Origin of the sequence: Paenibacillus contaminans, from assembly GCF_003285015.1 — a bacterium.
Taxonomy (GTDB): domain Bacteria; phylum Bacillota; class Bacilli; order Paenibacillales; family NBRC-103111; genus Paenibacillus_V; species Paenibacillus_V contaminans.
This window is the reverse complement of record NZ_QMFB01000013.1, coordinates 1-57,671: the sequence shown is the minus strand read 5'-3', so window position 1 is coordinate 57,671 and position 57,671 is coordinate 1. Positions and strand designations below refer to the sequence as shown.

Below are 57,671 nucleotides of genomic sequence, written 5' to 3'. Positions count from 1 at the left end.
CCGAAGGCAAAAACCCGCGCAATAAGCGGCATGTCGTTGAGCAAGGCGAGCGCGTTTATGCGAACTATACGAAACGGATCGAGGAGGTCGTTCATAGCATACGTCCGGGCTTGCCGATATTCCATAATGCCGGACATATCGCCCAAGGGCGCCGCGATTTGGCGGCGATGAACACGCATCTGGAGCTCGAATCGCTGCCGACGGGCGGCTGGGGCTACGATCATTTTCCGCTGTCCGCTCGTTACGTGCAGCAGCTCGGCATGGATTTCCTCGGTATGACCGGCAAATTCCACACGTTCTGGGGCGAGTTCGGCGGATACAAGCATCCGAATGCCCTTCGTTACGAAACGGCGCTTAGCTTGGCGAACGGCGCAAGATGCTCGATCGGCGATCAGCTCCATCCAAGAGGTTTCATGGATGAAGCGACGTATGAGCTGATCGGCGCTGCATATTCCGAAGTCGAGCGGAAAGAAGCCTGGTGCGCAAATACGATTAATGTGGCGGACATCGGGGTGTTGTCGGTCGAATCTTTAGGTGTCGACAAAACGGGAGACGCAATGTTTACGGGAAATTCCGACGCAGGCGCCGCGCGAATCATGCTGGAGGGCAAGTTCCTGTTCGATGTACTCGATCCGTACTCCGACTTCAGTCCATACCGCGTTATCGTTTTGCCGGACAATGTGCTCATTACGGAACGGCTGCAAACGAAGCTGGACGAGTTTTTGCGCAAGGGAGGCAAAGTGCTTGCAACCGGCTGCTCCGGCCTTAAGCCGGACAAAAGCGGCTTTGCCATCGATCTTGGCGTCCGCTATATCGGCGAAAATTCGTTTCAGCCGGACTATTTCCGCCCGATGTTTCCTCTATCCAGCTTGAAGCAAGCTTCATTCGTCTTTTATGCGCAAGGGCAAAAAGTCGAGCTGGCCGGCGGGACGGAGCTTGGCAAACGCGAAGATTCCTATTTCAACCGCGACGCTTATTCGTTCTGCTCCCACCAGCATACGCCAAGCTCTCTGAACGACGGGGGACCGGGCATGGCGGAAAGTGAAAACGGCATCTATATCGCCTGGAACGTGTTCGAGGATTATGCGACGAAAGGCAGTCTCGTACTAAAGGAAACGGTCGTATATGCGCTGAACCGGCTGCTGAAGGAAAAAACGCTGACGACGAATCTGCCCGCGCAGGGCATCGTGACGCTGCAGGAGCAGCGGGGCGAATCGCGATATATCAACCATTTGTTGTACGCTTCGCCGGTGAAGCGGGGTGACGGTGTCGAGGTCATCGAGGACATCCTGCCTGTATACGAAATCGACGTGACGCTGCGCCTGCCGGGAGACGAGGTGAGCCGCGTGTATTTGGCGCCGCAAATGACGCCGCTGGCGTTCGATAAACGGGAGGACCGGATAACCTATAAGGTGCCTCGGCTGGAAAACCACCAAATGGTCGTCATCGACTATATACGGGTATAATAACGTTTGGACATGGAACGGAAGGTGTATTTTTCACCTTCTGTTTTGTCGTATCATCGGGAGTTCGGCAGCCCAGAACATCGAAGGTTGGTGAGTTCGGCCATGAAGGGCAATTTGCGCGGCAAACTGCTTGAAAAATACTACTCGTTATCGATCAACAAAAAGATCGTTTTTTCGTTCATAGTGGCTTTTAGCGTGCTGCTTGCTCTGCTGGCTTTGCTCACTTACAAAATATCGTCTTCGATTCTGATTCAGAAAGCGGTCGAAAACACCGAGCAAAATTTGCGGCTCGTTTCCGAAAAGCTCGATCTCATCTTGGATAATGCTGAAAATTATTCAAAAATCGTGATTACCGACAATACGGTGCAGGACGTGTTAAGCAAGCCGCTGACAGACGACCCGCTAATCAACTATCAGCGTTACATTGCGGTGCAGGATTCGTTGAAAGGGATTGCCGATACCAAAACGTTCATCAATGCGGTTATTATTTACGACCGGCTCGGACGTATATACGATTCCGGCAGCTTGGAGGGCGTGGAAGATGTCAGCCGGGCTTATTTTGACAAATTCGCCGGTTCGGCTTACGGGCTGGAATGGGCGGATACGTCGGCAAGCAACTATTGGCAGGGAACGTCGAAATACGATGTGATCAAGCTGTTCCAGAAGTTCAACTCCGACCGCGTCGGACAAACGCTTGGCCTCGTTGAGCTGACGATCATGGAATCGTATATAGCCGATCAATACCGGAATATCGATATCGGAAAAAACGGATCGATTTTTATCGTGAACAAGCGAGGTCTCATCTCTTCGAATACGGACAAGCGGGAGCTGTACAAATCCGTCGCAGACCAGCCCTACTTCTTTTGGGTCACGGCGCATGAAGGGGGCGAGCAATTCCGAGACGCTTCCGGCCGGGAGCTGCTTGTCGTTTCCCGCTATTTTCCGAGACTCGATTGGACGATTGTCGGTACGGTACCGATTCGGGAAATTATGAAGGACAACGATATTTTGACGCAGCGTTTCCTTGCGTTAGGCATCGTATTTGTGCTGACGGGCGTTATCCTTTCCTTTGTCATTGCAACCTCGATCACGAAACCGCTTAATAAAATTAAAGCGACGGTGAAAAACGTGCAGGAAGGCAATTTGGACGTATGGCTCGACTTGAAATCTCGTGATGAAATCGGCGCGCTTGCCCGCGAATTCAACAAAATGGTCGACCGGACGAAAACGCTCATGAGCAGCATGGTCGAAGAGCAAAAGCGCAAGCGGGAGTTCGAGCTCGCCGCGCTGCAGGCGCAAATCAACCCGCATTTTCTGTACAACACGCTGGAGAGCATATGCGCATTGGCCGATTTGAAGCGGAACGCCGACATCGTTGCGGTTGTGAACCGGCTTGCTTCCTTTTATCGCGGCGTGCTCAGCAAAGGCAATGCGATCATCCCGATGGAGGACGAAATTCATATTACCAGGACGTATTTGGAAATATTAAAAGTACGGTACGGCGCTCAATTGGACTACAGCTTTGACATCGAGATGAACGTATACCGCTGCCAAACGGTCAAGCTGCTGCTGCAGCCGATCGTGGAGAACAGCGTTTATCACGGACTGAAAAATAAGCGGGGGAAAGGCTTGATCTCGGTTCGTGCGGCGCTGGACGGCGAAATATTGAAAATCGTGGTGGAAGATAACGGTGTCGGCATGAAACCGGAGACGCTGGAGGGCATATTCAAGCCGCTACTGGATCAGGGTAGGCAGCGGAGCTTCGGGCTGAAAAGCACGGATGAACGGATCAAGCTTTATTTCGGCATGGAATACGGTCTTTCCGTATCGAGCGAGTACGGCGCAGGAACAACCGTTACGGTGAAGCTGCCGGCTATAAGGATGCAGGAGGGAACCGAATGATTCAAGTGATGATCGTAGACGACGAATATTTGGTGCGGGAGCGGCTCAAGATGGTCGTCGACTGGCACGACCTGGGCTTCGAGATTGCCGGCGAAGCTTCCGACGGGGAAGATGCGCTGCTGCAGCTGCAGCATACGCCGATTCAATTGGCGATTGTCGATATCAATATGCCGATCATAGACGGATTGACGTTCGCAAAGCTGGCGCAGCAGGATTATCCGCAGCTGAAAATTATTATCCTGACAGGCTACGGCAGCTTCGAATATGCCAAATCCGCGATGCGGGCCGGCGTAGCCGATTATTTGCTGAAGCCGCTTAATGTCGAGGAATTGACCGACGTGCTCCATAAAATCCGGCAGCGAATCGAAGGCGAAACGGAGCAGAAGCGCCAGAACGACAGAGTCGTCATGACGCTCCGCGCCAGCGACGATATTTTGCGCCAAAAGTTTATCCAAAGCTTGCTGGACGGCACGGGGGCCGAAGCGGCAAAGGATGAAGCGAAGCTTCGCGTGTTTTGCCCGCGGCTCATTCCGGATGCGCCGATTTCGGTTGTTGTTGCGGGCATCGATAAGCATGGAGCGGATGACGGAAGCCCGTTGCCGAATTGGAAACGGTTTGCGGTTCTTAACATTGTCCAAGAAATATTAGCGCAATCCGCGATTAAACATGTGGAGCTAAGCTATGACGATAACAACCGGATCATTGCGATCGTCAATCAAAATCCTGTCCTGCAAGAAGATCCGCGCGGCATTTATGCCAAAGCGGAGCAGCGCAGGCTGGAGGATGCTTGTCTGGCGGCCGTTCGCGCGGTTCATGCTCATTTGAGGTTTTCCATAACGGCCGGTATCGGCAACACACGCGGTCATCTGTCGGAAACGCAGCAATCGTACCGGGAAGCCGTAACGGCATTGAAGCACCGGACTATGTTAGGGGGCGGCCGCACGATACGTTACAACGAATTGCCCAAGCCGACGACGCTGGTTCAACTTTCCGCGATCCGTCAGGAAGCGCTTATTTTGCTTCGTCTCGGGAGCATGCCGGCGATCGAAGACTATATTCGTAATTTGTTCGGGCTGTTGCGCGGGCAAGATCGGCAAATCGATTTTTTGTTTAAGGCCTTGTACGAGTTTATTGCCACCTTAAATCTGTTCGCAGCCGAAGCGAAGATCGAGCTTTCGCCTGCTGTGGAAGAGTCTTTTTCTCCTGAAGCGCTGACCGAACGGCTCGAACGGCTTGAGCTTATCGAGCAGTGGCTGCTGGACGTATACCGCAATGCAGTCGAGCGGACGAGCAGCCAGAAGCAATCTTCGCCCGCGAAGCTCGTTGAGAAGGCAAAGCAATATATCGACGGGCATTTTGCCGACAGCGAGCTGGATTTGAATGAAATCGCCGGCAGCGTGTTCGTAAATCCGAGCTATTTGAGCCGCATTTTCAAGAACGAAACGGGTTATAGCGTCGTGGAGTACATCACGGCGTGCCGGATGGCCAAAGCGAAGGAAATGATCGACAGCGGCTGCAGAAACATGCTTTTCGTTGCGGAAAGTATAGGCTTTAAAGATGCCAATTATTTCAGCAAATGCTTCAAAAAATATTACCGGATTGCGCCTTCGAAATTTTTCGCGGATTCGTAAACGTTCTGTAAAAATATTACCGCTGCCGTAAAAATAGTTCATTCAATCGGAACAACGCTGAAATTATAATGACAATATGTCAGGCCGACATAAAATGAACGCGACAACGGGAGGTCAGGACAGTGAAGAAAAAATCGATCATGACATTGCTTGCGATGACACTTGTATCCACTACAGTGCTGGCTGCTTGCGGCGGTAAAGACGTAAGCAAAGGGGAAACCACAGGCGGCAACGATTCCGCAAAGGCTGGCAAACAAACGGAAATTCACATTTTAACCCGATTCGCGGGCAGCGATCCCAAATCGAAAGCGTTTCAGGATTTGCTCAAGAAATTCATGGAGAAAAATCCGGACGTTAAAGTCGTCGACGAATCGCTGAATGATGAAAACGCCTTCAATAATAAATTCAAAACCGGCGTCGCAACGGGCAATATGCCGGAAATTTGGATGAACTACGGCGGCGAGGCGTTCAAGGATTACGCCAAAAATGTCGCGCTGGATATCGAGCCTTACCTGAAAGAAGACAAAGCATGGTCGGATGCGTTCCTTCCGCTGTTCGATACTTGGAAATACAGCGACCTGCAGGGCATTTACGGCGTACCGAACGAATTTTACAGCGTAGCGATTTATTACAACAAAGAGCTGTTCGAAAAAGCGGGCGCGAAACCTCCGACTACGATTGAAGAGGTTCCGGCACTGGTCGACAAATTCAAGCCGCTTGGCGCCGTGCCGATGGCGATGGGCGAGAAGGAAAACTTCCGCGGCGGCCACTTGATGAACTACCTGTCGATGAAAAAATTCGGCTTCCAAAAAACGCAGGACCTGGTTAGCCGCAAAGCGAAATGGAACGATCCCGACATGGTCGGCTTGCTGCAAATTATGAAGGACTGGCAGGACAAAGGCGTTTTCGGTCAAAATATCGTAACGCTGGATAACAATGCGACGACGGCGATGTTTTTCAGCGGCAAAAGCGCGATGCTGTTCGAAGGCGTATGGGCGGTCTCGTCCATGGCGGCTTCCCCGATCGCGGACAAAATCGGCGTTATTCCGTTCCCGTATTTCCAAGACAAGCCGGAATTTAAGGACACTTGGTTCGGCGGAGCGGGCGGTTACTCCATCGCGAAATCGGCTGAAGCCGGCAAACGGGACGCAGCCGTCAAGCTTGTCAAATATTTGACTTCGGTCGAAGCGTTCCAATATTACTTCGAAGCGACAAAAGGCGGCGTTTATCCGGTGAAGATGGACATGGGTACATCCAAGGTCGATCCGGTGACGACGGAATATATCAAAGCGCAAAATTCGGCGAAAGAGTTCAAAGCCGAAATCGAATCCTACGATCCGCTCGCACAGCTGACGGACAAAACGCGGAACGAAATTCAAGGCATGTTCGCCGGCAACAAACCGCAAAAAACCGCAGACGCCATCCAAAGCTTCGTGGATTCCAACAAATAATATCGCAGCCTGCTTCATCGTACCGTCCGGCCGGGCGGTACGATGATTTGTATAGGCGACATTTTCCGCGAAGGAGGAGAAGCTGAAATGGCTAAAAATAAATCGGTTTGGATTATTGCGGCTTTTTTGGTGCCTACGTTTCTGTTGTATACGGTGGCTTACGTCATTCCAATGTTTCAAACGGCCTATTTATCGTTTTTCTCATGGAACGGCATCAAAAGCGTGCCGCTGGAATTCGTAGGCTGGGACAACTATGTCAAAATGTTCGATAACCCGAATTTTTACCGTTCTTTGAAAAACGTCGGCGTTTTTATATTATCGTCGTTCGTTCTCATCTTGCCGATCGCGTTTACACTTGCTCTCATTACGACAAGCAAAATGCGCGGCACCCGTTTTTTCAAGGTCGCCTTTTTTATGCCGTCCATTCTGCCGCTTACGGCTGTCGGATTGATGTGGCAGTTTTTGCTTCGGGGGCAGGGGGGACTGGTCAACGGAATTTTGACCGCGGTCGGACTGGAATCGCTGACGCGAGACTGGCTCGGCGATCCGGCAATCGCGATATATGTTGTCGTTATCGTCAATGCATGGATTTATTGCGGAATGAACATGATCATTTTCGGCAGCGGGCTTGTGGCGATTCCGGAGGAGCTGTACGAGGCTGCGGAGCTTGACGGAGCAACGGGCTGGAAGAAAATTTGGTATATCACCGTGCCGCTCATGAAAGAAACGATCAAAATTTTCTCGGTGCTTGCGGTTACGCAATCGATTCGCGTATTCGGACAAATTTTTGTGATGACGGGCGGCGGTCCGAACGGCGCAACCGATGTGCCGACAACGATGCTGTATAACGAATCGTTCAAATACAATAATTTTGGCGTGGGGAACAGTATCGGAACCTTTATTATTGTTGCGGCGCTGGTGGCTACGGTCGTGCTGAACAAGCTGATGAGCGCTAAAGCTTCACGATAATCAAACGATCGGCAGGTGAAACTACACTATGAACGCAAACATGAGCATGAAAAAAACGCCCGTTTATATATTTGCGGCGATTTGCGCCGTCGTTTTCATCTATCCATTGATTTTTACGCTGCTGTCGGCGTTCAAGGACAACAATGAGATTTATATGAATTCGATCTTTTCGCTGCCGGTGGAATGGCGGTGGTCCAACTTCTCGCTGGCTTTTGTGGACGCCAAAATCGGCATGTCGATCTTGAATTCGTTCATCTATGCGATCGCAGGGACGCTGTTGACGCTTCTGCTTGCCACGATGGCTTCTTATGTGCTGGCAAGGCACCCGTTTAAGGGCAGCAGCTTCGTTTACATTTATTTTATCATCGGGTTGATGATTCCGATTTTCTCTCTAATGATCCCGATTTCACGTTTGATCGGTTCGTTTAACGGGTTCAACAACTATTTGGTGATGATCGTCTTATACGGAACATTCGAGCTGCCGCTGGCGATTTTCTTGATCACAGGTTTTATGAAGGGAATCAACAAGGAAATCGACGAGTCCGCGGTCATGGACGGCTGCGGCCCGGCGCGTTTGCTATTTCAAATATTGACGCCGCTCGCGATGCCCGCGATTTCGACGGCAGGCATTCTCGCTTTTTTCAGCATTTACAACGATTTGATCTGGAACGTCATTCTCGTTACGGATAAAGAGATGTTCAACATTTCGATGGCGCTGATGGCGTTTATCGGCGAACGCGGCGCATCCCAGATGGGTCCGACATTCGCCGGGATTATGATTACGATTATTCCGACGGTCATCGTTTATTTGCTCTTTCAGGAACGCGTGGAATCCGGACTTGCTGCGGGTGCGGTTAAGGAATAATTGGCGGATCGGCATGATGGGAACACTAGCGGCAGTTTGGGACATTATGTCCTAGGCTGCCGCTGTTTAATTACGCTAGAAAGAGTTGCTTAGGTATAGCTTTCACGCTAACGATGCTTGGCTCTGCTGACGGAATATGGGCTTGCTTTCAGCTTTGTGCTAGAATGAAGGCTGATGGTTGTAAAGGATCTTTGAATCGTGGGTGATTAAAGATATCCAAGAAAAAAAAGAAGAAGCCGCTCCCTCCGAGACGTACGAGGATGAATCGAAACGGCCGGCTTCAGGCGGCGCCTCGGTGGATTGAGCAGTATACGGGCAAGAGATGGATTAGAGGTTATTGCAACTATTTTGCGGTTGATGTCCGCTGTGCGATAGCCGAGCTGAGCCTTCTCGGCATGAAGCTGAATCCGGAGGAAGTCGCGCGGGTTATAGCGGGAGAAGAGGAGCGTATCCGGCATCGCCAAAAGTTGAAGGAAAAGCGGAAAGCCAAAAAAGAAGCGGAATTGAATATGAGCGCGTACGACTCTGATTTTCATCATGCGATTATCATCGGTTACACACCGGGCGGGTTTTCTTATGGGATCACTTGGGAGGAGTATGATAGCTGGAAGGACGATGCCTCGCCGTCGGCGAACGAATCCTGCTATATCGAATACGAATACGAATTCGAAGATTATGGAGAAGACGACCGGGAGACGAATGCGGAGCATTCTTATGAATTTGCGGAACCGGATTTTCTTCGTGACGTCAAACCTTATGACGACCCGGGTGACGAGGAAAGCTTCGGTGAAGAGGAGTTTCCGCTGGATTGGGTTGCCGAAAACTTTTTATACGCTGATTGCGCTGCCTCGCTGGATGAGACGGATTTGCAGTATCTGTCTGTTTCGGAGCCTCCGGATGAACTGACGGTGGATTCCGGCGATTCGTGCGGCGATCTGAACGAATGGTATTGCTTACTGAAAGCGACAAGCGCTTCATATTAGACAAGCGAAAAAGCCAGCTCGCAAATGATGCCCGAACTTAGCTATTGATTATAGATTTTCGACATTCCAGACTAGTTGCCATGCCATTTGGTCGCTGTTTTTCGCTGCAAGTCGATTTTGCCCAACTATTTACAAACTTTTCCGGACGTTTGCTGCTGTAGTTCGAATTTGTCTGCTTATGGCGCTATTTTATCATAAACGGTCGATAAAACCGTGCTGTAAGCGGGCCAAAACGGATTGCGGAGCTTGCCCTACGTTAAACCATTCACGCAAGTGTGTTATTTCGGACTACAGCAACATTCGCCGGGTACAAGGTCCTTTTTTGACGGGCGTTTACCGGAAAACAGGGCGGTCAACCGGGATTGTACTTGTGTTTTTGCGGTGCTCTCTTAGAATAAGCCTTCGGAAGGCTGAAACGCTAAATAAGCTAAAAAATACGCCTCCATCCCGCTACAGCATACAGCAGCGGTTTTGGAGGTGTATTTTTATAAATGGTCCATTTCGTTTTAGCGTTGCTCTATAACAGCCCATTTTTTTAGTTTGCGATCGTATGGCTGCCATTCATGTTTAAGCAGTCACAGAGAACGGTAAACGCGAGCGTCTCAGCTTATGCTTACGAAGTCGCTTTCTTCGAAAGCGTTTAGGACGGCGAAGCTGTTTATTCTTTTTTCATTTCTTTCATATATTCCCTGAAGTTTTCGGCGATTTCTTTCGATCGGGTATGGTGTAAATAATGATCTCCTTCCAATGGCACTACCTTTCCATACATAGACTCTTTAGCTTGCTCTTCATGCAGAGATAGCCAATCTGGCCTGTCCGCATTATTTGACTGTACGAATAAAAGGAGCGGGAGATTTTTAGGGAATGTTAACTTTTGTGCCGCTACAAAATTAGGGTAAATATTTTCCATTTCATTCATTACGCTGGAATTATACACGTTTTTGAGAGTAATCATTCTCATTTGTTCTTTTGTTTCATCATCATGAGGCAGTCCGGCATAAGGATCGCTGCCTAGTTTCAAGGCCAATCGGACTAAACCTGATTTTTTGAGAAATTTAAACATAGTTATTGGAAATTCAACATCCATACCGCCTTGCGTCGATACACTGCTATCGATCCCGACAAACGCGCTCACTTCGTTTGGATATTTGTTGACATAATCGATTCCGTATATACCTGTAATGGAGTGACCCATAAGAATATATCTTTCAATTTTCAGACTCTGCAAAGCTTCATGAATTTCACTTACTATATTCTCCGTGGTTCGTTCTTTTTCGGTTTCATCGCTTAATCCATACCCAAAAGGCTCAATCGCAACGACTTTATAATAGGGAGACAGCTCTTCCACCAGCGGCTTAAAATCAAGCGCCGGCGCTGCCGTTCCATAACCGGGAAGGAGCACGACGGTTTCTTCGCCTTTTCCTTGAGTCAAAACATTCATCTTTTTCCCGTCAACAGGTACTAACTGGCCGTAGGAGTGTATTTTTCCTTCCTCCGATTTGCTGCTGATCTTATCGACGATAAAAACAACGGCCATAAAAAGGACTATTGCGATGAGTAATACGGCTATTGATTTAAGGATAATGGTCATCGTTTTTTTCAGTCTCGTGCTCGGCTTTTTGTTCTTTGCCTCTATTTGTTCCATTCTAATCTTCTCCTGTCCCCATCGGTTTATTCCGGCTGCCTTAAACGAACCGTTAAGGAAAGCTTATATGACGAAGATGTACGCCCAATGACGACAATATGAACGGAATATGAACAAGCCAAAAAAAATGCTGCGGCGTCATATGCAAGGAAATTCGCACATCATGCCACAGCGTGGAGTAAGCGGTCTAAACAATCCGAATGATACCCTATGGATCCAACTAATCCGTTGAAGTTGTGTTTGGCAAGATGACAATAACGGCCGTTCCTCGGCCGGGCTCGCTTTCCACTCGGATGTCGCCTTGATGCAGCGACACGATCTGTTTAACGATGGCGAGCCCCATACCGCTGCCGTCATACTTGCGGCTGTGGGAACGGTCCGCTTTAAAAAAACGCTCGAATATTTTCTTCTGGTCTTCCTGCGAAATGCCGATACCTGTGTCGGACACACGGACCGTCACGTTTTTGGCATCCTGCTTGAGGCTTACGTTTATGACTCCGCCATCGTTAGAAAATTTGATGCTGTTGCCAAGTAAATTCGTCCATACCTGATTTAACAGGTCGTGGTCAGCCGTGAGGGTAACCGCCGGCATATCAAGCTCGAAACGGATATTCCGGGCCGACCATTGCGGCTGGATCGCGACGATGACCCGTCTAATCTGTTCATCTAAACGGAGCGGGACCGGGCGCAGCTGCCGCGACTGCGATTCAAGCAAGCTCAGCTTCAGGAGGCTATCGCTCATCTTGGACATGCGCCGCGCCTCAGCGATGATAATATCGAGATATCGGCTTCGTTCGGTATCCGCGAGATTTGCTTGCTTAAGCGCTATAGCATATCCGGATATCGAGGTGAGCGGCGATTGCACTTCATGCGACACGTTGGCGACAAAATCACGCCGCATTTGTTCAAGCTGCTGCAGCTCGCGCATCATTTCCTCAAAGCTGCGGGCTAACGTTCCCAGCTCGCTTTTTTGCTTAATATTAAGTTTGACGTTGAAGTCCCCGGCTGCAATCCGTTTTGTCGCATCGGTCAGCTTTTTGAGCGGACTTACCAGGAATACGGCGGCAATCAGGATCAATAAGCTTCCTGCTATGAGCGAATACGCCAAAAAGTGCAGTACCCATGTAATGAAGAGTGAGGAGGAAGGGGTAAGCGGCACGGCAAACATTGCTTTCGTTCCTATTTCCGTTTGCAACGGCAGTCCTAAGAGCGTAGGTTCCTTTACAGTCGCAGCGACTTCAACGACTCCTCCATCCAGAACTCTTTTTATTTGTTCCCTAGTCACCGTGGAAGTCGTGTGTCCGCCAAGCGAACCGAATGACTGGATTTGACCTTTTTCATCGTATATTCGAATATAATAAGAACTGAGCTGCTTCATTCCGCTTACGAACGAGTCCGCTTCACGTAACGGAAATGTCTCGTAAATTCGGACGATGTCCTGGCCGAAATGAAGTAAGGCGATTTGCGAGTTTTCGTATAATTTATCTTTAAATACCCAAATGGCCACACCAAAAGCAACGGCGGTGCCCCCGATCACAGCGACTAAAAATGTCAGGACTACGCGTGTGTATAAAGAGCGAATCATTCGTTCACCTCAAGCCGGTAGCCAAGCCCGCGCACCGTTTCGATGCGGAAATCGGGGGTGGCCGCGAACCTTTCGCGGAGGCGTTTAATATGCACGTCTATCGTTCGATCGTCGCCGGTGTAATCGATCCCCCAAATTTGATCGATCAACTGCTCGCGCGTATAGATTTGTCCGGGCGTTCCGGCGAGCTTATAAAGCAATTCGAACTCCTTGAGAGGCAAAGCGAGCGAATCGGAACCTATCGTCACCTTATAGGTTTGCCGGTCCAGAACGACGCTGCCCAACCGAATCGTCTGCGTGGAGCCGATCCGGTAACGTTTCAGCAGTGCCCCGACACGGGCGGTCAACTCCAACGGATCGAACGGTTTCGTCAAATAATCGTCCGTCCCCAGTTGAAAACCTTTCACTTTCTCCCATGTTTCGCCTCTCGCAGTCAGCATAAGCAGCGGAAGATCGGGATTGCTTCTGCGGAGCTCCTTGCATAACGTCCAGCCGTCCATAATCGGCATCATAATATCGAGCACGACAAGATCGATCTGCGTAGAAGCATAAACGGCGAGCGCTTCCTTGCCGTCCGCGGCTTCGGCCGTATCGTATCCGTCGTTGCGCAGAAACAAACAGACAAGTTCGCGAATGTTCGAATCGTCGTCAGCAACCAGTATAGTAGGCATCCGAACCCTCTTTTCCTGTTTCCATCCCATTAGTAGTAACCATTAATTCATTATACTATAACATGTGATGAAGCCCTATAACGCCGCTCCGCACTCCTAAGATTGCCTCAGTAATTTTAAAAAGGAAATGCCCCGCCGGCGCATCGTGCGCAAGCGGGGCATCGTGGTTGTGGCTCTAAATCCCGGTAAACGCCAGCGTCTAAGACGCCGGAAGGCGTTTATCCTTGTTGTGCCTTAATTTCCTCCAGCCCGTGCATATATTTCCGCAATGCGGGAGGAATATAAATCGAACCGTCCTCGCGCTGGTGGTTTTCGAGCAGCGGGATCAGAATACGCGGGGTTGCAGCGATCGTGTTGTTCAGCGTAAAACAGTAACGGTTTCGTCCGTTCTCGTCCCGATAGCGGATGCCCGAGCGCCGCGCCTGGAAATCGGTGACGTTCGAGGCCGAGTGCGTTTCGCCGTAATTGCCGCGGCTTGGCATCCAGGTTTCGATATCGTATTGCTTGTAGTTTTTCTGGCTTAAATCGCCGGTACACACAGCGACGACCCTATAGGGCAGCTCGAGCATTTGCAGCAAAGTCTCGGCATTGCCCACCATCTCCTGCAGCAGCCGCTCGGCAAGCTCGTGATCGTCGCGGCACAGGACGACCTGCTCCACCTTGGCGAACTGATGCACCCGGTAAAGTCCGCGCACATCGCGCCCGGCCGAGCCCGCTTCTTTGCGGAAGCAATTCGAGACGCCGGCAAGCCGGACCGGTTCGCCGACATCGATAATTTCGTCTGCGTAATACGAAATGAGCGGCACTTCCGAGGTGCCGACAAGCCATTTGTCTTCCTCCTCAATCCGGTACGTCTGATCTTTGCCGGTAGGGAAAAAGCCGGTGCCGGCAAACGCCTCGCCGCGAGCGAGCAGCGGCACGTCCATGACCGTATAGCCGAGCCCGTGCAAATAGTCGATCGCCAGCTGCTGCACGGCTCGGTGCAAATGCAAGCCCGCGCCTTTCAGGAAGTAGCTACGCGTGCCACCGACCTTGACCCCGCGGGGAATGTCGAACAAGTCAAGAGCTTCGCCTAACGCGACGTGATCCTTGGCGTTAAACGCAAATTCGGGGACCGTTCCATGCCGTCTTACCTCCACATTATCGTCATCCGAAGCGCCGACCGGCGTATCCGGCGAAACGACGTTCGGCACAAGCAGCATCAGCTCCCGATATTTGCCGTTTATCTCTTCGTGGCTGCCTTCGAGCTGTCCGAGCTCGGTATTAACTTCGTTTGCACGCTGCTTGGCCTTAGCGACCTCCTCATGCTCGTTCGCCCGCATCAGCTGCGGAATCGTTTGCGAGATGCGGTTTCTTTCATTTCGCAAGACCTCGATTTGGCCTAGCAGCTCCCGGCGCCTCTCGTCGAGGTCCAGCAGCTCCGGAACCGAGACGGCGATCTTTTTTTGTACGGCGACCTGTTCGATTTGTGCGGCATGTTCCCTGATAAAACGGATATCCAGCATAGTTATTGCTCCCTTCGCGAGTAAAAAAATACAAAAAGCGCCCTCATCCGATTGGGACGAGGAGCGCTCTGCTCGCGGTGCCACCCAACTTGACCGGTTTGCTGAAGCGCAAATCCGATCCGCCTTGGTTTCGCTGTAACGGGCTGCCCGGTTATTTTAGAGAACGGCGATTGCCGCTCCGGTCATAAACGCCTCCGAGTTGGATGCTCTTCATAGGCATAGTTTGATCTGAAATTAGTGACATTATAGATCAAAACAGATGGGGATGCAAGCGGCATCCGTTTCCTGTCCGTAAGCGGCTTATGCTTATTAACCCGCCGTTTTGGAATTTGGCAGCTTCAGGCTTTCTTCGGCGCGAACACCTTTTTGTCGAAAAGGGTAATCCAAGCGAATAGAACGACGCCAATCAAGAGAAGCGAAGCGGTGCCGATAAACAAGCCGAGCGTTACCGGATTTTCAGCCTTAATATAAAACAGGAACCCGATCGGCATCGTCATTCCCCCGAGGAGCGAAGTCCACGCTTGCACCTTGGATAGCTTTATCATGCCCGGAGTAAATAAATAATAAAACACCCCGAAGGCGAACATGGAAAGCCAGCCGACCACTAAAATGTGGGAATGCACCGGAATAATCGAATAATCTTTGCGACCGGCCATGTCGGAGCCGATAAATACGCCGATCATCAAATACAATGCGGCAACCCGAATGAACCATTTCGTATAAGATTGCATGATTCCGCCTCCTTAGCGGTTATAAATTAGTCATACGTGACTATCTATCGCCATTATAAAGCCGGACTAACATAATAGTCAACAGTGACTATTCGAATCATAAAAAAACCTGCTGACGGCCAGCAGGTTTTTTCCATTAGACAATAAAGGCTTGTAGCCAGGATATCTCAAGAAAGCATGCATTTATCCTTTATAAGTTAATAGTCATGCCGTCATAAGCGACTTGAATGCCATGCGGTTCGAAAATCGCGGTCAAATCCTCGTGCAGCAAATGCGCATTATGCGAAAAATGGGTGACGGCTACTTGGCTTCCCGGTTTAAGCACGCCGTTCGCTTCGAACCACGCTTTTGTTTCGAGAACGGAATCCACATTCATATGGTTTCTCCGGTACTTCGACCGGCCTGTCGTACATTCGAGAATGGCAAGATCAAGCTTCTTGTCCTTCAGAAAATCCCAGGTTTCGTCCGGGAACCAGCCGCTGTCATGTCCGTAAAATATCGTTTTGCCGTCTTTCTCGATGTAATAGAGAAGACAGGTTTCCATCGGGTCGTGATCGGCTAAAAGCGGCACAACCTTGGCTGTTTGCATTTCGAAAGGAACGAACGGCCGGACGATGTGAAACTCGAATTTTTGCTGCTCGAGCCCGACTACGGAAATGCATTTGCTGATCGGCAAATCATGGCCGTAAACATGAATCGGCCTGTCCTCGGTCTGGGCGTAGCCCGGCAGCCGCATATACAAGTCGTCTGCAAGCAGATGATCGGAATGCGAATGGGTGATGAGAAGATCCTGCACGAGGTCCAAATCCAAACCGTCTCGGATCATATGAAAATAAGTGTCGGGCGGAAAATCGATCTTCAGCGTTTCATCGATCATGACGGACGTGCGAGTACGTATGTTTTTACCTCCAAGCGCAAGGGCTTGCTTGCATGTTTCGCACCGGCAAAATAACGAAGGAATACCTTCAGCCGCGGCCGTGCCCAATAAACGGACCTGCATGTGCCACACCCATCCTTTCCTATGAATCTTGTGGATTTATTTGCATTCGACATCATATTACCATGGGATTTTGTGCGTTTTCAATCCAAATCCAAACATTCATAGAAGAAACACACACATAGTCAATCCCGAACAGAAGTCGTAGAATGAAAGGATAGTTTTTATTTGAATCATGCAGGAGGCAACACAATGAAATTGTCCGTGGTACGTATAGCGGAAAGTTTGGCAGAGGCCGAAGGCTGGCAGCTGGAGGATATCAATTGGATCGTCAAAAAATACCGGTTTCGCAAGTTTATGGACGGTATCGCATTCGTAGCCCGCGTTTCGGATGCGGCGGAGAGGCTCAACCACCATCCCTTCATCGCCATCGATTATAAAATGATCACGCTGCGCCTTACATCCTGGCATGCAGGCGGACTGACGGAGCTCGATTTTATCGCTGCCGCCGAGTTCGACCGGGCATTCCTTCCGCTTCGGCCATAGCCCACGAATGGTATATTGCCGATTAAGGCCGTCCCGACCCGGGGCGGCCTTGTTTGGCGTATGGGCGAGATCGGGAGCATCCGCCCAAACCCGGACAATCCCTTCTCACATAGGATAGAAATGTCGAAGCATTCGGCGGTTCGAATGCCGCAAACGGATAAGTCATGCGTATTTTGGCAGAAAGAGGGCGACAGCATGCAGCGTCACGTTATTAGCAAATGGGCCAAAACGGAAGCGCTTCTCCATCACGAATCGATCAAACCGTACATTCCGAAAACGGTGCCGATGACCTCGGGCAATTTGCGCGAAATGCTCGAGCAGCTGCGGATGGTTTACGTAAAGCCGGATAGAGGGACGTATGGCGGAGGCGTCATGCGGGTTGAAATGGCAGGCGGGGTGGAACGGCCTCTGTACCGGTATCAGTTAAACGAACGGATCCGCACCTACCGTACGTTCGCGGCTTTATACCGCAATGTCCGCAGATCGGCGGGCCGAAGGCGCTATCTCGCGCAAAAAGGCATCCATTTGCAAACCTACAATAAAAGACGCTTCGATCTCCGGGTGATGGTGCAGCAAAATTTGCAAAAAAATTGGGAAACGACCGGCATCATCGGACGTGTCGCCCATCCGCGCAAAATCGTAACGAACTTTCATAACGGCGGCAAGCTTGTGCCTGCGGAAACGCTGCTTGGCGCATGTGCCGGCTCTTCCGAGAAAGCGCAAAAAACGCTCGGCAAGCTGGAAAAGCTGGGCGTCGAAGTCGGCGAAGCGCTTCATAAGCATTATCCCGGCCTGCGCGAGATCGGCCTCGACGTCGGCCTCGACGGCGAACTGAAGCCGTGGATTTTGGAAGTGAACACGAAGCCGGATCCGTACATTTTCCGCCGGCTTGCGAACAAGGGGATTTTCGCGAGAATTATCCGCTATGCGAATGCATATGGGCGGGTCACGTAGGGCGGCGTCAATAGCAGGCAAGCGAAAAGCTCGAACTGCTTTTCCTGTTGTCCGCAGCGCGTGTGAAGGGTGTCGGCGTCAGGCCGGCGCACCAAATAAAGCGAGCACGCTTTGGCTGTTACCGTTCAGCCGAAGCGTGCTCGCTTGTTCAAAATGTCAGAAAGTAAATCCTCCGCTGATTTTTCCAATTCCCGTTGAACGCGTCTTGTCCTTCAGCGTATGCTGATGAAGCTGTTTATCCTTGAATCTCGATGCCTATCCAATAGGCTCCGCAAGCTATAACGCATGAGTGAGCGGCTGCGGGCGCTCCTCCAGATTGAGGTCGGCGCTGGCAGCGCGTGAAGCGGGAAACCGAAGAGCGACCGTCGTGCCGACTCCGGCTTCGCTTTGCGCGATGTAAACGGAGCCGCCGTGTTTTTGCATGACCGCATAGCAGTAGCTGAGGCCGATGCCGTAGTTCGCCGAGTTGTTTTTGGTCGTGTAGAACGGCTCGAAAACCGTCTCCCAATTCGACTTCGCGATCCCTTCGCCGTTATCCGTGATATGAATGACGACGTCTTTCCCGCTGCGCACCACGCTTATCGTCACCTTTCCGCTCCCGGGAGATAAAGCGCCCGAGGCGGCTTTGGCCCTGATCGCATCGACCGCGTTCAGGCAAATGTTGCCGATCGTCTCAGCCACATGCGTTCGGTCGCAGGTAAGCAGGAATCGGTCGCCTGCCCGAAAGGCGATTTCGATGCCACGTTCCTCCGCCAACGGCAGCAGCGGGGCGATCGTCGCTTCAATGAAAGCATCAAGCTCGCTCTCCTGCTCGCGAAGCGTGATGTCGTCGGTTTTCTCCTTGATCCGCTCCGTCATATCGAGCATATGCGAAGATATGCGCTCGAGCCCGGAAAGCATGCGAAGTGCGGCTTCCTTGTCGCCCTCCTCGATATGCTGCTTGAGCCGTTCGCCGATATAGTTGATTTTGCTCGCTTCGTTTTTGATCGTGTGATTGAACATGCGCGTTCCGGCCGTCATCGCCCGCAGCGAAGTGTCCAATCTGTCCTTATCCAGCCGCAGCTTCAAGCCGAGCATGCCGTAACGCACGACAAAGTAAAAGAAGGCGATAATGACGACCCCAACGACCATAAAATGAAAGGCGTTCATATCATAAAAAAGCAAAAACGATTTTTCGTAGCTCGTGTAATAGTATTTGGCGACAACCAGCTTGCGGATTGCGATAAAATCGAGCAAATAGATCGATAGGACCGGCAACGAAACGAGAAAAGCCGTCCGGAGCATTTGGGGACGCGCCGTTCGGTCGCGTTCTTTCATGCAGGCCCGCGCGAAAATATAGACACCGGCAATGAGGTAGGAAACGCTCACGAAAACGGCGGGGTTGTTGTCGATCGTACCGATGCGGATGCCGTTCTGCTCGTAAACGGGGTATGCTGCATTTTGCAGCAGCTCCCAGGCAAACGGTGCAAAAGCCGGGACGGCCAGCGCCGCGGCCGCTTTTTTTCGCCAATCGGCCGGAATCGTCCGGTCAAAATGAAGAGCGCTCACCAAATACGCATAGCTGAGCCCGAACAGCGTCGTGCCGGCTAACAGCAGCGTAATCCAGAATAGAGCGCTTTCGAATAAGTTGTAGTCCATATGGGCGTTCCCGGCAAAGGCCGCGTAGCGCCCGGTATAACCGAGCGACTGGTAAAAGTCGGGCCACCAGACCGGTACGAAGTCGTGCAAAATAACGGACAAACTGCCGCAGCCCCCGATCAGCAGCAAAATCCCGACCCAGCGCGCGAATAGATGTTTTCCGTTCGTAATGAGGAGAAACAAGCCGAGTCCCCACAAAATAATGAAAACAAGCATAACCTGAATCATAGGCGATCACTCCACAGCCGTGCGTTGCGATCGTTCACTTGCGCTTCGGTTTAGCGCCCGGAGTGGAACCCCGAGCGAAGAGGCGCTGCATGACATCGATCGGCCGCATGATACATAATGGCGTTTTCGGCAAACGCTTGCGCTATTGAAGCTTCAGTCGTCAGTCCTCTTTAAAAAAAACGAGCTTGTTTTTCATGCTTCTTAGCTGCGATTTGATCGTGTTTACCGATTTGGTCAATTTATCGGATATTTGCGTTTTGCTGAGGCCTTCCTTGCGCAGCTCGAACACCTCGCGCTCCATCGGGGTCAGCGACATGAGCTGGATTTCCGTCCGAAGCAGCTCGGCGGCGTCGGCATGTATCGATGCCCGCTCGGTATGCGCATCACGTATCGCCATAATAATATCCTTATAGCTCGACTTGGTAATATAGTTGACGGCCCCGACCTGAAAAGACTTCAGGATGATTTCCTTCTCCGTCATGGACGTCAGCATGATCACCTTGCATTGCGTATGAAGCCGGTTGACCATCTCCGCCGCCTGCAAGCCGTCCAGGTTGTTTCCCGTCAGATTGATGTCCATCAGGATGACGTCGATCTCGAGCTCCTGCGCCGCTTTGACGGCAGCTTCCTTCGTATCCGCAACGCAGACGAACTCGATGTCGCTCTCGAGCTGCAGATCCTCCGAAAGCTGCTGCTTCCAAAAAGGGTCGTCTTCAACCAACATAACGCGAATACGCTCCATCGCCGCCACCATCCGTTCCGATACGTTCAATGAACAGTATAACAGAGCGGTCCGCTGCCAGGTAGGATGATTTTTTTTCACCCCGGGGGTTAGAAAAGTTCATCCTTCTCCGGTTGAAGAGGCTGCTCTATACTGCATATCAGGAAACATTCGGAGGAAGGGGAAAGCAGGATGAGATTGCTCCCGGTACAGGATTGCAGGAAGGGTATGACATTAGGGAAGTCGGTATATTTGAACGGCAAAAGTTTGCTCCTTAGAGAAGGAACCGTCCTGACTGAGGCGGCGTTGCATAAACTGTCGCGGATCGGCATTCAGGTGCTTCACATTAAAGAATGCCCTCTCGAGGCCGGCCGGGCCGGGGGAGACCGATTTAAGGAGACGATGCATGTATTGGAGATGATGCTCTCCAGACTGTACGACCGGATTTATCGCGACAGAAGCACGGACGGTCTTTCCGATATTATGTCGAACTGCCGGGATGCCGTCGAAAAGCTGGCGGTTATTTTAAAGAACGGCCCGCAGCTTCTGAAGCCCGTTGTATGGACGGCTTTGACTTCGGATACGCGAAAGCGCCATTTTATCGAAAATGCGCTGCACGTTTGCGTCAACGCGATGACGTTCGGCTTGAGATCGGCCTGCCTCGGCGGGGAGCTGCATGCGTTAGGTCTCGGCGCTCTTCTGCATGACATCGGCAGCCTGAGGCAGATAACCGATTCGAATCAGCATCCGCAGCAAGGTTATGCTCTGCTGAAGCATTACGGATTGACGCATCTCGCGACGATCTCCGTTCTCCAGCACCATGAACGGATCGACGGAAGCGGGTTTCCGCTCGGCTTAAAGGCGGAGTCGATCGATCCTTTCGCAAGATGGATCGGGCTGATCGATTCCTTCGACGTTCTCGTTCACGGCCGCGAAGGGCAGTTTGCCATGCCGCGTCATCAAGCGGTGGAGCTGCTGTACAGCTATGCAGGATCTTTGTTCGATTTTGCCGATGTAAGGCTTTTTTGCAGTCATTTGGAGCTGTTTGCGCCGGGATTAAACGTCAGGCTGAGCACGGGGGAGTATGCCGTCGTAACCGATGTGGACAAGCATAGGCTGAGACCGGTCGTCCGGGTTGTCCGCAATGCGCGCGGGGAGACGCTTAGAAGGACCTACGAGATCGATCTGTCGCAGGAGCTGCATATTATGATCGAGCTGGCAGGCGGCAGGGAGCATGTCATCAACAGGGAGGAAGAACTGATGGAGCTCGCGATTTCCGCAAGCTGCTGATCGGCGGCTTGGCAGCCGGCCGCATCGTACGCTGTTGACATTCGTATAGCAGCAGGCACAACGCATCATGTCTGCGATATGTATGGCGAGCAGCGCCGCAAACGGCAGGCGGATCGCATGGCAGCAGGCCGCATCATACGATGTAGGCGATCCGAATGGCAGCAGGCTGCATCATGCGATGCAGGCGATCCGAATGGCAGCAGCCGCATCATACGATGTAGGCGATCCGCATAGCAGCAGCCGAATCATAAGATGCAGGCGATTTAGCATAGCAGATGCCGCACGGCGCGCATCTGCATGAGCGGCAGCGCCGCGCCGTTACCCGGCTGACTGTCCTTCCATCGGGATGCCGGAGGCCGGACGAGCTGCAAGCCAACGCTGATAGATGTTATTGGCGACCAGAGCCGCAATAATAAGCAGCGTTCCTGCCGCATCGTGGAAGGTTATCCGATGGCCTTGCAGCGCGGTAATGATAAAGGTGGTGACTGGAACGAAATTGATAAATAAAATCCCGTTAATCGGCGTGAGCAGCTTGATGCCGGAGTTCCAGCAAATCAGCGCGACAACGCCGGCAATCAGCACCATAAATCCGAGCTCGTAGCCGATCGAGGCAACATCTTCTATTGAGGGAGCGCTGGAGAAACCGAAAGCCGTCATAAAGGCTGCGGCCGCAATTAATGTAGCCGTCCCGAGAGCGCAGCTCAAAGCGGAGTACCGAAGAACGGACCAATCGGAGAACGCTTGCCCTCCGTTCGTGTAGAGAACCCAGCCCACAACGCCGGCGAACATGAGCAAAACGGGAAAAATGCCGCTCCCGTCCAGCATGAACGCGCTGACGTCGCCTTTGGTTATGATCATCAAGCAGCCGATAAAGGCCGCAATCATGCACCAGATCGTAAGAGGCCGCGGTTTGCGCCGGTTGAACATCCAGAACAGCATAACGGAAATGATCGGCATTTGCGCCTCCAGCACCGAAGCGAGAATAACGCCGGATGTCCCCAGCATATTTTGTCCCCAGAACATCAGAAGGCTGTATACGGTAAACGCCATCGTTCCGTAAAACCACAAAGCCTTGCCCCGGCCGTCCAATCGCAGCGATTTTTTGCCTTCCTTCACCCCTAACAAGACAAGCATAAGAACGGAAACGATCGAGTAGCGCAGCACGGAAAAATAAGTCGGATCTACATAGGAAAAAGCGCTCTCCGCAACGGGGAACATGGCTCCCCAAGCGACGCTTGCCATTAAACACATCATCGCGCCCTTTAGCACGCTTTTATTACTCATGAATGGTTGCCTGCCTCTCGACTGATCGTTTGCGGCTTAATCATATCGCTTCAATTTCATCATGTAAAATGATTGTAAGTGATAACTTCCATCTCTATAATTGATATCAAAACAGAGTGGAGAGTAGGAGCGAGCGGTGGAGATCAGCGATTTGCGCATTTTTCAAACGGTCGCCGAGCTGGGCAGCGTCAGCAAAGCGGCAAAGGAGCTTAATTACGTGCAATCCAACGTCACGGCCAGGGTGCAGCAGCTGGAGCAGGAGCTCGGAACGGTGCTGTTCAACCGGCATCGCAGGGGCGTTACACTGACGTCGGACGGCGCGAAGCTGCAAGCTTACGCCCAGCAGGTCATCGCATCGGTCGATGAAATCAGGAGAGCTTTTCAGGATGCGGAAGACCCGTCCGGTCCTTTGGTAATAGGCTCGGTCGATACGGTATCGATCATGCCGCAGTTTTTGTCCGATTTCTATACGCAGTATCCGCGCGTCGATTTGTCGCTTATGACCGGCGTGACGGAGCAGCTGTTGAAGGAAGTGCTGCAATACCGGCTGGACGGCGCTTTTGTAAGCGGGCCGGTCCGGCATCCGGAGCTTGTGCAGTATCCGTTCATCGAGGAGGAGCTCGTCCTCATTGCGAAAGCCGACGGAGGACCGAATACGCTGGAGGAATGCCAAACGAGGCCGCTGCTCGTGTTTCGCGCAGGCTGCGGCTATCGGGCGAGAATGATGCAGTGGTTTGAGAAGGAAGGCGTCAAACCGGTCAAAGTAATGGAGTTCGGCATCGGTACGCTGGAGACGCTTCTTGCCGTGGCGAACGCAGGCTTGGGCATTTCTCTGGTGCCCAGATCGACGGTAGCGCATTTGGAGCAAAAGGGCAGCATTCGCTGCTTTACCATTCCCGGGGAGCTTGGACGAGTCACGACGGTATTCATTCGCCGCAACGATACGTTTATAACGAACGGCATGCGGAAGCTGCTGGAGACGGTTCGCGAGGCTTCGGTCAATGAGCTGTATTCGAAGCCGATGGTCGAGCCCGATTTTCATGTGTAATTGATGCTTGAAAACAATTGACAGCCGGCTTCGGCCGTAGCATAATGTACGCGTGTACATTATTTTGAAACCGGCGGAGGCATAACCCATGGCAACGAGAAAAGAAGTGGCGGAGCGTGCGGGCGTTTCCGAAGCTACGGTATCGCGGGTCCTTAACAATGTGGGGCCGATCCGCGAAGAAACGAAGCGCCGGGTGCTCGAGGCGTCCAAGGCGCTGGGTTATTATCCGAGTGCGCTGGCGCGCAGCTTTGTCCGCCGCAAAAGCGGCAATCTCGGCGTCGTACTGCCGTATGTGCCGAAGGTGAACGTGTTTTCGACTTATTATTTTGCCGAAGTGTTGAGCGGAATCGGGGAGGCGGTAAGAGAATACGGCTACGACCTGCTGCTGATGTTCAGGTCGCCGCAGGAATCGATGGATTTCGCCGGCTTGTTCAAGTCGCAGAAGGTTGACGCCTGCATCATACTGGGCTCCCGCGACGTTTCCGAGGAACGTGCGGCGCTTCGTATCCTGCAGGAGGAAGGGCATCCGTATTGCCTGATCAATCAGCATTTTGAAGGCGAGTCGTTTTCGGAAATCGATGCGGAGCATAAGCAGGGCAGCCTGGAGGCCATCCGGCATTTGATCGCCCTCGGAGCGAAGCGGATCGCTTTCCTTAACGGAACGCTCGATTTTTCGAACAGCGTAGACCGGCTGGAAGGGTACCGTAAGGCGCTGGCGGAAGCAGGGCTGCCGTTCGATCCGCAGCTTATGCTTGAAGGAAACTACAGCCGGAAGAGCGGGTATGCGGCGGCTTCGCGGGTATATGCGATGCTTGACTCGCTTGACGCGATTTTCGTCGCGAACGACCGGATGGCGATCGGCCTCATGCAGGGTCTGCGCGAGCTCGGCGTCCAAACGGACGACTTCCCGGCCATCGTCGGATATGACGATTCCGATGCGGCCCGCTTAACCGACCCGCCGTTGACGTCGGTTCATGTTCCTTTCTATGAGATGGGCAAACGTGCGGCGAAAAGGCTGCTGGCGCAAGGCACGGACGGATCGGACGACGAGGGAGCGCCGCGTGAAATGCTCGGCACCCGCCTGGTCGTGAGGAAATCGAGCCGGCTTCGCGAGACGTAACGGGCGAGGACGGTACGCAAGATTCGGTAAACAGCTCATCGTACATCGCAACAGACCATCTTTATTCTTCTAATTTTCGCAAGGCTAATTTTCGAGCTGCCTTTATGGCGGTAAAGATCGTTCGCAGCAAAAAAAGGAGGCATCCGAATGAAGCAGGTAAATGTCGGAATGGTCGGATACAAGTTTATGGGTAAGGCTCACAGTCATGCGTACCGCGATTTATCTATGTTTTTCCCGCAAACGCTTAAGCCTGTGATGAAGGCGATTTGCGGCCGGGACCGGGCGGGCGTCGAGAAGGCGGCCGCGCAGTTCGGCTGGGAAAGCTGGACGACGGATTGGCGGGAGCTCGCCACGCGGGACGACATCGATCTAATCGATATAAACGGGCCAAGCGATGTACATAAACAGATAGCGCTTGCGGCGGCGCAGGCGGGCAAGCATATTTTTTGCGAGAAACCGCTGGCGCTGTCGCTCGAGGATGCCCGCGAAATGCTTGCGGCCGCGGAAGCGGCTGGCGTGAAGCATATGATCGGCTTCAATTACCGGTTTTCCCCGGCCGTTCGGCTGGTCCGGAAGCTGATCGAGGAGGGGCGGCTCGGCAAAATCTATCATTTTCGCGGACAGTATTTACAAGACTGGATCGCAGATCCCGAGTTCCCGCTCGTTTGGCGGCTGCAGAAGGAAATTGCCGGCTCCGGCGCTCACGGCGACTTGAACGCGCATCTGATCGATCTTGCCCGCTATTTGGTCGGCGAAATGACGGAAGTCGTCGGCATGAGCGAGACGTTCGTCAGGGAGCGTCCGCTGCCCGGCTCGGCTGCCGGACTTAGCGCCAAGGGCGGCGCGGATTCGGCGCGCGGTCCCGTTACGGTAGATGACGCGACGTTGTTTCTCGCCCGTTTTGAAGGCGGCGCTCTCGGCAGCTTCGAAGCGACCCGTTTTGCGCCGGGACATCGGAGTACGAACGCTTTTGAAATAAACGGCAGCCGCGGCAGCGTCAAGTTCGACTTCGAACGGATGAACGAGCTGCAGGTGTATTTTACGGATGACGCCGCCGATGTTCAAGGCTTCCGGCGCGTGCTTGCGACCGATCCCGCTCATGCGTACAGCGAGGCATGGTGGCCGCCGGGGCATACGATCGGATACGAGCATACGTTCATCCACGAGGTGGTCGAGCTGATGGAGGCGATTGAGAACGACCGGCAGCCGGTGCCCAATTTTATGGACGGCGTGAAGTGCCAGGAGGTACTCGAAGCGGTTGACCGTTCGATCGAAGAACGGCGCTGGGTTCGTATCGACGAGTTGTAAGCGTTAGCGCTTGCAGATTCGTGTCCACACAAGCGATTTATCGGCAAGGAAAGATACATCCCGTCATTAAGATGATATTGCCGGTCTGTTCGGAAGGAGACGCATAGGATGCGGAAGGCTTTGATCGTATGGGGAGGCTGGGAAGGGCATCAGCCTGAAGAAGTCGCGAAGCTGCTTGGCGGTTTGCTCGCGGAAGAGGGTTTCGAAGTGGAGTTGTCGGACACGCTGGACTGTTTTAAGGATAGCGAAAAGCTAGGAAGCTTAAGTCTGATCGTACCGGTTTGGACGATGGGCAGTTTAACGAAGGAGCAGCTTCATCCGCTGTTGGAAGCGGTGCGGGGCGGCGTAGGCATCGCGGGATGTCATGGGGGCATGGGCGATTCGTTCCGGAACGAGACGGAGTATCAATTTATGGTCGGCGGCCAGTGGGTGGCGCATCCCGGCAATGACGGCGTCAGGTACGCCGTTAATCTTAAGGAGCACCCGCTTACTGCGGGAATCGGGGATTTCGAAGTGTGCACGGAGCAATATTACATGCACGTCGATCCGGCTGTCGAGGTGCATGCGACTACGACGTTCGCGGCTTTCGGGCCGAACGGAGCCGATGTCCGAATGCCGGTCGTCTGGACGAAAACGTACGGCTTAGGCAAAGTGTACTATTGCTCGCTCGGGCATCAAGCGGAAATTGTCCGCATGCCTCAAGTATCGGAGCTGATGCGGCGGGGAATGGTTTGGGCAGCCAAGTAACGGTATTCTTTTCGCATTTTCTGCAACCGACCTGATCGATTAGGAGGCTTTCTCATGAATGTGACCAAAGTGGGAATTATCGGATGCGGCAACATTAGCGGCATCTATTTCAAGAATGCCAAGGAGCTGTTCGGCAATTACGAGATTGCCGCCTGCGCGGATATCGACGTAGAACGGGCGAAGGCCAAAGCGGAGGAGCAGGGCATCGCCAAAGGCTGCAGCGTGGAAGAGCTGCTGGCCGATCCGGACATTAAGCTGGTCATTAATTTGACGATACCCGCCGCTCATGCGGACGTTTGCATGCAGGCGCTGCGAGCGGGCAAACACGTATACGTGGAGAAGCCGCTGTCCGTTACCCGCGAAGACGGCAAAAAGCTGCTGGAGCTCGCTGCGGAGAAAGGGCTGCGCGTCGGCTGCGCGCCGGATACGTTTCTCGGCGGCGGCATCCAGACATGCATCAAGCTGATCCGCGACGGCTGGATCGGCCATGCCGTCGGCGCAACGGGATTTATGGCGAGCGGAGGTCCGGAGTCGTGGCATCCAGCGCCTGAATTTTTCTATCAGACGGGCGGCGGACCGATGTTCGACATGGGGCCGTATTACTTGACGGCGATGGTCGCCATGCTCGGACCGATCGAACGGGTTACCGGTTCTGCGCGGATTACATACCCGGAGCGGATCGTAACGAGTGAGCCGAAATACGGACAAACAATCGCGGTAGAAGTGCCGACGCATGTGTCCGGCGTATTCGATTTCCGGAATGGCGCCGTCGGTTCGCTCATGACAAGCTTTGACATAGCCGGAGGCTCGACGCTGCCGCGGATCGAGGTGTACGGAAGCCTCGGCACGATCGTCGTACCCGATCCGAATACGTTCGGAGGGCCGATCAAATACCGCCGCAAAAGCACGCCGGATTGGGCGGACATTCCGCTTACGCACGGCTTCGCCGAGAACAGCAGAGGCATCGGCGTCGCCGATATGGTCGATGCGATCGCTAAGGGACGCGAGCACCTCGCCAGCGGGCAATTGGCCTATCATGTGCTGGAAGCGATGCACGGATTCCACGAGGCTTCCCGCGAGGGCAAGCACTACGCGATGCAAAGTACATGCAGCACGCCAGAACCTCTGCCCGTCGGGATGACGAAGCTGCACTGGCGTTAGAAGACCATAACGGCAAGCTTTGCGGCTTGCGCTGCGCCGGGTGCGGCGCCGATACTTTCGGCGTCGTACCCGGCCTTCCTGTTTGTTCCGTCCCCCTTAATTTGCGTCCATATTCAGGCTTGCCGCCAGTCTGCCTTTTGGCTTTGGCCGAACGGACAAACAAGAAACGAAATAAAGAATGCGCTTACATATCGTGAAGTTCTTTTTTCGATTCGCTCGCCATATTGTATAGCAAAAGCAAAAAGCTTCAGCGTCGACATGCAGAAGTCTTTTTGCTTTTTTGTATTCAATCGGCGAGATCGTGCGGCAGGAGTACGGTTTTTCCACGCTATTGGGATCATACAAGCGATAGATATAGGCCGGACAGGAGATGAAATGGAACAAGGATAAACGGCAACACCGCCCTGTAAAAGGGTGCTGCACGTACACCGGGGTGATGCGCATTTGATCCCGGAAGTACTTTTCGAATCGTCTTAAAAATCATATTGACAGTTTGAAAAAACGGCAGTATTATCGAGAATAATAAATGCCTAGTAAATCGGTATGATAAATAGGAGATGAGTTCGCATGGAAAACAACTTATGGACAGCCATCGAGACAAACTGGGTCAGCTTGCTCGTTTCTGTCGTCATCATCGGTATTCTTTATTTTCTAGCCCGCAAGCGGGTAGGCTTCGGCTATCGCGTTTTGCTGGCCCTTGGTCTCGGCTTGGGCGCAGGGATCGCGTTCAATTCCTTCAAGCTTGACGCCACGAGCGTCAGCACGATCGGCACGATTTACGTCAACCTGGTCAAAATGCTCGTCATTCCGCTTGTCGTAGTGCTGGTCATCAGCAGTATCACTTCCATATCCAGTCTGGGCCATCTGCGTAAGATCGGCATCAAAACGATCTCTTGGTTTTTGATCACGACCGGCATCGCCGCTTTGATCGGATTGCTTGTCGCTCTTGCGATCGATCCGGGAGCAGGGATCGACCAAGCGGCATCGAGCGGCTTCAAGCCTCGTGAAATTCCGAAGTTTTCGCAAGTTATCTTGGATCTCGTACCGTCTAATCCGATTAACGAAATGGCTGCGGGCAAAGTCGTTCCGGTTCTTGTGTTCGCCATCTTCCTCGGCGTCGCGATCGTCCACGTCGGCTCCAAAAAGCCGGATGCCGTTCAGCCTGTCAAGCAATTCATCGACTCGCTGGCGCAAGTGCTGCATCAGGTCATCAAGTACATCATTCGCCTGACTCCATACGGGGTATACGCGCTGATTGCCGCGATGGCGACGAAGTACGGCATCGAGACGCTTTCGCCGCTCGTCAAAGTCATCCTGGCGACGTATGTTGCCTTGATCATTCATTTTATCGTCACCTTCGGCGGACTTGTAGCTTTCGTAGCGAAAGTGAATCCGTTCAAGTTTTTCAAAAAAGCGTATCCGACGATCGCGGTCGCCTTTACGACGCGAAGCAGCTACGCTACGCTGCCTGTAAACCTTGAAGTGATCACGAAGCGGCTGCGCGTATCGCCGAAAATCGCCAGCTTCGTCGCACCGCTCGGGGCGACGATGAACATGAACGGCTGCGGAGGAGTTTGGCCGGCGGTGGTTGCCATTTTCGTCGCTAAAGTATACGATGTTCCGCTCGGTATTTCCGAATACATTCTGATCGTGCTCGTGAGCATGATCTCGTCCGTCGGGGTTGCCGGCGTGCCGGGGCCAGCTTCGATTTCCACGACCGTTGTCTTGACCGCGCTCGGTCTGCCGCTTGAAGGTCTCGGCCTCGTGCTTGCGATCGACGCAGTCGTCGACATGGGCCGTACCGCGGTAAACGCAACGGGCACTACGGTTACTTCGCTGCTAGTGGCCGACTCGGAAGGCGAGTTCGACCGCGATTCCTTCAACAGGGATGAAGAAGATCAGCTGGATCTGAATATGGCGTAACCTCAGTTTTCATACATGCAGACGTCCTTGCAGACGGTTGACGCTCTCAGACGGAGCGGGTACACTGGTCATAGGACGTGCGAATCCTCCTTTCACACGAAGGGAGGATTTGCTTTTTCGTTTACAAAGCCTAAAGCGAACGCCAACGTCATAGACACCGACAGGCGTTTATCCTTGCTGCGCATGTTTGCAAAAAGAATGAAAATAACCGGCTTACCGAGGGACGGCGAGAGGGGAACGCATATGGACAACAACAACCTGGTAATCGTTACCGATTTCGACGGCACACTAATGAAAGAAGATGTTGGGGATACTGTTATGAAAGAGCTCGGCATCTTGGAACGCGAGGAAACGATCGAGGTTACCCGTAAATTTATCGGGAAAGAGATCGGGACGATGAAGTGGATCGAGGTTGCCTACTCGTTTCTGGAGGGGCGTCAAGCGGAAGTCGATGAGCTGCTGGAATCCGTTTCGCCGCGGCAAGGCGCGCCTCGTTTTCTGGACTTTTGCAAAGAACGTCAAATTCCCGTTATTATTCTCAGCGACGGAATGGCCTATTATATCGAAAAGCTGACGCAGAAGTTCGGCATTGAAGCGGATAAAATCATTTCGAATCCGATTCGTTACTTGTCTGACGGGGAATACTCGCTTGGCTTTCAAAATCCGAATCCGAGCTGCCGCTGGTGCGGATGCTGCAAGGCCGATGCCGTTCGCCGCTTGAAGGAAGAGGGAAGCAAAGTCGTGTACATCGGAGACGGCGTAAGCGATTTATACGGATCGAGCTTCGCGGATTGGATTTTTGCCCGCAGCACATTGGCCAATTTTTTGACGGAATCGGGAGAGCAGTTTTACCGGTTTGAAACGTTTGATGACATAATGGACGTATTTGCAGGAGATTTCGATGCTTTTTCGGCCGGTACGGCTGCACGCATGCGTGCTAAAGAAAATACGTTTTGCCGTTTTGCGTGATGTGGAGGAAGACCATGCCGGTTTCGCATGGCCTTGAATGAGTCCCTGTACGAGGGATGGTCTGATGCCGTTTAATGAGGAAGATGTTCCTTTAACGTACCGATCAGCGTTTGCTGGACGGGCGCATCGCTGTGCTGCCAGATAATCTCGAAAAGAACGCCGAGACCGGGCAGCGCGCGGTCGTCGCCGCCGATCGATCCTTCGATCACTTCCTTTAATTCCTCATCCGATTTGTCCTGAACCCGCTGTACGATCGCCTGCCGCAAATCCAAATTCATGAAGAACGACCTCCGCTGTCATAATATCATTCTCGATAACATGCTCGTTTCCGGTTTACTTTACCCGATTTCGGCTTCCTTCATCCATGGGGTGCGGAGCGGGAAGTATGGAGATCATATGGAATAACGCAACAAAGCATCATCAGGCATGATTGCTGCAGGCGCGAGCCGCAAGTCTCCGCGTGTGCGGTCGGCCGACCGCCGTCATGCATCGCTTTATTGAGCCGCCGGTAAAAAATCCGGCAGCAAGGCGCGGTCGAGACGGTGCCGCATGTATGATATAATGGAAAAAGATGATGAACACAAGTGGAGGAAACAGCCGATGAAGAAACAGTTTGCCATAATCGGAATGGGCCGCTTCGGTTCGAGCGTAGCTAAATCGCTAAGCGGTCTTGGCTTCGAAGTGCTGGCGATCGATACAAGCGAGTCGCGCGTGCAGGAAATAAGCGGTATCGTTACGCATGCCATCCAAGCGGATACGACGGACGAGGAAGCGCTACGGGCGCTCGGCATCCGCAACTTCGATGTCGTTGTCGTAGCGATCGGACAAGATATCCAGTCGAGCATTCTGACTACGCTGATTTTGAAAGAGCTTGGAGTCGGGAAGCTGATCGTCAAAGCCCAGAACGACCTTCACGGCAAGGTTCTCAAGAAGATCGGCGCCGATAAAGTTATTTTCCCCGAACGGGATATGGGGATGCGCGTCGCCCATCATTTGATATCGCCGAATATTCTTGACTACATCGAGTTATCCGAAGATTACAGCATCGTAGAGATCAAGGCGTCCGGCTCGATGCTCGGCCAAAGCTTGCGTCAGCTCGATATTCGCGCCAAATATTTTTGCAATGTCATGGCCATCAAGAACGATAATAAAATGAACATTGCTCCGCACGCCGAATATTTGATCGGAGAAAGCGATATTCTCGTCGTTGTCGGCAAGAACGAAGATTTGCGGCGCTTCGAAATGTCGTTCTCGGAATAGAAGGGAATTTGAATTTTAACCTATGAATATGCAAATATTGTCCGTGCAAAATCCGAAGGTCAAGCAATGGAGCCTGCTGCTGACCAAAAAAGGCCGCGACAGCCAAGGAAAGTTTATAATAGAAGGCACGCATCTTGTTCAGGAGGCGCTGCAGTCGGGCGTCCGTCTGGAGACGCTGCTTTATTCGATCGACAAGGGGCTTCCCGCCGAGCTCGAGCAGCTGCTGCCGGATCGTTCGATTTGTGTCGGCGTTTCCGAAGAAGTGCTAGCCAAATGCAGCGATACGCAGACGCCGCAAGGAGTCGCAGCGATCGCGGAAAAGTACGGGCTTGCGTCGGCCGGCTTGCTTGAGCATCCGCAGCCGCTGGTAGTCGTTCTCGACGGCGTCCAAGATCCAGGCAATGTCGGCACGATCGTGCGCAGCGCCGATGCTGCCGGTGCGACGGGAATCGTGCTCGGCCGGGGAACGGCGGATCTGTACAATCCGAAAACGGTGCGGGCGACGATGGGCTCCTTGTTTCATTTGCCGATCGTCGAGGCGGATTTGGACGAAGTGCTGCCTATGGCAGCGTACAAGGGAGTGCGGCTTGTCGGCACGAGTCTGCAGGCCGAGTCGACCTGCTACGAGCTCGATCTTCGGCTCCCGACATGGCTTATCGTCGGCAACGAAGGCAGCGGCGTCTCGCCGCAGGTCGAGCGCCACGTGACGCACCGCACGATTATCCCGATGCACGGCAAAGCCGAATCGCTGAACGTCGCGATGGCGACGACGGTGCTGCTGTTTGAGGCGGCAAGACAGCGGGTGTTTTAACCAATAACAAACTCATCATGTTAGTTATAACGTAAATTGAGACTGATTATAAGATAGTTTGAGACTGTTTATAACATCAAAACGAGACAACCAGATGGCAACAAAACCTTTGTAATACAAGGATTTGTTGCCATTTGGTTTGTATATGAGCTTAAAAATTTTTAAGATGAATGTAAAAAAAAGTGTACTTTTAGACCCGGTAAAATTTTATATCCTAAGTTCGGACAAACCGAAGGATCATATCCACTTTCGCTGAGGATTACTCACCATTATTAGGGGAAGAATTAGAAAGGATGAGTTTATTATGATCGGTGAAAAAATAAAGGCTTTTCGAAAATTACATAATTTAAGCCAAGTTGAATTTTCAACAGCTCTTGGAATATCACAAGGTAATCTCAGTGAAATAGAAAAAGGTAATAGCAAGCCCTCTGCTGATACTTTAATTGCATTAAGAATCAAGTATGGTTTTGATTTGAATTGGTTGTTGGTTGAGGAAGTTCAAAATCGACCTAATTACCAGGAGGGGGAATACGCATTCTCACTAACTCCAGTGGAAGCTGACCTTATTTCAATGTATAGAAGGCTCAATTCAGACTATCAAGAGAATGTTATTGAATTTGTTGATTATAAATTACAGAAGAAGAGTAGGGAGTTCTAGACTATGGGATGGTTAGATAAAAATGAGGGAGTGATTTTGAAAATATTAACAGCCATATTCGCCGGATGGGGAACCGGTTTAATTTTTGCCGGAATGTTCAGGCAATCGAAAGTTTATTAATTGGCACTTTAATTTATGGTTTATATCGAATGAAATTAAAGCTTGAGAAAAGGTGGTTTGAATAAGTAACAACCTATCCTCCCGATATACAGTTTGTCTCCTCAAAGATTACGAAGCTTATGCATATGAATTCTCATGGGGGGGCTTTTCTTCCCAATCAACTTGCAAAATGCATACACAAATCTACTGTTATGCTATAATCTTACATAGAAATGGATGGATATCATATTGCTAGTTGTGTTGGTCTAATAAATTAAGAAGGGCAATTCCATGTGTAAGGCGGAATTGCTCTTTTTAGCAACTGTAACAAGCAGTTATTAAAAACTATTTACTAGATAGCAGGGGTGTCTTTTAATTGATCCTTGCACTCTTGGTAGGAGGATGATAAAAATGGGGAGCATTAATATCGAAATGTTTCCAGCTTCTTATGGAGACAGTTTTCTCATTTCATGTGGCGATGGAGATTTGGAAAGAACAAATCTTCTGGTTGATTCAGGCTTCATATCAACTTATGAGAATTATCTCCGGGATCGATTGCAGCAACTTAATGATAGTGGCAATCGTTTAGCTTTGCTTGTGATTACTCATATCGATGCTGACCACCTATCTGGGGCATTGAAACTCTTAGAGGAAAATGGACATTCTAGTATTCCAAAAATAATCCCTATAGATAAGGTTTGGCATAATAGCTTTAGACATCTTCAATGGGAAAAGAATTCTTCTCCTCCAGAACTAACGATTATAGAGAAAAAGATCCTGGAGGAGATTAATACACAAGGCTATCCTAATGAACTTAATAACGTAGAAAATAAGGATAAACCGATTAGTGCTAAACAAGGCTCTTCACTTGCGAGTTTAGTCTTTCAGGGAGGTTATTCATGGAATGTAGATTTTGCTGGACAAGCAGTTTGTGTCGAGAATCGGCGTGAAATTGATCTTGGCAACGGTGTGAAGATTATAATGCTTTCCCCAACAGTTAACAAGCTTAAGCAATTAGGAGAATGCTGGAAGAGAACGCTATACAAAATGGGATACAAGAAGGAGATCACTGATGGTGACATTTTTGATGATGCATTCGAATTTCTTGTGTCAAGAGAAAAAACACGTGCTATAGTCAATCGCGAAAAGAAAGTTTCTTCTTCCCAAGTAAATTTAGAGGCACTGTCGAGTAACCCTTTTACTGAGGATACAAGTGCTGCAAACGGAAGTTCTATTGCGTTTATTTTGCAATTTATGGGCAAAAAGATTTTGTTTCTGGGTGATTCTCATCCTTGTATTATTGAGCAGGAACTTAGGTTTCTTTATGGTGAAGGGCCGATCTGGTTTGACGCAGTGAAAGTATCTCATCATGGGTCGAGTGGTAACACAAGCCCAAGTTTACTTAAGCTGATTGACTCTGCTAATTTTTTAATTTCAACAAACGGAATGAGGTTCCACCATCCTGAACTGGTTACACTTGCACGAATTGTGTGCAGAGAAAGCACGGAAAAGCGAAATCTGATCTTTAACTATAAGACCCCTGCATCAAACTACATGGACGATAAACAGCGTAAAAAAAAATATAATTACGAAGTTCAGATTTTATCAGAAGGACAAATTAGTATTTGAGGGGGATAGTACTTTGGAACATTTTCCTGAGATTGAAAAAAAAATAGTACGTGTTGTATGTGATGAATGTGAAGAACGCGGTACTGCGTTTCTAATCAGTGACCGCTGGCTTCTTACGGCAGAACATGTTGTTGCAGGGCATGGCCATTCTCATAATAAAATGGTCACATTAGAAATTCCATATTTGTTTGATAGAGAAATGTCAGTGAAAGCTAAAATTGTGGATATGGACGAATCCCTGGACATTGCACTGCTTGAATTGTCTGAACCTCTTGAAGGGATAGAAGGCTTGAATCTTGTTTGTACACCAATTCGCTACAATAATCCTTGGGAAACTTTTGGGTATCCTAAGTCTAAATTAACTGCAGGGGATCGTTTTACTGGTTATGTGAAACGGGCTCGTATTAGAAATGAAGCTTTAACATGGGATATGGATTTATTTCCAACTGATAAAATTGGTTTCTATGATGATGAGGGTACTGAGGCATTGTCTGGTGCTCCAGTCATTATCAATAGGGCCGTACAGGGGATTATTCTTCGACAACTCGATGGGACTCTAGGTGCGATTAGTATCGAGAAAATTAGAGGTTTCTTGGAAGAAAATAGTATACCGTATGAAACATTACGTGATTCTAATGAGCTTCCTGAAGGATTGAACGAAATCGCAAAACAGGCTCTCCACAATCGTCCCGTGATTGAAGATTTAGAGAAGCATATTATTCAGAAGCAACAAGGTTTCTTACTTCTAAAGGGTAGCCCAGGATCAGGGAAAACAATACTTAGCGCAACTTATACTCCAGAATCTAAGGGAATAGATATTTGTGGAAAGTACTTTGTTAGAAATGACTTGGGGAATATACCAGTTTCATTCCGAGCTTCTGAGTTTACTTTTGCCGAATGGTTAGATGCGAACATACATCGGGTACTTTACAATGCAGTACCTGAAAAAAAAGATCGACTTTTGCATGAGTGGGTCCAGCACCTCAGTGATGGATTACGTAAATTATCCGCACATTATGTAGACAAAAATCAGATTGGTGTTTTCTTCATCGATGGAGTTGATGATGTTCACCATTTAGGAAAGACTACAGAGTTTTTTAGTTTTATACCAGAAATACTGCCTGAAAATATTGTGATAATCATCTCATGTCAGACTGAAGAAGTACTTCCTCCTCGTCTGCAAGCACAATTATCTTCAGACAGGCTAATCAAAGTGGTGCCTCTAGAAGTAGAGCAGTGTAGACATTATGTTTTGACTAAAACAACAGGTGGCTTACAACTACCACTAGCATTAGTAGATTCAATGTCAGAGAAATCTGAAGGTCATCCACTTTATTTGCGATATTTGGTTGAGTATGCGAAACAGTTGGGTGATGTAGAGAAAATAGAAAGTTGGATTCAAGAAGTACCTGTATTTGGTGGAGAGATACGTAATTACTACGAGTCAATCTGGCAAACCGTTCGAAAAAATCAAAATGAAATCTGGATCTTGGCTACAGTTGCAAGGTTGCGTAACGAAATTGATAGAACATCCTTGGAGAGGATGTTGCCTGCTGAAGCGAGGTACGTTTTCCTTACCGTTTTTCCAAGGTTACAACATCTTTTGGTTAACGATGAAACAATCTCGATGTATCATTCTTCTTTTGCAATATTCATTAACGAAAAAACAAATGAAATTAATGAACGGGTTCATAAGGTCGTATCGCAATTCTGTATTGAAAATCTTGAGCACTCGTATGCAATCAAAAACATACTCTTTCACATGTTGAATGCTGATGAGGAAATGAGAAAAGAAAGTCTCCTTTACTGTAACCAAGAATGGGCAGATAGATGTGCCAGAGAACATGTTGAACCTGATATTATTTTAGAGGATTTAAAGCATGTTCTGAGCGCCGCGTTTACTTTCGGAGCTTTCAGCAGTGTTGTTAGTCTTCTTCTTCTATCTCAACGTATCAGCTTTAGATACAATAATATTTTGGCTGAATATGCCTCAGAGTTGGCAAGCACCTTAATCGCTATGGGGAGGACAAAGGAAGCGATTCGGTATATTATCCGCGAATCAGTTTTGATTGTTGCAGCGGCGGACGCTCTTTATTTTTTGCATTGTTTATATGAAGCAGGAGCAGTAGATGAAGCTGAGCAACTATTTAAAGTAATTCGTTTGCAATTAATAAGTGAGATGGACCGTGGAACTGTAAAGTTTGGAACCATAAAATTTTACTATGCGGCATGGAGTATTAAATCTGGCATGACTTCAGATGATCCCAGGTATGAATTCTCAAATCATTTAAAACAACTAATTAAACTTTTAAAACAGAATGAGTCAGATGATGGCGACTCTAGACTTATTGAAGATATCGTTGCTTTTAATGCGGCATATTTGCTTTGGAGTAGAGGGCAATACATTCCTATTAAGAATATTGAGGAACAAGGAGGGGGGGTTGGGCATGGTATTTCTACATTATTATGTAAGATCCTTGTTCAACTGGAACGTTTTCAATCTTGGGGCAACTTCACGATAGATTGTTCTTTATATAACGAGTTTTTACACGATATCGAATATGTAATTCAACGATATGGTATTGATGAAGATGACAGGTCGTTAATACTTATTGCAATAACGGATGTAAGTATCAATAAGGATCTTATTGAGCAATTAATCAAGGAATTACCGGGTGAAACTGAAATTAGGTTTTCGTTACGAAAACCTAATGGTGTTGATTTTGATTATGAGGCTATTACGAGTTATTTAGATGCATGGAGGTATAAAGGGTTTCTGGATGATGAGGATAACTACACCTCGATTAGTAACTTTGGTACCTCAAATTGGGAGTTATATTTTGAGGAAATACTCTCTTTCCTGGGCTACGCTTTAGGAAAAGCCTGGAGATCATTGTCTGCTAAGCAAGAGGATCCACTCAAAAAAGTCTCAGTAGCGATAGAACAACAATTGTTACCCCAGCTATTTGTGTCACTAAAACAGCGAGTAGGTTGGGATAGAAGCTATTCTTTACCAGAATCTTATTATCCCTTTGTACTTGGAGAAGTTGCTTCCTTATACGTAAAATATTTTACCGATCGGCTCCCAGAATTCGTTAGGATTATTGAATTACACTTCGAGGATCAACTTGGGTTATATACTGAAGGGTTCCGTGAGGCAATATTTTCAATCGTTACGGAAATGTTGAAGACAAAAAGGCATGTAAAAAGTACTTTTGCTCTATTGAAAGTCTTGGAAGAGCATATTACTTGTGGTGTGCAAAATCGTTTGGAGCGTTCAAAAGACCTACTTCACATTACTGAACTCTATGCAAAACTTGGAAGTGAGCAGCGGTATAAAATCACGTTTCAAAAAATGTTGGATACTTCTATGGGACCTTCCTGGTACAAAGAAGACCAACTTACGCTTCTTGAGACGTCGATCACTTACTTACAAAGTTCAGGTGAACTGTCCGCACATTTAAAAGAAATTGCGGGACATTATGATTTTGCATCAGGTGAGATGACGTTTCAACGTTATGTTCAGCAAGTAAAGGAGGCTTTTGTCGGAAGCTTATGTTCTATGGGTAGGGTTGCACAAGCAATTGAATACTTTAAAAATACAGTACTTCCTCCCCTAGAAAAAGTTCTTCAACTTGTAGAAGCTGACCAAGTAGATGCTCCGGAGGTAGGAAAAGGATATGTTTTCGGAGCTGGAGGTCTTGAAGAACAAAGTTGTATTCTGGAGATACTCGAAAATGCTTCCAATGTAAATGGGCTTTTGAAGTGGGCGTTTTGTGAATTGTTCCTAGTTGGAGATGATCGATACTTCGATCGTTTTACAAGAATTATGGCAAACTTGTTAAATGAAAGGGAGGTCAGTGGTTCAGATGAACTGTCAGTGCTTTATCATCGATTGCTCAGAATTATAATATCTGATATGTCACCAGATAATCGCTTGGAATTACTATCTCATTTGAAGCAGTGGTTAACTGATACGAATTATTATCAATTAACTTTATTATTGCAAAAAGCAGGCCTAAGTTTTGAGAGTAAAGATATCATTGAATCTGATTTGCAGCAAACGTCAATGCAAGATGTGAATTTTAATGTCAAACAAGATAAAGATGATGCTTCTGATGAGGAAGATAATGAACGTATTATGTTACCAGGTACTTTCGGTAAAAAAAGTGCCTTGAAACAATTGGATCAGCAAATGTTGATAGCTAAAGATCAACTTGATATAGAAAATACCCATTTAGCAAAACATCATTTAATCACTGGTTTGGTGGGTGTTCAAGCGGGAGCATGGAATATATGGACAAGTAACTCAGGAACAGAAATAGTCGAAGCTTTTGAAATACTATCTGGCTTATGCAATACCGAGGAATTTGTATATTCCCTTCGCAGCTTGATTTTGAATGAAGTATATTCTAGTGACTGGTTAATTGTAAATAAAATTATTACCACCATGGGGAAAAAGTTGGATATTTCCGAAGCTAGTAAGGTATTTTATTCTGTACTAGAGCATTTTCGTTTCATGCTAAGAACTCCGGATATTTTCATCGAGAAATATAAATGGTTTGAACAAGAAACTCATGATTTATCCAACAACATGCTGTTGACAGATCTATTTATTTGGCTATTTACTCATCCAAAAAACATTTATAAACATCGAGCACCCGAAATAATGAAAGGGCTAGCTAGAGTTGATGCAAACTTCTTTGTTCCTATGCTCGTCAATAAAAGTTTATCTGAAGAAAACAGTATCTGGCCTGAAATCTGTGCTGGCATTTTGCATAGCTTAGCGCTTGAAGACCCGAGCTTGGTTTGGGAACATATCCGGGTCGAAGAAAATCGAAAACGTATCATCAGAATGGATCATTTCATGGTAAGACATACGTTCTTAGAAATAGTTGAACTTGCTGATAAGAAATATGACGATACGAATGATTTTCACACGACATTATCTGAAACTTTTCAAACTAGCCTCACAAATCGAATGTCGACTTCCTATCAAGGATTAGATATCCCAAGCTGGTTAAGGCATTTTACTGAACTTCTCGAGCCTTTGGAACGATTAGGAGTACTGGTGTCAACTGATTATCATGATTTAGTGAGCACCATATCTCACTTGTGCCTTCCTCTTAGTGTAGAAGAGTTCATTAGAGCTGATAGTTATGTAGCAAGAAGCTATAGATCCAATCAAAAGTTTGAACAACTCGAAAATGTTGTTCGAAAAGGAATTAACCAACTTCTTTCAAAAAGAGTGAACAACGAAGAGCTAACTCAGGTGGCTGATCATTTGCGTATATACAATCCATACTTTCCTAATGAAAAAATACGATTAAAGAGCAAATCTAGTCTAATTATGTTGATCGAAGAGTTACTCCTGGGTAATGGGGATGCTGAGCTTTGTACGCAAGATGGTGCATATGATTATCTTCACTATTTAGAGACTGTATTTTTTCCTAGAGAAGGTCAATTAAAAGTGGTGGAGATTATTGGTTTTTTGGTAGGACCAAACGCTTTACGAAATGCTTTTAATCTTAATGATGTATACCAGAGCTTTTTCCCTAATGAACAGCCTAATTTACGAGAAATCTCTTCGACAGAACGTCTGGTATACCGGCCTACGGTATATAAAGTCGAACTTGAGGCCAAAGTAACTGGCGGCATTATGACCCCGGCGTTTCTGCACCCCTATTTTGAAGGGCTCTTAGGTGAAATTCAACAACAAGAAATAATTAGGGAAAGTTGGTTGGATGGTAGAGACTGGGATGTAAATCGGATTGGCATTCCTCTACGGGAAGGATGCCGTTTGCTAGTATCAAAAGAGAAAATCAAGCGACTTGATTTGACGCCTTGGAGATTGGTGTGGCTCGTAAAATATGACTTTACAACACAATTTATTATTGATCGTGATTATAGGTCAGTTTATTCTGTTAACTAGGAGGGAGTCAAGTGAACTTCGAGCCAATGGAAACACCCAGAAATAGACGAGAATTCGAGAGGAATTTTTTCATAGCTGCTGAACAGCTTCACAATAACAAAGTACATTTTTCGTCTAAAGTTAAAAGATCGATCGATGGACTTCGAAAAGTAAGGATGTTACCTAATAATCGTATCGACTTTTTAAGTGTCGATGAAGCTGCCCGGCTTCATGTAAATATGATGGCAAACTTTAGATCTGATTTCTAATTCTTTATTACGGATGCTCAATCAAATATTTTTCTTTACTCTGTGAGATCTTACTGCTCACAGATTTTTTTATTTTTATTTAGATTTAATTGATTATAAGTATCTAAAAAGGGATATTACTAATGGTAGAATCATAGAAGGAGTTGAAAGAAATGATTAAAGAAAGAATATTGGCAGCTAGCCAAGCAAGAGTTACAGCTAAGGGGATTTTTTTTAGAGGGCTTCATTATTCCTGCACGCGAGCAATACGCGAACAATGGTTCGAGAAGGCAACGCATAAAAAGAGTTGGAAAATAACGATTTATTATGAACCCGGACAATCAGAGGGCATATACATTTGGGATAGTGAGAGAGGATTTGAATTTTGTAACCTGGTCATGCCTCATAACACTTGGTCACATTATCAACTGCAACGTTATTATGAGTCTCTTCAAAAGCTAAAATCTTTAAAGAAACAAAAGCTGATTAACAAGAAAAGACGGAGTGTTTATAGAAGAAAGGGCATTTTATGGGAGAGTTAATCGAGGAAATTGAGCAAATCATTACAATGTATAAACTGAATCTGGAGAGACAAAAGAAGTATTATGATTACCCGTTTACCAATAACACGGCACATTACTACCAATTGATGATGATCCAAAAATCATTAGAGGCTTGGACATCCTGTTTAGAAAAACTCAAGAAATACAAAAAAGACCGGTGGGGACCGATCGAGCCGCGGAAAAGCAAGGAATTCGAAAAAAGAATAAAACTCGAAAAGGAAGGTGTCCCCGGATTTATTACCCCGAGAACAATTGAAGCGATGTTAGTCTATACGAAGCAACTTGAAAGTAGAATTGAACAAGTTGAAGGGGAGCTTTTAAGTTTCCAGAGAGCACAGCAATAATAAATATTCACTTAAAAATTTCCCCATTACTTGCCATAAAGAATTTAACGTCAAGTTCGTCCTCAACTTTGTGCAATATCTTTTGATTGATCTCTCTAATCTTTGAAACTGTAGATGTAATTAAATTTACGAGCAATTCCCTTTCGTCGCGGGTTAATTCCTTATTTTGCAACGTAACTCCATAAGCTGAATTTAATAATTTTATAATGTCAAAAGAGACATTCTCATCTGGCACTTGTGGGAAGAAGCTATTTGTCTGATCTTTCTTATTTTCACCAAGGACACCAAGCCGCGTAGCCATATCTAATTGATCGCTGAAAATATCTTCGACTCTTCCATGAAGGTAATCGGTTGATGTTTTAAAAACTTTTGCCAACCTTGCAACATGTTCATTGTCGGGAGAACTATATCCACGTTCCCAATTCGAGATAACTTGGGATGATACACCGATAGACTCTGCAAGGTCCTTTTGCTTCCAATTCACACCAATACGTAACCTGCGAATACGTTCGCCCATTGTGGTCATGAATAATTCCTCCGAAATTAAACTCGCATCGTGCTTTAAGTAGTGTTCATAAAACTGAATACTAAAGTATTAACTTAAGTTAAGTTAACTTAAGTTAGTATAACATAAAGTAACGGATTTGTTGATTTTTATGTTGACAAGCAATGATGAAGTTAATAATATGGTAAAAAAATGCGTTAATGAATTAATTATAATAACGAATTTTGTTATTATATGATGGGGTGCTGTGATTCGAATTACTAAAAACATTACTAATAACAATTACTTATTAATCGATTGTTTCATTGATATGTTTCTTTTTTGTAGTAATTCTAGGTTAGTTATTGGAAGGCCTAGAATATATCTAGCCATTGAAATTAACGCCATATTGATTCTTCCAACGGTTAGTCGGTTCTCTAGTTTAGTCGAACATCTCGCTCTCTCTTTTAATAAAAATTCTCAGCCTTTAAAGAAATGGAGTTGGATGACTTTAAACATCAATGGGAACTATTTATTGATTACTACAATGCAAAACAAAAATCATGGTCTCTCCTATAGGGGGAATTAAAGATGGGAAATCAAAGTGGAAATAATCGAATTATTGAAGCTTCCTTCTCAAGGATGCCATTTGTTCCATTTTGTGGTGGTCCGGTTTATATAGATGATGGTTACAGTTCGATGGAAATGCAAGAGTATTGTGTTGACCGTAATCATTATCGTATTTTTATGAATTTGTTTGGTACATCGATAGTAGTTGGTGGAAAAAATTAGAAAATATGCAAGAAGGATATAATGCAGCTTACCAATGCTTTGAAGACTTTATTAATAAATGAAATTCCTGAATATCAAAAAAGTTAATTCATACATAGGAGGACAATGAAATGGATCAGTATCAATGGTCAAACAAATTCTGGATTGAGGAGGACAAGCTATTCCAGCCTAAGCGTAGAGTAGATAATAAAATAAGTTGGCAAAGGCCTCACATTATCGGTGGCTTTCGTAGTCGTAAAATGAATCGGAGAGTTGAATACCACTCATTAAACGAATGTTTTTTTTATTATTACTTAGAATTGGATGTATCGACTATTCGATATTACGTTCAACCGATTGAAGTCTCCATACCCGTGTTATCAAGGGTTGAAAATAACAAGTCATGGAAGCACGTGCCGGATGTATTGGTCTTTCGAAATGGTAGTAAACCTTTATTATATCAGATCAAAGAATCCCCCGAAGATGTAGGGGGCAGTTTTAATCAGTGCAACAAACGCTGCGAACTATTCGCTTCAAATCAGGGCTGGAATTATGATTTGATTTATCCTAAGAACTTGCCTGATATGGTTTTGAGGAATATTAATTATCTTCATGGATATTTGCGTGAGCGCAGATATTACAAAGAAGAACTAATTAATGATACTTTGTTTAAACTACGATTTGGTCAACCAATTACTGTAGGTGAATTAGCAAGAAGCTTTTATCCTATGTACCACCCCAACGATATAATACCTCTCATATTTCACCTTATAGCTGTAGGTAAAATTGAAGTGAATATTTTTGAAGAAGTCGCAAGTCACAGTTCAATTCGAATTTCTTCTGATACAAATGGTCACCCAATTGCTCGATTTTTGTTTGGTGGAGGGAAGGCAGAGTATGAAAATCAATCTGCGCTTAAACAGTGAAATTCAGTTTTTAGGGCGAAACCATATGATTGTTGGGCTAAAAGGTAATACTGTAGTTTTGCAAAGGTCAGATGGTAACCTAGAAACTCATGAATACAATTTGGAACAGATAATTTCGGATCCAGGTTTCCGTGGAGGTTATAGGCTAGGAAGAAAAGAAAAAGAGGGTAAATTTGAAATCCCCCTTGATAAACTCGATAAGGAAAAACGGGATGAAGTATCTTGGAAATATAATCTTATACTTCCTGTATTACTTCTTGAAAAAATAAAAAATGGTGATGTAAAAGCATTAATTGAATTTAACGAAAGGTTCAACACAGTATATCTAAACAAAAATGAAAATATAAAAAGCATGTCCCAGGAAGAACTGATAAAGAGAATTCTTAAGAAATTGAAGAAGAGTAATAGATCGGTTAGCCGTTCCACATTTATGCGCTATCTAAACAAATATAGAAACTATCAGAAAACGAGGGTAACTAGGACTGGAAGTGGTAGTGAATGTTTTATAAGGTCTAATGATAAAGAGTACATACAGAGAGCAGACACATACGCAATTGAAATATGCAGTCCTAGGAATCCGGATGAAGTTGTTGACATTATATATACTAAATATCCCGTGGAATATCATCCAATAATTAAAACTATTATCGAGAACAAGTATCTAACCACTCGGAAGTTAAAGGTCAGCAAAATAAATGAAATATTGGAAACCGATTGCGGTAAGGCAGGACTTAAGAAGATGCCGTACATAACTGTTCGATCGCTAATCAAGCAGCTTAGTGAAAGAACGGTTTCAATATTTAGACACGGAAGAAAAGGTATTGAGGCGTATACGCCAACTGAACGGGGATATTCAGAGAAAGCTGCTTTATACCCACTCCACATTGTACAAATTGATCATACTAAGCTAGATATAATCGCTGTATCCGAGGTATCAGGTCAACCGATAGGTAGACCTTTTATAACTTTGGGAATTGATGTATATAGTCGAACAATATGGTGTATGCATCTCTCATTTGATGATCCGTCCTCGGCAAAGGTAAGAAAGGCAATAATACAGGGACTGTTCTGTAAAAGATCAAAAGAACGCTACAGCACAACTAATGAGTGGCCAATTTTTGGAGTTCCATCAGTTATATATCTAGACAACGGATCCGATTTTACAAGTGATCATGTTAAGAAGATGATTGATGAAACTTTGGAATCCGAAGTCAGATATCGTCCTAGAAAGACCCCTCATTATGGTGGGGTTATCGAAAGGCTTATGGGTTCTATAAATAGTGTACTAAGCGAACTACCGGGTTATACAGGATCCAATATTATGGATAAGGGTGATAGAGATCCCTCGAGCGAAGCATGTTTAACGTTAAAACAAATCGAACAATTTATTATCAAATGGATAGTCGATGTTTATCATTTTAAGGAACATAAGGGTCTACCACTTGAATGCAACGTTCCTATTTTACGTTATCAAACAGGATGCGAGGAACATGGTAACCCCGATTTCTTCCCTCCAGAGAATGAGGAGATTATATCTCTTTCTTTGCTTCCTACCTCAAGGCATCCATACACCAGATTTGGAATTACAATGGATCATATTGAATACAAAGCCGATAATCTTTCTCACTTGATAGGTAAGCGAGAAATTAAATACAACATTAAATATGATGACGATGATCTTACCTGTATTTATTTTCAGCTTCCTGGTACAGGGGAATATGTGACAGTACCGGCCGTATACCCATCTTCTGATGTGCTTGAAGGATTAAATCGTTACGAGTGGCACAAGGTGAAGGATGATTTAAGGGCAAAAGGTTTATTATCCAGAAAAAATAAAATGACGGATGCATTGGTGGAGCAAGGTCGTAGGGAATTACGTGAAATGGTTGAAAAAACATATACCCAGAAGAAAACATCTAGAAAAATGAGTGAAAAGATAGGCTTTGATTTTTCTGCAGTTGCTGGCGGTTCACAGACTCAACAGAGTTCCTCGAAAAAATCAATCGAAAGCTTATTGCAAGATGCGAAACTAAAATATTCACAAAGGAGCTAATCTAATTGACAAACCAGCTGGATTTTGCATATCGAGTAGCGAATCTAAACATTACGCATCCGAAAATAACGCAGATATGGTCAGTTCTTGACTCCATTCGAACTCAGAATAAATACAAGTCTGGGGCTTCTAAGTCGGGGAATAGGCATATTTCGGTAATCGGGCCTTCTGGTGTGGGAAAGAGCCAGATGGGGCTGCGGTATACTGAAAAAAATCCGGGACACACTGAATTAAGTGAGGATGGCCGAGAGGAAGTGGATATTAAGCCTGTGGTTTATTTAGAATTACCCGACCCTTTTACGGTAAGGGAACTGTACCAAAATATAACTTATGCTCTTGGTTTTCCTGAAATACCGAAGAAAATCACTATAGGGGATGCACAACGACAAGCATTTCATTTGCTAAAGAAACAAAAAGTTGAAGTGCTAATATTAGATGAACTTGATTACATATTAACATCAAATGTTCCACAAAAGGCTGCAATGAATGCCATCAAAAAGATAGCAAATAAGGCTAATATAACACTGGTTTTAATGGGAACACCCGAGGTAGAGCCACTTATTAAAATTAATTTTCAAAACTTTCGAAGATATCCAAAATTATATATGCATCAATTTAAGGAATGTAATGAGGAATGGTGCAATTTGTTACATGATATAGAGGAACAACTATCTCCTCCATATAAAATCGGCTTCGGAGACAAAGAGACCGGGATTCCCGAGTTACTGCATGGAATGAGTAAGGGGTTGCTCGGAATACTAACTCCAGTCATACAAGAGTATTACTCGCTTCTGGGAGTATTTAAAAAAGGATTTGAGGATATTTCTAAATTGAAGTTTACCGATCAAAGTTTTGAGTACTTACTCCAGGCCTATAAAAATATTAACGGTGATCTTACCGATGAAGAAATGGAAACAATGCTCCAAAGGGGATTTTAAAAGATATTAATTAAGTTTAATAGGTCGTTTTTCAGTGAATAATGAATAATAAATTCACTGGAAGGCGGGCTATAATTTTATGAAAAGACGGATTGAACGTAATGAATCGTTATTCAGTTATTTCATTAATTACTCACAGTCTTTTGGAACTAATGTTCTAGTTTTACTAGAAACAATGAAGCTGAATGAGAAGTTTCGGTTGCATTCTGGTGATTTAAAAAGGATAGATTTTTATCCTATGAGTTTGTTGAATGCATCTAAAATTATGGAAATCACCGGATTAATTTACGACGATATCGGTAGAAGTAGTTTTACTAATGTTATTCACACTTTTAATGAATCAGCAAAAGGTGAGAGCTGTCGAATATTAAGTAGAACAATTAGAGATAAGTTATTATACTGTCCAGAATGCATAAAATCAGCGAAATATTATCCATTGGTGTGGAAGATTGAAACTATTGATACTTGTACTATTCATGGACATAAATTAAACAATCGCTGTGGACATTGTATGGAGTTAATTACCTATGAGGATATTCGAGAAATCGACAGGTGTCCTCATTGTTACAAAAAATTATCGGACGTTAATATGAACAGGGAAGACGTAACGGAAGAAGTAATGGAACATCAGGTATGGCTTACAGATAATTGGAATTTTCTTATAAGCTATACAGGAATAAGTCTCACATCCACTGAGACAGCTACTAGGCTTCTATATATCTTAAATGATCGGCAAAGTCGGTACAACCGGAAAACCATAATGAATAAACGTTATCAAGGGCGTTTGGAGCACTTGCTCCAGTGTGCGCGTGGGAGTTTGAAAAAGAGAAGAGCTGTGCATATCTCCAATCTATTAGATACACTCTTTAATATGAAAACACATGTAAAAGACTTTTTGGCAGTAATGGTGCCGCAGGAGTTTATCGATTCTCTTCATGAGAAAAGTATTGGACAGTTTGCGACAAGCACAGCGTGTGAAGCACCGTGGTGTGAAAAGTACAGGAAAGTTGGCGAATTAGTACATACGGGCGTTCTGAATACAATGAAAAATGGAGAGCATCTATCGTATTACATGGTTTGTAATTCCTGCGGATGTGAGTATGCTCTTAATGAAGAAAAAAAGCTTGTTGAGAGAGGATATTTTATCAATGCCTATAAAATACTGAAAAACAGAGATATAGCGGAACTAACGTGGCTTGAGAAGGAAAAAATATTTAAACTTAAGCGAGACCGTATCCGTCGTGTGCTGGCATATTTTCATAACCAAAATGTGATAGAAAATGAAAGTTTTAAGGGGAAAATTGACGGGGGGTTACTGGAACGATTTATACGTGCTTTCTCTGAAGGACTAAGCTTAGAAGAGGTACGCTACTGGAGAGAGTGGCAAAATTACGAACAGTTTTTGTTGCATCGATACCATCCTTGGGTCATAAGGGCCTCAGTTGAATCATTAAGTAAGCAAATAATTATAACTAGTGATCCATTCTACAAAAAACGGATTGAAAGCACTTGTAAGAAGTTATTGAAAGAAGACATTACTATTAACCTTCCTAATGTTGCATTAGCCGCGAGGACCTCTGCTACTACAATTAGGAACAAGCAATGCTCTGTATTGGTGGGGACTTATAGAAAAAGGCAAGTTAAAGCAAGGCGCCAAAATAGGATTAGATTAATGGAACAGGAAATAGTGGCTTACTTTGCTGCTCATTCTGACGAAAGAATGTATACGCAGAAACTTTATGCAGCTACTAGTGTTGATTATCTTTATCTTAAACGTTACGCACCCTGGTTACTTGAAAAAATCGAACAAATGAAATTAGAACATAATAAAGAAGTATTTGCATTTGCATCATAATTGGAGGAAGGCATATGTACGATGAAAAAAGATATGCTGTCAGGCCAAAAATTGAGGAGGGAGAGGCGCTAACCAGTTATTTATTTCGGTTAGCAGAGGCGAATGGAACGTCTTTTTTAGGAATCATTCATACAATAAATACACAAGATTATCTCAAAATATATTCTAAAAGATATTATCACCTGGATTTAATACCGTACAGACAAGTTGATGTTTCGTTATTAGAAAGCCTATTGTGTATGAGTTATGATGAACTTCTCTCTCATACCTACTATCCTGCAGTTGCAAAGATTTATGATAACCCTTTGGATGAAATAGACGACATATCCTTCCGGTTGAGTTTGCTAATTGAAACTAAAAAAAGAAAATTTTGCAGGAAATGTTTGTTGGGAAATAGAGGATATAAGTTGATTTGGCAGATTAAAGACATCGAAATATGCAAAATACATAACATACCCATTGAATCTGTCTGCAGAAATTGTGGTAAAATCCAACCCTTTACAAGGGAACAAATGATGATACCTTCTTGTGTTTTCTGTACATATACGCTTAGTTTCGGTCATGAAGATTGCGTAGTAAAAGAAGTGCAGCAAGAATTTTCTATACAGTTAAAAATATATGAGGTTTGGGAGCGACTTTTACGAAGCAAGGGGGCAATATCGTCCCGAATTGACGATTTTAACTTGCAACAAACACTAGCTTTGAAGATGTTGTATCTTTCACAATCACAAGAAAGTAAATATAGAATGAGTAGGATTAAGTATTTAACTAAGCGTGAGATTAAATTCCTTAGACGGCTAATTAGGGGAGAAGATTCTAAATACCATTCAATAATTGGCATTTTGATTCACTTTTTTCTAAAAAGTAATTACTCCATTGAAGAATTTCAAAAAGTTGATGTAAGTCAAGAGTTTATTCAATCCATGCTTGGAGATCAACAAAAAACAGAACGTGGACCTTGTTTTACGCCATGGTGCCAATATAAAGGCACGACTACCAACATGTTCGAGTATACTCATTACAAGAAAGCTAATGTAACCCACCATACATCATCAATCTGTACTTCATGTTTTGTTTCATATGGGTATGATCGAAAAACTGGAGAGTGGGGGGAGATAGGAAATACAATTAATTTAGTTTCAAATATTATTTTGCCTCTATTGGAAGCTGGAATATCAAGAAAAAAGATGGGTCAGATGTTAGCTGATATTTCGATTAATAAGATTAATAATATTATCGGTTATATGTATAATCAAAATCTAATTCAAAAAGATTATAAGTTTTTATCGAACCTGAAATTACAAATCGAAGAAGGACTTGTAAATAAATTTAAAATATTAAGAAAGCATGTTGGAGGATTTAGATATAAAATGCTCCCCATTGCTAATAAGCTGTTTGGCTGGAGCACATTAGAATTCTACATATACTATTATTCATCGGAAGTACAAATGTATTTAATTCATAATGAAAGAAAGAAAGAGAAGGAGCCAAGAGTCCATAAAGATTTAGATCAAAAGCTTGTTGAGTATCAAGAAATATGTATGCAAAAAAAGAGGACATTCTCGTCAAAAGATTTTAATGAGAGCTATGGAGTATCACGTGGTGTTTTGGGCTACTATAATTTATTTGATGAGGTTGCCGCGGCACGCGAAAAACAGAAAGAGCAACTCAAGTCAGAAGAGATTCAATTATATTGGTCTAAGGCTAGAGAATATACTGAGAAAATGTTAAACGAAGAACAGCCTTTCAATTGTAAAAGTGTATATACACTTATTGGTAGACGGAGAAAGTGGCTCAAAGAGAACTGTCCAGATTTGGCAAGGTGGATTCATCAGCAGGTCGAAGTTTCAAAGCGACAACAAGTTGAAATACAATTACACGAAGCAAAGAGAAAAATAAAGGAAACGATAAAACAGTTGGTTGAAAATGATATCAATCTATCAAAGACCAACATTGCTAAATATTCTGGAATAAACGTGTGGGGTCAAATAGAACTTGGAATGTATTATCATAGTCTTATCGAAAGTTTAGGTGAGGGCGAGAACAGTGATGCAGGATGATGATTTTTCAGTTTCAAACGATTATATTTTGTGGCTAGAAAAAGAGATATCTGATTATGAGAAGGAACTTATTGATGATCCTGATAATGCTTCATTAAAGGGTAGAGTTAGTGGATTAAAGAGGGCGCTTCTTATTTATCGAATGCTGCTTAAATCTAAAAATGTAGTCCACCCAGTAAGCATTGAGATTGATTAGTCTTCATTTAAAATAGAGGCTTAATATATGTTTTTCATGCTATTCCGATTAAAGCTACCAATGTTCACTGGACATATAACGGTTGGTATAAAGAAGATAAGTTTCAGTATGGAACTAGCGTAAGTGAGGTTGGAGATAAATATTCAAGAGTGGAGATGATGCTTCTTTGAAATTACTAGTTTGCACAGAGTGTCTATCAGTTTTTTCTCTCGACATTCAAATAAAAAGATGTCAGTGTGGAGCGGTGATTGGTCGTTATCTTGATGATGTTACGGCGATATATTCCGGGGATGATGCTATACCCATAGGTTTTAACAACACAAGTTTATTTAAAGCAATTAAAGATCAGCCTACAGATGGATTAGGATTAAAATTCAAAGCTTTTGTAATTCCCAAAGAATGTTCAACATTTCACAAACAAACATTAGTTAATGAGTCAACTCAGGTAACTTATAACCAGCTTGTGTATACTTTAAAGCAAAAGATTTCTGAAATTGAAGGCATACTTGAGAATAGTACTAATGATGAATTTCTTCGTGGAAAGTTGTCAGGATTAAAAAATGCCGTTTCATTAATAAGTATATTATGCAATTCAGATCGTTCTAACCCCCTTATTAATATCGAGATAGATACAACGTTGCACAGACCCTAATTCTTCTGCAATTTTCCCTAGGTCATTGTTTATATTAAAATACAGTGAGCATGAAGTGCACCTCTTATACCCTAGTGATTAAACCAATGAAACTATAGGCGGTGCTCTTCGTTATGGAAATAATCACAAAAGTTTCCGACATACGGCTTTGAAACGAAGAAAGCAATTAAGATGCGTCTTCAAGGCTCACGATATCGTGACAGGTAAAGAAAAATGTACAGCCGATGATCCCCCCCTGAATCCGGATGCGTAACTGTGTAATAAATCAGGCATGATGAGGGCTTCGGAGTTCGTGCATTTTGTGGCGTGATGTCAAGACTTGATTTGGAACATGCGTTCACTATATAATCACCATTTAGGTGATCGTGAGTGAGCGAATATAGACCGACATTACCAAGCAAAGGAGAGCTTGAAACGATCCGGGAATACTGCATACTAGAGAAGTTGCTTGAGACGGCAACGTTGTTAAGTTCTTGTCATCCGTTGTCGGCGGACAAGAAAATTATAACATCAAGTGTCGCGTATATCGCGGCTCTTTTCATTTATGTTGTCATGTTCTTGTCTTGGGTCAGGTAGGTATCTGGATAGTTTAAACAATACGACGAAATATTCTCAACATAGGTAGTTCCACGAATAGAATCTGGAAGAAAGAGGTGTTTGAAATCCGAATCCATATCATCGGCGGCTCAGGAAGCGGCAAATCCTATATAGCGGCGTTATTGAGCGATAAGTTTCGGATTCCGCATTATGATCTAGACGATATTTTCTGGGATCATCAATCCAACGAATATGGCGTAAAGGCACCGGAGGATGAGCGTGACCGCCGGCTCAGAGAAATCATCGGTCTCGATTCGTGGATCGCAGAAGGCGTATACGGGTCGTGGGTAGGGCCGAGTTTTGCCGCTGCAGATAAGATCGTCGTACTGATGACGCCGTTGTCCGTTCAGGAGGAACGAATCAGGAAGCGTTATGAAGAGCGCATTGCGGGCATCGTCCCAAGCAGGAAGCGCGAGACGCTCGAAGGCATCCACAGCTTGTTGGCATGGAATAAAGACTACAATCTGACGAAGCTGCCTAACTTGATCGGCAATTCGGGCTATAAGGACAAAATGATCCTCGTTCGCGATAATTTGGATCTTCTTGAACTTCAATTGATGTGACTTGGTTTTTCTTGTTACGCTAACGGGACACGTTTGTTTAATATCACCCTCAAAGACTGCCAGCAGATCGGCAGTCTTTTCTAACCTAACGGGCAGGATAATGGAAAACATTTGAAGAAATTTAATGCGATGAAATAGATTCTGTGGGGTGAGTGTTATTGAGTAAAAATGAACAATGGCATCGACATCTAGGTGCATATGGGATTTGTTTTAATGACGAAAAGCTATTAGTTATCCAAAAGGGAGGCGGTCCATACTTCGGACGATATGACCTACCTGGAGGTACGGTTGAAGCTAATGAATGTTTAGCGGCGGCTGTGCAAAGAGAATTCCTTGAGGAAACTGGAATCAAAGTACAGATTAAAGAAAATCTTGGCGTTTGTGAGTATTTGGTTCCTTATGAATTAACCAAAAGGGGTACTTCTCATATTCATCATGTTGCCGCATTTTATTTAGTTCAAAATATTGGTGGTACATTTACACAGACTCCTGAAAAATTCGAAGGACAAGATTCGCTTGGTGCATTATGGGTACCGATTAAAGAAATAACGGCTGATAATTCTTCTCCCCTCGTTCTCCAAGCAATTCAATGGCTAAATACAAAGAAATTATCCTTGGAATTCCAGAGATTAGATACTTGGGTGGTGTTAAAGTAGCAACTCTTTCCGCTAACCGGGTACGATAACACAATAAATACATGACGGCAGCCGACACAGAACGATCGGCTGCCGNATGACGGCAGCCGACACAGAACGATCGGCTGCCGTTTCTCAACTACTATGAAAGAACGGATTAACTTTCACTCTCTGTGGTGCTGCGCTTTGTGCAGCATGGATGGCTATACGGGCAGGATAGTTTAATGAATCTTGGTGAATAATATTCCAAAAAAGGTTGGAGTATTGTTATGTTCAGATTTGCAGTAATAACTTTCCTTGCTCTTTCAGGAATGGTTGGATTGTTTGATAGTTCGGTGTTTGCATATCGAAACGAGACTACATTTTCCATCATTCGACCCAAAACACAGCTGTTTAATTTCTCAGTAGAGGAAATCCAAAGCGCTCGATTAAAATGGCTTTGCTGTTACGGGGTACTTTTATCTAAGGATGAAATAAAAACTCTTGTCACCTTGTTAAGCAAAATAAACAAAAAAGATATAAAACCATACAATGGACCAGCTCCAAAAGGGGGGCCTACTCGCTTTGTAATTACCCTCGTTTCTAACGGAAAAGTCGGATTTGTCAAAAATGGAGAGTATCTTTTAGTTGATGGGGGAAAAGTTTACTTTCCAGAATTCTCCGAATTCGTCGACCAAATTCGTAAAGACAAAAGTCGATTCGTTGAGGGTTTTACGGATTAAGCTACTATGAAAGATTGAGTTATCGTACCTAAACACGAAGAGATGGCAGCCGGTGAAATGGCTGCCATTTTCTCAACTACTATGAAAGAACGGATTAACTTTCACTCTCTGTGGTGCTGCGCTTTGTGCAGCATGGATGGCTAACGGGCAGAAATGATAAGTAATGGAAACACATTCCTGGGGGATACTACCCATAAAATTGAAATGGGATGGTGGTCTTCTCATGAAGATATTGCATGTAATTTGCTTTCTAATATACATTTTAAGTGCAAACAAAGTATATGCTCTAGGTGATAATAATCTGCCACGTGATGAAAGTCCTGCGTTTGAGGAGGCTTATTTTCAAATTGGTTACAAATCGGTTGAAGAAGCCCTAAAAGAATGCGAAAAGCATTTCGGGCGAGTTCTTGAGCTACCGTTCAAATTGCCACCAGTGGAATTCACACATCACTTTGGCAGGTTTAATAATGATCCAAATAATTTAAATGATGGCTTTGAAATGGAATATCTTCATGAGAAACAAAGTATTAACCATTATATGCTCAATGTGAGACCTGTTCAGCAAAAAATAAACTTTTCAAAACCAAAAAGGATTATCAAAACGTATAAACTCAAGGATGGATCTGAAGCGATATATTTTAATACTAAGCACAGCACCACAGATAGTTCCTGGTTCAATATATTGGTTTTTGAAAAAAACGGATGGCAATACATCTTATCAGTCGATAATCGGATTGAAAACAGTGTCCCAGATAAGGTTCTGGTTAAAATAGCCGAATCAGTGAGATAGATAAGCAACTAATTGTGCTAACGGGTACGATAGCACCATGACACAGGCTGCCGGCACAATTGGCAGCTTGTTCCGCTAACGGGCAGGTTACCGCAACATACTGGTTATTATGTGCGTCCAATTATATGGAAGTATTTGTAACTATGGGGAGGGAAGCTGATGAAGCAAGGAACGTATGTCGCGTTGGTAATAATGACCGTTATATTAACAATTGTTGGGTGCAGTGGTAAAAGTCCTTTTGGAGAAAATTTAAAGAGTACGAATGAAGTTTTAGTGAAGAGTGAACAGTTTGAGAAGAAAATAACCGATGTAGGTGAAATATCCCGATTGGTAGATCTATTGAACAAAAGCAAAGCAATCGATCCTCCAGAAAAAGCAAAGGGTATAAAACCTGAAGTCGCAAAAGAAACAGTATTGCTACACTTTCCAAAAGCAGAGTTTTTCTATATTGGGGACGGCTATTTGTATTACGGAAATAATGGTCAATACTATTCAGTTTCAAAGGATATTGAGAAGTATACTACAGAGCAGAAGTAATCTTTGCTTACGCTAACGGGTACGAGATCTCAATAAATACATGACGGCAGCCGGCCAGAATGATCGGCTGCCGTTTCTCAACTAACGGGCAGTTATGTGGAATACCTGAGTGCAAGTGGATTTAGTAGAAAAATTGAATTAATGGTGGAACTTACCACTTGTTTACTCCGTCTATAAATTATAGTTATAAACAAAGGGAGGATGAATTTTGAAAAAGTTTGTTTTAGGTCTAATTTGCGGAGTTGGTTTAACAGCTACGACTGCTGTATATGCGGCAGACACTATTCAAGCATACTTGTTTCCTGCGAAATTCGAAGTGAATGGACAAAACAAAGAAATCGGCAGTGAATATACGGTATTGAACTATAACGGTCATGCTTATGTACCTGTACGTTTTGTAGCAGAAAGCTTGGGGCTTGGAATAAGGTATATAGATAAAGACGGTGTGATTTCGATTATGAATGAGCCCACAGACGTCGACGAAGTGGCAAAAAGGGTTTGGCTGGTCCAATACCACATAACTAACGGGGTGGACGGAAAATATGTAAAAAGTCTTTTGGGCGAACCAAGTGTAGAACGAACTAATGATGATTCTCAACAAGCGGTTTGGAGATATGATATATCGCCGGTTCAAGGATATAAATACGAAGATTTAAACAAAATTGACGTTAAGGGTCTTGAACAAGGATATATTAAAGCTCAGCTTTTGGTTCATTGGTCTAATGAAGGTAAAGTTGAAAAAATCGAATTGTGGTACACAGATAAAGATAAGCATATTTACACGTATTATCTAAATCAAGATGGTTCGACCGCTGGAGCTTTATACGAATAAATCGGAAAGAATCCTAATCAGTTCACCTGTCCGAAGAAAATAAAGTTTTAGACTGGATCTGTTGATCCTACGTGGATTTCTGAATTGCTATACCGTTTGGCTCCGAATAATAAGTATTAGAATGACTATATTTTCTACACGAAGAAGAAATATTTACTCATGGACATTTAATTTATATTAGGCGAGGTTATTATTATGGGTATTTTTTTTAAGATTACATCTGATTCTTATGGGGGAGAAACTGTAGAAAAAGCTGATA

Annotated in this window: 51 protein-coding genes (1 of these 51 running past the window's edge); 40 read left to right on the top strand and 11 right to left on the bottom strand. The window is 46.0% G+C overall.

Annotated features, from left to right (window positions below):
- The 7 genes from DQG23_RS21595 to DQG23_RS21565 form a co-directional block, all read left to right on the top strand.
- Window positions 1-1,466 carry the 3' portion of an alpha-amylase family protein gene (locus tag DQG23_RS21595; RefSeq protein WP_113032959.1) on the top strand. It extends 517 nt beyond the left edge of the window, so 1,466 of the gene's 1,983 nt are visible here — the last part of the coding sequence; the start codon falls outside the window, past its left edge; the stop codon is at window positions 1,464-1,466.
- Window positions 1,467-1,568: 102 nt separating this feature from the next.
- Window positions 1,569-3,368, top strand: a complete 1,800-nt coding sequence (locus tag DQG23_RS21590; RefSeq protein WP_158560624.1) for a cache domain-containing sensor histidine kinase — start codon at window positions 1,569-1,571, stop codon at window positions 3,366-3,368.
- Complete coding sequence (locus tag DQG23_RS21585; RefSeq protein ID WP_113032957.1) at window positions 3,365-4,999, top strand: response regulator; 1,635 nt, start codon at window positions 3,365-3,367, stop codon at window positions 4,997-4,999. The genes DQG23_RS21590 and DQG23_RS21585 overlap by 4 nt, the downstream gene beginning before the upstream one ends.
- Before the next feature lie 122 nt (window positions 5,000-5,121).
- The gene (locus DQG23_RS21580) at window positions 5,122-6,450 is read left to right on the top strand and encodes an extracellular solute-binding protein (protein WP_113032956.1); all 1,329 of its coding nucleotides are present in this window, start codon (window positions 5,122-5,124) and stop codon (window positions 6,448-6,450) included.
- 87 nt (window positions 6,451-6,537) lie between these two features.
- On the top strand, window positions 6,538-7,419 hold the full coding sequence (locus DQG23_RS21575) for a carbohydrate ABC transporter permease (protein ID WP_113032955.1): 882 nt from the start codon (window positions 6,538-6,540) through the stop codon (window positions 7,417-7,419).
- Window positions 7,420-7,447: 28 nt separating this feature from the next.
- Window positions 7,448-8,284: a carbohydrate ABC transporter permease gene (locus DQG23_RS21570; protein ID WP_113032954.1), complete on the top strand. Its 837-nt coding sequence runs from the start codon at window positions 7,448-7,450 to the stop codon at window positions 8,282-8,284.
- 260 nt (window positions 8,285-8,544) lie between these two features.
- Window positions 8,545-9,267 (top strand): hypothetical protein, encoded by a 723-nt coding sequence (locus DQG23_RS21565; protein WP_113032953.1) that lies wholly within the window; start codon window positions 8,545-8,547, stop codon window positions 9,265-9,267.
- 658 nt (window positions 9,268-9,925) lie between these two features.
- Here the strand turns inward: DQG23_RS21565 and DQG23_RS21560 are convergent.
- The 6 genes from DQG23_RS21560 to DQG23_RS21535 form a co-directional block, all read right to left on the bottom strand.
- Complete coding sequence (locus DQG23_RS21560) at window positions 9,926-10,912, bottom strand: alpha/beta hydrolase (RefSeq protein ID WP_113032952.1); 987 nt, start codon at window positions 10,910-10,912, stop codon at window positions 9,926-9,928.
- A gap of 220 nt (window positions 10,913-11,132) precedes the next feature.
- Entirely contained in the window at window positions 11,133-12,497 is a 1,365-nt protein-coding gene (locus DQG23_RS21555) for a sensor histidine kinase (RefSeq protein WP_113032951.1), read from the bottom strand.
- Complete coding sequence (locus DQG23_RS21550) at window positions 12,494-13,168, bottom strand: response regulator transcription factor (RefSeq protein WP_113032950.1); 675 nt, start codon at window positions 13,166-13,168, stop codon at window positions 12,494-12,496. Before DQG23_RS21550 ends, DQG23_RS21555 begins: the two co-directional genes overlap by 4 nt.
- Before the next feature lie 218 nt (window positions 13,169-13,386).
- Window positions 13,387-14,673: a serine--tRNA ligase gene (gene serS / locus DQG23_RS21545; protein ID WP_113032949.1), complete on the bottom strand. Its 1,287-nt coding sequence runs from the start codon at window positions 14,671-14,673 to the stop codon at window positions 13,387-13,389.
- Window positions 14,674-15,011: 338 nt separating this feature from the next.
- Complete coding sequence (locus DQG23_RS21540; RefSeq protein ID WP_113032948.1) at window positions 15,012-15,404, bottom strand: hypothetical protein; 393 nt, start codon at window positions 15,402-15,404, stop codon at window positions 15,012-15,014.
- A gap of 190 nt (window positions 15,405-15,594) precedes the next feature.
- Window positions 15,595-16,404, bottom strand: coding sequence for an MBL fold metallo-hydrolase (locus tag DQG23_RS21535; protein ID WP_113032947.1), 810 nt, complete (start codon window positions 16,402-16,404; stop codon window positions 15,595-15,597).
- Window positions 16,405-16,593: 189 nt separating this feature from the next.
- Here DQG23_RS21535 and DQG23_RS21530 point away from each other — a divergent pair, with 189 nt between their 5' ends.
- Together DQG23_RS21530 and DQG23_RS21525 are read left to right on the top strand one after the other, a co-directional pair.
- The gene (locus DQG23_RS21530; protein ID WP_113032946.1) at window positions 16,594-16,887 is read left to right on the top strand and encodes a 4a-hydroxytetrahydrobiopterin dehydratase; all 294 of its coding nucleotides are present in this window, start codon (window positions 16,594-16,596) and stop codon (window positions 16,885-16,887) included.
- A 195-nt stretch (window positions 16,888-17,082) separates the two neighbouring features.
- Window positions 17,083-17,841 carry a YheC/YheD family protein gene (locus DQG23_RS21525; RefSeq protein WP_113033097.1) on the top strand — a complete coding sequence of 253 codons (759 nt, stop codon included), beginning with the start codon at window positions 17,083-17,085 and terminating at the stop codon, window positions 17,839-17,841.
- A 276-nt stretch (window positions 17,842-18,117) separates the two neighbouring features.
- Here DQG23_RS21525 and DQG23_RS21520 read toward each other — a convergent pair whose 3' ends face one another.
- Window positions 18,118-19,707 (bottom strand): sensor histidine kinase, encoded by a 1,590-nt coding sequence (locus DQG23_RS21520; RefSeq protein ID WP_113032945.1) that lies wholly within the window; start codon window positions 19,705-19,707, stop codon window positions 18,118-18,120.
- A gap of 160 nt (window positions 19,708-19,867) precedes the next feature.
- Entirely contained in the window at window positions 19,868-20,449 is a 582-nt protein-coding gene (locus tag DQG23_RS21515; protein ID WP_158560623.1) for a response regulator transcription factor, read from the bottom strand.
- 171 nt (window positions 20,450-20,620) lie between these two features.
- On the opposite strand from DQG23_RS21515, the gene DQG23_RS21510 reads away from it, so the two are divergent.
- Window positions 20,621-21,718, top strand: a complete 1,098-nt coding sequence (locus DQG23_RS21510) for an HD-GYP domain-containing protein (RefSeq protein ID WP_113032943.1) — start codon at window positions 20,621-20,623, stop codon at window positions 21,716-21,718.
- A gap of 67 nt (window positions 21,719-21,785) precedes the next feature.
- Window positions 21,786-22,019, top strand: a complete 234-nt coding sequence (locus tag DQG23_RS41865; RefSeq protein ID WP_146762352.1) for a hypothetical protein — start codon at window positions 21,786-21,788, stop codon at window positions 22,017-22,019.
- A gap of 17 nt (window positions 22,020-22,036) precedes the next feature.
- Here the strand turns inward: DQG23_RS41865 and DQG23_RS21505 are convergent, their stop codons facing one another.
- The gene (locus DQG23_RS21505; RefSeq protein ID WP_113032942.1) at window positions 22,037-23,002 is read right to left on the bottom strand and encodes a DMT family transporter; all 966 of its coding nucleotides are present in this window, start codon (window positions 23,000-23,002) and stop codon (window positions 22,037-22,039) included.
- A gap of 136 nt (window positions 23,003-23,138) precedes the next feature.
- Here DQG23_RS21505 and DQG23_RS21500 point away from each other — a divergent pair, with 136 nt between their 5' ends.
- The 7 genes from DQG23_RS21500 (at window position 23,139) to DQG23_RS21470 (ending at window position 31,278) form a co-directional block, all read left to right on the top strand.
- Entirely contained in the window at window positions 23,139-24,050 is a 912-nt protein-coding gene (locus tag DQG23_RS21500; RefSeq protein WP_113032941.1) for a LysR family transcriptional regulator, read from the top strand.
- A gap of 88 nt (window positions 24,051-24,138) precedes the next feature.
- The gene (locus DQG23_RS21495) at window positions 24,139-25,170 is read left to right on the top strand and encodes a LacI family DNA-binding transcriptional regulator (protein WP_113032940.1); all 1,032 of its coding nucleotides are present in this window, start codon (window positions 24,139-24,141) and stop codon (window positions 25,168-25,170) included.
- A 147-nt stretch (window positions 25,171-25,317) separates the two neighbouring features.
- Entirely contained in the window at window positions 25,318-26,478 is a 1,161-nt protein-coding gene (locus tag DQG23_RS21490; protein WP_113032939.1) for a Gfo/Idh/MocA family protein, read from the top strand.
- A gap of 108 nt (window positions 26,479-26,586) precedes the next feature.
- Window positions 26,587-27,225, top strand: coding sequence for a ThuA domain-containing protein (locus DQG23_RS21485; RefSeq protein ID WP_113032938.1), 639 nt, complete (start codon window positions 26,587-26,589; stop codon window positions 27,223-27,225).
- 54 nt (window positions 27,226-27,279) lie between these two features.
- A complete protein-coding gene (locus DQG23_RS21480; RefSeq protein ID WP_113032937.1) occupies window positions 27,280-28,386 on the top strand; it encodes a Gfo/Idh/MocA family protein in 1,107 nt (368 codons plus the stop codon).
- Window positions 28,387-28,953: 567 nt separating this feature from the next.
- Window positions 28,954-30,309, top strand: a complete 1,356-nt coding sequence (locus DQG23_RS21475; RefSeq protein ID WP_113032936.1) for a dicarboxylate/amino acid:cation symporter — start codon at window positions 28,954-28,956, stop codon at window positions 30,307-30,309.
- Between the two features lie 243 nt (window positions 30,310-30,552).
- Window positions 30,553-31,278, top strand: coding sequence for an MtnX-like HAD-IB family phosphatase (locus tag DQG23_RS21470; protein ID WP_158560622.1), 726 nt, complete (start codon window positions 30,553-30,555; stop codon window positions 31,276-31,278).
- Window positions 31,279-31,349: 71 nt separating this feature from the next.
- Here the strand turns inward: DQG23_RS21470 and DQG23_RS21465 are convergent, their stop codons facing one another.
- The gene (locus DQG23_RS21465) at window positions 31,350-31,556 is read right to left on the bottom strand and encodes a small acid-soluble spore protein SspI (protein WP_113032934.1); all 207 of its coding nucleotides are present in this window, start codon (window positions 31,554-31,556) and stop codon (window positions 31,350-31,352) included.
- A gap of 283 nt (window positions 31,557-31,839) precedes the next feature.
- Here DQG23_RS21465 and DQG23_RS21460 point away from each other — a divergent pair, with 283 nt between their 5' ends.
- The 8 genes from DQG23_RS21460 (at window position 31,840) to DQG23_RS21425 (ending at window position 42,801) form a co-directional block, all read left to right on the top strand.
- Window positions 31,840-32,538 (top strand): potassium channel family protein, encoded by a 699-nt coding sequence (locus DQG23_RS21460; RefSeq protein ID WP_113033096.1) that lies wholly within the window; start codon window positions 31,840-31,842, stop codon window positions 32,536-32,538.
- A 28-nt stretch (window positions 32,539-32,566) separates the two neighbouring features.
- Window positions 32,567-33,349 carry a TrmH family RNA methyltransferase gene (locus DQG23_RS21455; protein WP_113033095.1) on the top strand — a complete coding sequence of 261 codons (783 nt, stop codon included), beginning with the start codon at window positions 32,567-32,569 and terminating at the stop codon, window positions 33,347-33,349.
- Between the two features lie 304 nt (window positions 33,350-33,653).
- On the top strand, window positions 33,654-34,007 hold the full coding sequence (locus tag DQG23_RS21450) for a helix-turn-helix domain-containing protein (protein WP_113032933.1): 354 nt from the start codon (window positions 33,654-33,656) through the stop codon (window positions 34,005-34,007).
- A gap of 510 nt (window positions 34,008-34,517) precedes the next feature.
- Complete coding sequence (gene avs1a, locus DQG23_RS21445) at window positions 34,518-35,735, top strand: AVAST type 1 anti-phage system MBL fold metallo-hydrolase Avs1a (RefSeq protein WP_158560621.1); 1,218 nt, start codon at window positions 34,518-34,520, stop codon at window positions 35,733-35,735.
- Between the two features lie 13 nt (window positions 35,736-35,748).
- A complete protein-coding gene (locus DQG23_RS21440) occupies window positions 35,749-41,667 on the top strand; it encodes a S1 family peptidase (protein WP_158560620.1) in 5,919 nt (1,972 codons plus the stop codon).
- 26 nt (window positions 41,668-41,693) lie between these two features.
- Window positions 41,694-41,915, top strand: a complete 222-nt coding sequence (avs1c, locus tag DQG23_RS43595) for an AVAST type 1 anti-phage system protein Avs1c (protein ID WP_337589407.1) — start codon at window positions 41,694-41,696, stop codon at window positions 41,913-41,915.
- A gap of 152 nt (window positions 41,916-42,067) precedes the next feature.
- Entirely contained in the window at window positions 42,068-42,436 is a 369-nt protein-coding gene (locus DQG23_RS21430; protein WP_113032929.1) for a hypothetical protein, read from the top strand.
- The gene (locus DQG23_RS21425; RefSeq protein ID WP_113032928.1) at window positions 42,424-42,801 is read left to right on the top strand and encodes a hypothetical protein; all 378 of its coding nucleotides are present in this window, start codon (window positions 42,424-42,426) and stop codon (window positions 42,799-42,801) included. Before DQG23_RS21430 ends, DQG23_RS21425 begins: the two co-directional genes overlap by 13 nt.
- Before the next feature lie 7 nt (window positions 42,802-42,808).
- On the opposite strand, the gene DQG23_RS21420 is transcribed toward DQG23_RS21425, so the two are convergent.
- Entirely contained in the window at window positions 42,809-43,327 is a 519-nt protein-coding gene (locus DQG23_RS21420) for a helix-turn-helix domain-containing protein (RefSeq protein ID WP_113032927.1), read from the bottom strand.
- A 549-nt stretch (window positions 43,328-43,876) separates the two neighbouring features.
- On the opposite strand from DQG23_RS21420, the gene DQG23_RS41860 reads away from it, so the two are divergent.
- The 14 genes from DQG23_RS41860 (at window position 43,877) to DQG23_RS21360 (ending at window position 57,412) form a co-directional block, all read left to right on the top strand.
- The gene (locus tag DQG23_RS41860; RefSeq protein ID WP_146762351.1) at window positions 43,877-44,077 is read left to right on the top strand and encodes a hypothetical protein; all 201 of its coding nucleotides are present in this window, start codon (window positions 43,877-43,879) and stop codon (window positions 44,075-44,077) included.
- A gap of 110 nt (window positions 44,078-44,187) precedes the next feature.
- Complete coding sequence (locus DQG23_RS41855) at window positions 44,188-44,982, top strand: hypothetical protein (protein WP_146762350.1); 795 nt, start codon at window positions 44,188-44,190, stop codon at window positions 44,980-44,982.
- Complete coding sequence (locus DQG23_RS21415; RefSeq protein ID WP_158560619.1) at window positions 44,954-47,035, top strand: Mu transposase C-terminal domain-containing protein; 2,082 nt, start codon at window positions 44,954-44,956, stop codon at window positions 47,033-47,035. Before DQG23_RS41855 ends, DQG23_RS21415 begins: the two co-directional genes overlap by 29 nt.
- A 5-nt stretch (window positions 47,036-47,040) precedes the next feature.
- Window positions 47,041-47,973 carry a TniB family NTP-binding protein gene (locus DQG23_RS21410; protein ID WP_113032925.1) on the top strand — a complete coding sequence of 311 codons (933 nt, stop codon included), beginning with the start codon at window positions 47,041-47,043 and terminating at the stop codon, window positions 47,971-47,973.
- 79 nt (window positions 47,974-48,052) lie between these two features.
- Window positions 48,053-49,828: a TniQ family protein gene (locus DQG23_RS21405; protein WP_113032924.1), complete on the top strand. Its 1,776-nt coding sequence runs from the start codon at window positions 48,053-48,055 to the stop codon at window positions 49,826-49,828.
- A 14-nt stretch (window positions 49,829-49,842) separates the two neighbouring features.
- Window positions 49,843-51,888: a TniQ family protein gene (locus DQG23_RS21400; protein WP_113032923.1), complete on the top strand. Its 2,046-nt coding sequence runs from the start codon at window positions 49,843-49,845 to the stop codon at window positions 51,886-51,888.
- Window positions 51,878-52,084: a hypothetical protein gene (locus tag DQG23_RS21395; RefSeq protein ID WP_113032922.1), complete on the top strand. Its 207-nt coding sequence runs from the start codon at window positions 51,878-51,880 to the stop codon at window positions 52,082-52,084. Before DQG23_RS21400 ends, DQG23_RS21395 begins: the two co-directional genes overlap by 11 nt.
- Window positions 52,085-52,250: 166 nt before the next feature.
- Window positions 52,251-52,736: a hypothetical protein gene (locus tag DQG23_RS42605; protein WP_192894616.1), complete on the top strand. Its 486-nt coding sequence runs from the start codon at window positions 52,251-52,253 to the stop codon at window positions 52,734-52,736.
- Between the two features lie 653 nt (window positions 52,737-53,389).
- Entirely contained in the window at window positions 53,390-53,896 is a 507-nt protein-coding gene (locus tag DQG23_RS21385) for a P-loop NTPase family protein (RefSeq protein ID WP_113032921.1), read from the top strand.
- 158 nt (window positions 53,897-54,054) lie between these two features.
- A complete protein-coding gene (locus DQG23_RS21380) occupies window positions 54,055-54,552 on the top strand; it encodes an NUDIX hydrolase (RefSeq protein ID WP_113032920.1) in 498 nt (165 codons plus the stop codon).
- A 248-nt stretch (window positions 54,553-54,800) separates the two neighbouring features.
- A complete protein-coding gene (locus DQG23_RS21375) occupies window positions 54,801-55,253 on the top strand; it encodes a hypothetical protein (protein ID WP_113032919.1) in 453 nt (150 codons plus the stop codon).
- A 223-nt stretch (window positions 55,254-55,476) separates the two neighbouring features.
- Entirely contained in the window at window positions 55,477-56,043 is a 567-nt protein-coding gene (locus tag DQG23_RS21370; RefSeq protein WP_146762348.1) for a hypothetical protein, read from the top strand.
- A gap of 159 nt (window positions 56,044-56,202) precedes the next feature.
- Entirely contained in the window at window positions 56,203-56,580 is a 378-nt protein-coding gene (locus DQG23_RS21365; protein ID WP_113032917.1) for a hypothetical protein, read from the top strand.
- A gap of 208 nt (window positions 56,581-56,788) precedes the next feature.
- The gene (locus DQG23_RS21360; protein ID WP_113032916.1) at window positions 56,789-57,412 is read left to right on the top strand and encodes a stalk domain-containing protein; all 624 of its coding nucleotides are present in this window, start codon (window positions 56,789-56,791) and stop codon (window positions 57,410-57,412) included.
- Window positions 57,413-57,671: the final 259 nt, after the last annotated feature.

Bases quoted from the DNA above. Each gene is read 5' to 3' on its own strand.
- DQG23_RS21590 (WP_158560624.1), top strand. From the start codon at position 1,569: ATGAAGGGCAATTTGCGCGGCAAACTGCTTGAAAAATACTACTCGTTA.
- DQG23_RS21585 (WP_113032957.1), top strand. From the start codon at position 3,365: ATGATTCAAGTGATGATCGTAGACGACGAATATTTGGTGCGGGAGCGG.
- DQG23_RS21575 (WP_113032955.1), top strand. From the start codon at position 6,538: ATGGCTAAAAATAAATCGGTTTGGATTATTGCGGCTTTTTTGGTGCCT.
- DQG23_RS21570 (WP_113032954.1), top strand. From the start codon at position 7,448: ATGAACGCAAACATGAGCATGAAAAAAACGCCCGTTTATATATTTGCG.
- DQG23_RS21565 (WP_113032953.1), top strand. From the start codon at position 8,545: ATGAATCGAAACGGCCGGCTTCAGGCGGCGCCTCGGTGGATTGAGCAG.
- DQG23_RS21560 (WP_113032952.1), bottom strand. From the start codon at position 10,912: ATGGAACAAATAGAGGCAAAGAACAAAAAGCCGAGCACGAGACTGAAA.
- DQG23_RS21555 (WP_113032951.1), bottom strand. From the start codon at position 12,497: ATGATTCGCTCTTTATACACACGCGTAGTCCTGACATTTTTAGTCGCT.
- DQG23_RS21550 (WP_113032950.1), bottom strand. From the start codon at position 13,168: ATGCCTACTATACTGGTTGCTGACGACGATTCGAACATTCGCGAACTT.
- serS (WP_113032949.1), bottom strand. From the start codon at position 14,673: ATGCTGGATATCCGTTTTATCAGGGAACATGCCGCACAAATCGAACAG.
- DQG23_RS21540 (WP_113032948.1), bottom strand. From the start codon at position 15,404: ATGCAATCTTATACGAAATGGTTCATTCGGGTTGCCGCATTGTATTTG.
- DQG23_RS21535 (WP_113032947.1), bottom strand. From the start codon at position 16,404: ATGCAGGTCCGTTTATTGGGCACGGCCGCGGCTGAAGGTATTCCTTCG.
- DQG23_RS21530 (WP_113032946.1), top strand. From the start codon at position 16,594: ATGAAATTGTCCGTGGTACGTATAGCGGAAAGTTTGGCAGAGGCCGAA.
- DQG23_RS21525 (WP_113033097.1), top strand. From the start codon at position 17,083: ATGCAGCGTCACGTTATTAGCAAATGGGCCAAAACGGAAGCGCTTCTC.
- DQG23_RS21520 (WP_113032945.1), bottom strand. From the start codon at position 19,707: ATGATTCAGGTTATGCTTGTTTTCATTATTTTGTGGGGACTCGGCTTG.
- DQG23_RS21515 (WP_158560623.1), bottom strand. From the start codon at position 20,449: ATGGAGCGTATTCGCGTTATGTTGGTTGAAGACGACCCTTTTTGGAAG.
- DQG23_RS21510 (WP_113032943.1), top strand. From the start codon at position 20,621: ATGAGATTGCTCCCGGTACAGGATTGCAGGAAGGGTATGACATTAGGG.
- DQG23_RS41865 (WP_146762352.1), top strand. From the start codon at position 21,786: ATGTCTGCGATATGTATGGCGAGCAGCGCCGCAAACGGCAGGCGGATC.
- DQG23_RS21505 (WP_113032942.1), bottom strand. From the start codon at position 23,002: ATGAGTAATAAAAGCGTGCTAAAGGGCGCGATGATGTGTTTAATGGCA.
- DQG23_RS21495 (WP_113032940.1), top strand. From the start codon at position 24,139: ATGGCAACGAGAAAAGAAGTGGCGGAGCGTGCGGGCGTTTCCGAAGCT.
- DQG23_RS21490 (WP_113032939.1), top strand. From the start codon at position 25,318: ATGAAGCAGGTAAATGTCGGAATGGTCGGATACAAGTTTATGGGTAAG.
- DQG23_RS21485 (WP_113032938.1), top strand. From the start codon at position 26,587: ATGCGGAAGGCTTTGATCGTATGGGGAGGCTGGGAAGGGCATCAGCCT.
- DQG23_RS21480 (WP_113032937.1), top strand. From the start codon at position 27,280: ATGAATGTGACCAAAGTGGGAATTATCGGATGCGGCAACATTAGCGGC.
- DQG23_RS21475 (WP_113032936.1), top strand. From the start codon at position 28,954: ATGGAAAACAACTTATGGACAGCCATCGAGACAAACTGGGTCAGCTTG.
- DQG23_RS21470 (WP_158560622.1), top strand. From the start codon at position 30,553: ATGGACAACAACAACCTGGTAATCGTTACCGATTTCGACGGCACACTA.
- DQG23_RS21465 (WP_113032934.1), bottom strand. From the start codon at position 31,556: ATGAATTTGGATTTGCGGCAGGCGATCGTACAGCGGGTTCAGGACAAA.
- DQG23_RS21460 (WP_113033096.1), top strand. From the start codon at position 31,840: ATGGAAAAAGATGATGAACACAAGTGGAGGAAACAGCCGATGAAGAAA.
- DQG23_RS21455 (WP_113033095.1), top strand. From the start codon at position 32,567: ATGCAAATATTGTCCGTGCAAAATCCGAAGGTCAAGCAATGGAGCCTG.
- DQG23_RS21450 (WP_113032933.1), top strand. From the start codon at position 33,654: ATGATCGGTGAAAAAATAAAGGCTTTTCGAAAATTACATAATTTAAGC.
- avs1a (WP_158560621.1), top strand. From the start codon at position 34,518: ATGGGGAGCATTAATATCGAAATGTTTCCAGCTTCTTATGGAGACAGT.
- avs1c (WP_337589407.1), top strand. From the start codon at position 41,694: ATGGAAACACCCAGAAATAGACGAGAATTCGAGAGGAATTTTTTCATA.
- DQG23_RS21430 (WP_113032929.1), top strand. From the start codon at position 42,068: ATGATTAAAGAAAGAATATTGGCAGCTAGCCAAGCAAGAGTTACAGCT.
- DQG23_RS21425 (WP_113032928.1), top strand. From the start codon at position 42,424: ATGGGAGAGTTAATCGAGGAAATTGAGCAAATCATTACAATGTATAAA.
- DQG23_RS21420 (WP_113032927.1), bottom strand. From the start codon at position 43,327: ATGACCACAATGGGCGAACGTATTCGCAGGTTACGTATTGGTGTGAAT.
- DQG23_RS41860 (WP_146762351.1), top strand. From the start codon at position 43,877: ATGGGAAATCAAAGTGGAAATAATCGAATTATTGAAGCTTCCTTCTCA.
- DQG23_RS41855 (WP_146762350.1), top strand. From the start codon at position 44,188: ATGGATCAGTATCAATGGTCAAACAAATTCTGGATTGAGGAGGACAAG.
- DQG23_RS21415 (WP_158560619.1), top strand. From the start codon at position 44,954: ATGAAAATCAATCTGCGCTTAAACAGTGAAATTCAGTTTTTAGGGCGA.
- DQG23_RS21405 (WP_113032924.1), top strand. From the start codon at position 48,053: ATGAAAAGACGGATTGAACGTAATGAATCGTTATTCAGTTATTTCATT.
- DQG23_RS21400 (WP_113032923.1), top strand. From the start codon at position 49,843: ATGTACGATGAAAAAAGATATGCTGTCAGGCCAAAAATTGAGGAGGGA.
- DQG23_RS21395 (WP_113032922.1), top strand. From the start codon at position 51,878: ATGCAGGATGATGATTTTTCAGTTTCAAACGATTATATTTTGTGGCTA.
- DQG23_RS21375 (WP_113032919.1), top strand. From the start codon at position 54,801: ATGTTCAGATTTGCAGTAATAACTTTCCTTGCTCTTTCAGGAATGGTT.
- DQG23_RS21370 (WP_146762348.1), top strand. From the start codon at position 55,477: ATGAAGATATTGCATGTAATTTGCTTTCTAATATACATTTTAAGTGCA.
- DQG23_RS21365 (WP_113032917.1), top strand. From the start codon at position 56,203: ATGAAGCAAGGAACGTATGTCGCGTTGGTAATAATGACCGTTATATTA.